Raw genomic sequence first — 57,671 nt, 5'->3', positions numbered from 1 at the left:
AAAATTGTATATGGCGACAAAGATTATGGTAGCATTGCTCCGGTAGCTTTGCCTGTACTTCCTGCGTGGAGCCCTGTGAAACATTTCGGCGGATATCAGAACCAATAAAAATAATCGGCTGCGGGAACTCTTTGCAAAACGAGACCCCATTAACGGAGTTAAAAGCAATGAAAAAATTAATGCAATTCATAACAAACACGCAACTATCCGATGGCATGTATCATTGGGTTTTGTTGTTTTTCAGAATATTGTTATCGGTAGAAATGATCTACGCACACGGTCTTAAAAAATTGGGTATAGGCGTAGCAGAAGCAGAACAAGTACCCAATCCTATGCATTTTCCGGAAACAATCAACAATGCCTTGGCAGTTTCTGCCAATATCTTTTTCCCCATATTGGTCATATTCGGACTTTTTACAAGACTATCGGTATTACCCATTCTTGCGGTAACACTTACGGGATATTTCGTGTTGCATTTTTATGATGAGCCGTTGGTAAAAGACACACCCTATATGTACAGTTTATCTTACTTGTTGCTGTTTTTTCTGGGGGCAGGAAAGTATTCAGTTGATTACTTGTTCTACAAAAGGGTAATGTAAACCTAAAATTTAACCGCAAATAACCGTAAAGATATTTTTAATGAATTAATAGCTTTTGGAGGTTCTTGTAGCAAAGCTTTCAAAAGCAAAATTCGCATCCTGATTGTGCATAATGTTCTTGTGATCAGAAAATTTAAGTATGAGGCATATTTTAGTATACTTTTTTTTATTGTCCGTACCGATGAATCTATTGGCGCAAACCTTCAAGTTGATGCGTTACGATGAAGACTATTCCGGATTAAAAGACAGCGCAAGAACTTTTTACAACAGGATAAAATACATTCCTCTGTCCCAAACCGGTAATGTTTACCTTTCCCTCGGAGGTGAAGTGCGGGAGGAATTGGATTATGCCGTCAATGAAGACTGGGGAGAAATGGGCCTTGGCAGAGATGTTTTTTTGCTTCAACGCTACCATGTCCACGCCGATTTGCATTTGGGCAATCGGGTTCGCTTTTTTGGCCAATTGCGTAGCGGTTTGGAGAATGGGCGTAAGAACGGCCCTCGTGGCATTGATGAAGATAAACTAAATATACAAAATCTTTTTGTTGATGTTCTAGCTTATAAAAAATCGGATAGAACCCTTACGTTACGTGTGGGACGGCAGGAGATCCGATACGGCAGCGGCCGCTTGGTTGATGTAAGGGATGGCCCCAACCTCCGCCTGTACTTTGATGGAGTCAAAGCTGCTTACGCATCGCCCAATCTAAACGTTGACGCATTTGTAATGGCAGACGCCATGGTAAATACCGGCCTTTTCGATAATACCTCCACCCGGAAAGCCAACCTGTGGGGGATCTACAGCAACTACATCGTTCCGAAAAGCGGCAATCTGGATTTGTATTACCTCGGCATCAATCGCGCTAATGCTAGGTTTGATGAAGGTGTTGCTAACGAATTGCGACATACTTTTGGTGCCCGGTTTTGGAGAACGGGCATTGGATTTGTTTACAATTTTGAAGCAGTTTATCAAATGGGAACGTTTGGTTTAGGCAATATCAGTGCTTTCGCGGTTTCTTCGGAAATCGGCTATATGCTTGCGAACATAAAAGGATCACCGACCGTAAAGCTAAGGAACGACTATATTTCCGGCGATAAAACTAGAGGTGACGGCAAACTTGGTACCTTAAATGCTTTGTATCCGAATGGCGGCTATTTCGGGATGAATCCCCAGGTAGGTCCGGCAAATTTAATGTCTATTCATCCTAACCTCACTTGGAATCCCGGTAAAAAGGTAACACTTACATCGGAGGTGGTGTTTAACTGGCGTCATTCCACGGAAGATGGTATTTATGGTCCAAGTGGTTCGTTAAGAATATCCTCGTTCGAGTCAAAAAAAAGATACATTGGCACAGCATACATTACTACCTTTTCATGGCATATTAATGATTTTTTGAATTATAATATTGGTGTGCAATATTTTAAAACAGGTGGTTTTATCAACGATGTAATCCCCCAGCACCAGGATGGTTTTTTTGTAGGTTCGGTAATAGGGTTAAAATTTTAAACCGTGTAACAATGAAAAATCAAACGTTCGGCAGGCGGTGGTATCAAGAACATTATTGCCACTTTCAATAATTAACAGCTATCCTATTTACAGCAAAATAAGATGACAAAAACGCATAATATCCATTGGGTTACATTTCTGCTGGCGTGGGTAGCGGGATATGCCGATACCGCCACCTTTGTTGCAGGCGACAGTATTTTTTCGGCGCATGTTACAGGTAACTTCATTGTATTTGCAGCACAGGCAGTAGCTGGCGCAAACCCGGCTGATTGGGTAAAGTTACTCACCTTTCCTGTTTTTATTTTAGCAGTAATGGCTGGCGGGCGCATTGCCAAGAAAACGGACACTAAATACCGCATTTTACTTATTGAAAGCCTCGTACTGCTTACATGCAGTGCACTGGCCTTTATGCTTCCACATTGGACGATAATCGAAGAAAAAGCCGGTATGTACATCATGGTAATGATATCTGTAGCTGCAATGGGATTGCAAAATGCTTTCGGAAAATTATTTGCCAAAGAAACGCACGGACCTACTACAATGATGACCGGCAATGTGACACAGGCCTCTCTTGACCTTGGAAAAGTTTTACTCGGCGGTGTAGAGAAGGAGGTTATTTCATGGATGAGCCTGCAAAAACAACTGATAACAATTGGTGGGTTTCTTGCAGGATGCCTGCTGGGTGCTTTGTTCGGTAAACTATTAGGTTTGGGCGCTGTAGGCGTGGCAGGTATTGCGCTGCTGCTTTGTTATTTTTTCCGAAGTCATTTAAATTGTGTGAAGCACAACGTCTTTATATGATTTAATAAAGTTCGTTGAGTTCATTGTTTCAATCCTTCTTTCTATTTTCTTCGTGTTTGACTTCATATTGATGAATTGGCTATTTGTTGAAAGTTGTTTTCCTATTCTATAGCTCTGATTAGGGCTGCATACATCGTCCCACCGAAGGATGAAGGTCGTTCGTTAATCTTTGTTATCGACTCATACCCATATTGGAGAAAAGGCGACTTAATTTGCTGAAGGTAATCGGATACGGAACCCAGGGATTCGAAACTCTGTTTTCGCCGCCGTGGCGTTGGGGCAAAATGTAATCTTGGAAAACCAGGAGTTTGAATTAAGAAATGTTACGGGATCAATTGTCCAGCTCAATGGAGAAGAAGTGCTGAAGATAGAACGGGATCTGGACGCGTTGCCTTTTAACGAAAACAACCTGGCCGCCACCGTGGACGAGCCTACCTATGCCAAGCTGAAAGGCATTAGCCTCGAAAACGGCTGTATTGAGGTAAAGGTCTTGAGTCGTTTGCTTGAGGCTGCTCCCAACCTTTCCCGTGGATTTATAGGCATTGCTTTCCGGATTGACGATCGTGATACCGAGTTTGAATCCATTTATCTCCGCCCGACCAACGGTAGGGCCGAAAACCAATTCCGCCGTAACCATAGTTTACAATACTTTTCCTATCCTGACTATAAATTCGACAGGCTAAGGAGGGAATCTCCTGAAACATATGAGACCTATGCCGATATAGGATTAGACGAATGGATTACCTTACGGTTTGAAATCAACGGCCCCAAAGTAAGGCTTTACATCAATGATCAAGAGCATCCCTCGTTCATTGTGGAGGAAATGAAAGGTGGAATTAGAAAAGGCTCAATCGCCTTATGGGTCGATATAGGCACGGAAGGATATTTCAAGGATTTGAAGGTCGTAGAAAAATAGCGATGAACTGAATCTGTCGAAGAATCCAATCTGAATGTGCTTATTAACTATGCTTTCATGATAGAGCTAAAAAAGATACGAATCGAGATTGATGACGGAAACGGGTTCTACGTAAATTCTAAATACCGAATGATTTGAGGTAATCCTTAATCTCGTCAACGCCGGAGATTTTAAACTGGATATCGGAATCCCTTACCGTGAATTCAAATTTCAAATGGGGATGTTGGGCCATCAATCGGTAATATTGGTAGGTAATACCGTAATTGGTATAAGTGGCAAACCAATAATTACCAGCAATTTTGCATTGGAAATAAATTAAGATAATTATAACCCTGAAATATTAGACTGCAATGTATTGATAGTATGATGAATATGAAGATTTTTATAATCCATATGTATATAACGCTTTTTGTATTTATGCTCTCAGTGTCTTGCACATCTGCACAGTAGGGGGAAGATATTCATTGCCGGCAATGATGACAGGACGTTCCGTGCGTTGGAAAAGTCAACAGGCAAGCTCGTTTGGGAAACAACTTTACTGGCAATGGCCAACGCAACAGCATGCACCTATATGGTGAATGGCAAACAGTATGTTGCGATATCCCTAGCCGGAACAAAGAAAAATCCGTCGGAATCTGTAACGGCTTTTTCCCTTTGAGATATAAATATTTTTGACAATTAAACAGATAATCAAAATGAAACACTTGAAAACAATTGCTCTTTTAGCACTAGTCGTTATGTTGGCAGCGTGTGAAAACAAGATGCAATCAACCAATACAGATACCCAGGAAACTGAAAATTTGATTTTTGCGAAAGGCGAAAAAATCAACAATGACAATTTCACCGGTACCGTCTGGTTAAACAATCTGGTAAATGCCGATAGCGTAAACCAGAGTGCCGTGGGAAGTGTAACCTTCGAGCCTGGGGCAAGAACAAAATGGCACGCTCATCCGGCAGGACAGATTATATTGGCGTTGGATGGCGTAGGGTATTATCAGGAAGAGAGAAAGGAAAAGGTTATCGTTAGAAAAGGTGAAGTGGTAAAATGCCCCATAGATGTTCCGCATTGGCACGGAGCAAGTGCCGATAGTGCCTTTGTACAGATAGCTATAACAGGAAGGGAAAAAGGAGAGACAGTCTGGTTGAATCCGGTCACTGATGAAGAATACCATAAATAGGCTGTAGTTCCGGACTGATAATCTGCTCCTTGTCGGGGATGGTGAATGAAAATGGAACAATTTCTTTGTTTTGCTAATTTTATTAGTATAGCTTTGTAGCACCTTCAATACGGATACCATCGACACCGACTCGGTAAAGGACCTGCTGGTGGGCATGGTGGTAAAGATAGCTTTTGAGCTCCGGGAGCAGCGCAAGCTGGCTTCCTGTATTACCGTGCAGATACGCTACGCCAATTTTGAGACGGTGAGCAGGCAGATGAAAATACCCTATACTTCTCTGGATGGACTGTTGATAACAAAGGCAAAGGAGCTTTTCGATAAACTGTACGACCGGCGCATGCTCATCCGGCTGGTGGGGGTGAAACTATCCGGTCTGGTGGGTGGATTCGAGCAGACGGATCTCTACGGCGTTTCGGCAAACACGCCGTGACGCTAGCGGCGGCAATGGAAATAGATCTTTGATGGGGGGAAGCCATGTTCATCAACTGCCATTCCGCTTAAAGTCTCCGCTACGGCACCCTGACGGTGGAACGCCTGGTCGAACACGCCAGATCTGCAGGGGTGGGGTGCATGGCCCTGACAGCTGAACGAATTCCTATCCACCCATAACATCGAAAAAAAGCGCTCGAAAGCTACCAGAGCCTGTTCCTGAAAACATACTATCCAAAAGAGTTTATGGTCGCCGTACTCAACAACTACGGTGGTTTTTATAACTGCAAAGTGTACGTGAATGAAGCAGGATGTGCCGGTGCAACCATCTATTGAAGTGATATCTATCTGGGCTTTGACTGTCTGCTGAATCTGAAGTAAAAGCTCGCCGGGTACATCCCTATGCCTATATGAAATTCCTGTTAACTTTTTATTACCATAGTTTGACCATCAAATATTTATGCCTGCTTTTTATTATCTTTGTTTGACCAATCAGTGTTTATGTCTGTAATTAAGGACTATACGGAGAACGAGTTGCTGCAATCCATGAAAGCAGAAAACGAGGAGGCATTTGTTTCTTTTTACCTCTCCTATGGTTCGCTGGTAAGCAATTACATTACAAAATATGTCAAATCTTCGGCGTTGGCAGAGGACCTCTGCCAGGAAATCTTCTTGAAGATATGGGAAACCCGCGCGCAGATGGTAGAAGTGCGTGCCCTGAGACCCTGGCTATTTACCCTTACCCGGAATCATACCTTTAATTTTCTGAAGCGGGCGGCCGTGGATCATACGGCTAAAGCGGAAATACTTCGCAATTACCAGCAGTCGCATCAGAACGTGGAAGATGCGCTGCTCACAAGAGACTATCAGGAATATATTGACAGCGTCCTATCCACCCTTCCGCTAAGAACGCGCGAGGTGTTCCGTATGTGCCGGGAACAGCAAAGAACCTATGATGAAGTGGCTGCCGAGCTAGGCATTTCCCGCAATGCCGTTAAAAAACATATGGTCCGATCGATGAAAGTACTGAAGGGATCGGTAGAAAAAGACCTAGGCATATCGCTCCCGGTATTGATGGCGTTGGTATTTTATTCCTGATGACAACGCCATCGGTTACTAATCGTTTAACAGCCTTAATTTTTTTTCCCAGAAGGGGTACCCTAACGGGCACCTGAGATTGTCATCCATATGAAGGCGCAGAAAATGGAAAAAGACAAAGAATTTCAGGAACGCTTAGTCCGGCGGTACATCAATAACCAGGCAACCGACGAAGAATTGGAAGCTTACTTCCACCTGCTTCAACAAGGAGCCTTGGACGATTACCTTGAAAAGTACATGAAGGAGGATGAAGATGCTTTTCTGGAACATCACCAGACCCACAGAAGCCCGATTAGGAGAATACGGATACAGGTTGCGGCGGCAGTGGCAGTGTTGATTTTTCTGAGCGTGGGCAGCTTATTGTTTTTATTGAATAAGCGACAGACAGAGGGGGTGGTGTTAGCAAATGATGTTGCTCCGGGAGGGAACAAGGCAACGCTCACGTTAGCGGATGGACGAATGATCTCTTTAATCGAAGCGGACAACGGACAGTTGGCAATCCAATCGGGCGCAGCGGTGATGAAAGCGGCCAATGGACAGTTGGTGTATGTTGCTGCGGAGAATGAGGTTGCCGGACCGACATCCTATAATACGATTGTGACCCCCCGCGGCGGACAGTATCAGATAGTACTGCCCGATGGATCTAAAGTCTGGCTAAATGCTGCCTCGTCACTTAAATATCCGGTCACTTTTGCGGGGCTGAATGAGCGAAGAGTGGAACTGACCGGCGAAGGATATTTTGAGGTGGAAAAGGATAAAAACAGACCGTTCTTAGTGGAATCTGCACAGCAGACGGTGGAGGTGCTGGGAACGCAGTTCAACGTGAATGTCTACCCCGACGAACCGGCCATTAAAACGACTTTGCTGGAAGGCAGAGTGCGGTTAGCGGCTAGGGGCGGTACTTCGGCGGTGACCCTTTCTCCCGGTGATCAAGCTATTCGAAAAGGAGCTGGTTTTCGGATAGTGGAAGTGGATCCCGAACAGGCGATTGCCTGGAAGAATGACAAGTTTGTGTTTGATCGGGAATCGCTGCAGAGCATCCTTCGAAAGGTGGGACGCTGGTACGATGTGGAGATTGAATTTCAGGATCTAGCAGCGAAGGGTATTCTATTCGGGGGGACGATGTCGCGGTTTGATCATATTTCCAAGGTACTCAATAAGCTCGAGGTGACAGGGAATGTGCAGTTTGAGATGGTGCAGGAAACAGACGCTGCTCCGCCGAAGGTGGTGGTGAAATTAAAGCGATAGGTGGATTGACTTAACTAACGGAATAATAATATATGAAAAGAAACGGAAGAGATCCCTAGCGAAAGGCCGGATATGATAAAAGGGATTCCGATTTGCGTCGAAATCCCTTTATCTGCCAGTGGCCCCGCTTGAGGCGGGATAAATTAAATGGATTAACCTGGTGGTGTACGATGTTGGAAGCAAGGAAACACCACCTGTCAAGCAGATATACAAATGTATAAAATTTATACAAGAAAAATTTTATTCCCTTTTGGGCGGCCGTGTATGATGGGTCCGTCCGTAAAAGCGCGTAGCTTATCAAGTACCCATCTTGTACTAAAACGAATGGTTATGCGGATGAAGTTTACAATTCTTTTATTGGCTATTTCATTGATCCATGTAAGCGCCGAGAGTTTAGGACAGCAAATAACCTATTCGGCAGAACAAGTGACCATGAAAACGATGTTCAAGGAAATTACCCAACAGACGGGCTACGATGTGGTGTATGCGCTGGATAACCTGGATGAGAAAGGGGTTATTTCGGTAACATTCAGGGACGCTCCCCTGGAAGAGGTCCTGGAGGTGTGTTTGAAGGGACTTCCGGTGACGTATGTGATAAAAGATAAGACGATTTTGATAAAAAAGTGGGAACAACCTGCTTATGATAGCAGCAAAGTGGGTGGGTTCGCTGAAATTGTTGATAAAAGGCAAAACAGGGAGATTTCGGGTACGGTAGTAGATCAAGACGGACAGGCATTAGCTGGGGTGAGTATTCAGCTGAAGGGAACGGCTATTCGGACCAGTACGGATCAAAATGGCTTTTACACATTACGCTTCCCCGAAGGGGACAGTGTAACCTTGATCTTTAGCTCTGTTGGTTTCGCCAGTCAGGAGATTATAGTCGACGAGCAAGAAAATCTGAATGTAGAGCTCGTGGAGACTGTCTCTAATTTGGATGAGGTGGTTGTGGTGGGATACGGGACACAAAAGCGGGGTGATATTACCGGATCTATCGCATCGCTTTCCGCGGACAGGTTGGAAGGGATTTCTAACGCTAGTTTGACCCAGGCTATCCAGGGTGGAATTCCCGGCGTGTCGGTGCAAACTACGACGGCCGGTGCTGCGCCTTCGGAATCGGTTATGATCAGGGGAAGGAACTCGATAAAAGCGAGTAACGATCCGTTGGTTGTAGTAGACGGCGTAGCAGGGAGTCTGGGCGATGTAAACCCGAATGACGTACTGTCTGTTGAGGTTTTAAAAGATGCGTCTGCCGCTGCAATATATGGGTCTAGGGGGAGTAACGGCGTTATTTTGGTGACCACAAAATCAGGAAATAGTGGAGAAACAAAATTGAATTACAACGGCTTTTACGGCATGCAGCGCTTTGCGAACTTACCGGAGATGATGACCGGAGAGGAGTTTTATCAGTTTAAACTGGAGCGGGAGCCGACTTCAATGACCCCTTCGGAGCAGGCGGTTTATGACTCGGGTATATTTGCAGATTGGTCAGACCTTGTCTTACGCAAGGGAATGAGTACCAATCACAATCTTTCTTTTTCGGGCGGATTTAAGGACACGAAATTTTATATATCCGGAGATTTGCTTGATATAAAAGGATTGGCCGTAAATGACAAATTCAAGAAAATTACCACTCGAATAAACGTAGACACCAAATTAAAAAATTGGTTGACCATCGGCACAAGAACCCAGCTTAGGTATAACGATGCTGGGGGCATTTCCCCAATATTGGACGGAAGCCAGGGTGCTTACACGTATAATCCGTTGACCACCCCACTCGATGAAAATGGGAACCAGAACATTAACCCATGGCCGGAGTACAATACGTATAGTAATCCATTGATGGGGCTTCTTGCAGATAATATCGACGAATCCTACCAAGTGGTATCCAACAATTACGGAATTGTCGATTTTCCATTTGCTAGAGGGTTGCAATATCGGATAAATACGGGTATCAGGTTTGGATTAGCCAACAACGCCACTTATTATGGGCGCGATACCCAAAGGGGCAGGTTAGTCGATGGAGATGCCTCCACAAGCAGGGGAATATCGAGGAATATTGTGATTGAAAATATTGTGAATTACAACAGGGACTTTGGTAAACACAGTGTTTTCCTAACCGGGCTTTACAGTTTTGAAAATGTTCGAAATAACACAAATAGCATAAGTGCACAAGGTTTTCCAAATGACTTTTTATCATGGTATGGCGCACAGCAAGCGTCGTTGATTGTCCCTAGCTATTCGAATAGTGAAACTGCTCTGATATCGACGATGGGTCGCGTAAATTATTCATACGATAGCCGGTATCTGTTGACCCTGACTGGACGTAGTGACAGTTATTCTGGTTTTGGGGTAAAAACCAAACGAGGCTTTTTCCCTTCAATGGCTCTTGCCTGGAATATTGCAAATGAAGATTTCTTTAAATGGAGCACTATTTTTAGCGAGTTGAAGTTAAGGGGCTCGATAGGGCTTAATGGAAACCAGGCGGTTTCAGCTTATGAAACCATATCCCGCTTAGCTTCTCAAGACGTGGTGGCCGGTTCAACTACTTTGCCGGGATATTCGCCTAGCAAACTGGGCACGGAAAACCTGGGATGGGAGTCATCCAGAACATTGAATATAGGGTTGGATTTTATCGCGTTAAATAACCGGATTAGCGGGGATATTAACGTTTACAAATCAAATACCTTTGACTTGCTCCTAGACAGGACCATTTCTCCCGTGAGCGCCTTTACGTCCATTACGCAAAACATAGGAGAAACCGAAAATAGGGGACTGGAAATTTCGTTAGTGTCCACCAATGTATCCACACCTAATTTTACATGGGTAACGAACGGGAATATTGCTTTTGTGAAAAATAAAATTGTTTCCCTATATGGATATATGGATGAAAACGGCAACGAAATAGACGATGTGGCAAATCGTTGGTTTATTGGACAACCCATACGCGTAAATTATGATTATAACTGGATTGGCGTTTGGCAACTGGATGAAGCGGCAGAGGCGGAAGCCCGTGGCACGCAACCGGGATTTATCAAGATCCAAGATGTTAGTGGACCGGATGGCCAACCCGACGGGATACTTTCTCCGGATTATGACCGTAGGATTATTGGCCAGCGAGACCCGAAATTTACCTGGGGGATGAATAATGTACTTTCATATAAAAATTTCAGGTTAAGTGTGTTTGTTTATGGCATGCACGGCATGACCATAGAAAATACCTTGCTGTCAGATGCTGTCGGTCGGACGATTCTTTCCAATACCACCAAAAAGAACTGGTGGACGCCGGACAACCCGACGAACAGTTGGTACATGAACCGTCTTGATGCTAATGTGCAAGAAGGATATACAGCACCCCCTTACGAAAAGGCTGGCTTTATCAGACTTAGGGATGTTTCACTTTCTTACGATTTTTCGAAAAATGTGATTCCTAATTTGGGCCTAGGTAAATTACGGGTTTACGTGTCCGGACGAAACCTGCATACGTTTACCAAGTTTGGCGGGTTGGACCCGGAGCTGACTAATCAGCTGGATGTTCCACTGCAAAAGGAATATACCATTGGAATGAACCTCGAATTTTAGATTTTTAAACGCGTTATGTTATGAAAAGGAAAGTACACATCATCGTTGTCTTTATCGCGATATTTCTTGTCGAATCCTGCTCCCACGATAAGTGGCTGGGAGAACATCCCCCTCATTTGATCACAACTGAAACACTCTACACCAGTTTAGATGGGTTTGAAGCAGGGCTCAATGGACTATATTCACTTGTGAGGGGCGAGCGGGAAGGAAGGGATGGTACCACCGAGAACCTGAGGGCTGATATAGCCATGCTTGGGACGGATAATATCGTTCCTAATCAAAGAGGAGGAATAGGCTTCATCGCTTTGACATGGGATACCCGAAATGTTTCCACCGACTCTAACCTCAGTAGCATTTTCTTGTGGTTGTATCAAATAATCAATGGGGCAAATACCATCATCAACCAAGCTGAAACCCGAACAGATGTTGATTGGAACGGAGCAGGAGGAACTGCAGAAGAAAACCAAACCAGGGTAATCGCCGAGGCAAAAGCATTACGGGCATGGGCGTACAGGCATCTCACGTTTTGCTGGGGCGATGTTCCGCTGAATCTGGAAGAATCATCAGGGTCGAATATAAAAACAGACTGGATGCGTGCATCTGTAGCACAAATCCGCAACCAAATGAAGGAGGACTGGCTCTATGCTGAACAATACCTTGACGTAGAACCGCCGGTACGGGGGAAAATCAGTAAAGGCGCCGTGCAGCATTATCTGTCTGAATTTTACCTGACCACCGGACAGCCGGACAGCGCTTTGATTTTGGCGGATCAGTGCATCAATACCCCTAATTATGAGCTGATAACGCAACGCTATGGGGTTAGGGCCAGTCAACCGGGGGTTGCTTTTATGGATATGTTTTACGGCGGCAACGCCAACCGGCAAGAAGGGAACACAGAAGCGTTGTGGGTATGGCAGTGGGAATACAATGTCATCGGCGGGGGCGGCGATGGTGGAAGCATTATGCGCAGGTATCACAATGCAACTAATCAACATGTGCAGATTATGGTCGACGGTGTCGTTCCGTTAAGACATACGGTCGAACGAGGAGGCATCGGAATCGGTCGGGAACAACCGACCAAATGGGCTATTGATTTATATGAGCCACAGGATGACCGTGGCTCCAATTATGCGATAAGGAAATACTACATCTTGCAAAATGCCGCTGGGAACGCACCAGCGCCAGCCGATAATTTGCCGCCCGGATACCAGTACGGAGACACGATCAAACTGAGCTGGGAAAACGATTTAACCGGCATAGGCAATAATTTCGTCAACGCTTATCCTTTTATCCGAAAATACGATACGTATACACCTAGTGTCAATGAATTAAGGGGTTCTTATGACGACCAGCCTTATCTTCGACTTGCTGAAACGTATCTGCTTAAGGCAGAGGCCCAATTAAAGCTGGGCAACACATCAGGTGCGGCCGAGACCATCAATACCATTCGGAGAAGGGCACACGCCAGCGAAATATCAGCTTCCGATGTAACAATCGATTTTATCTTGGATGAGCGCTCAAGAGAATTGATTGGGGAAGAACACCGACGTTATACGTTGCTTCGGGTCGGAAAATGGTTAGAACGTGTGAAAGCGTATAACTTTCGCGGTGGGCAAACGGCCGCAGCCCGTGATACGCTTTACCCGATCCCTCAGGTCGTTATTGATGCTAACCTGACTGAAAAAATGCCTCAAAATCCTGGGTTTAATTAACTATAAAAATGATGAAAAAGCAATCTTTTTTTATGTTGGCTACAATAGTAGCTTCTTGTTCGTTGTTTACTATGGCTTGCGACAAGCATTTGTTAACCGGCAATGATACATTAGCTTTAGAAAAGTTGTCAGGAAAGGCCCTTTTATCCCCAACTATTTCGGTGAATTGGGACAACTGGACAGACGGCGAGCACTATAACGTTGCCATGGCCAGAACGGATTTCGGCGATATCAATGGGTTTACCCAGGTTGAGCAGGCACGGACGCTGATTTCACTGAGCCGGTTGCGTGTAACGTTATTGAAAGACGAGTACGGGGCCAATGGCGGCGTGATTACGAACAGTAGGATCGATACGCTTGAAGCATATGAGCTGAATTACAAAATTAAATTCCACGCGGACTTCGATTTCGCAACAGCAGGTAGAATTGGATTTGGTCTTCAGATTGGTGACGGAGCCGATGGCGAAGGGGGTACGTTCCGTTTGGCGTGGGACACGGATGCTAACGGCGATTCGTATTTTAAACCCTATGCTTACTATGCGGATCAGCCTGGCACGGCAGGCGACGACTTTGGTGCGCGCTATCCGGCCTCGGGAGGCCTCACGGGAAGTGTGTGGTACAACGTGAAAATGGTGATCAAAGCGAATACGAAGATGGATCGGAACGGCAGGGCTGAGCTATACATCAATGATGTTGAGGTGTTGAACATACCCATACGATGGACGAAGGATCATACAAAGCGGAAGATCAGTCAACTCCTCTTTTCAAACTATCGGGCAGGTGCGGGCAGCGAGTCTACCCGGAATGCCAATGTATGGTTCGATGATTTTACGTTGACAGGCGCCACACCGACCTATGCGCCAGCGTGGTGCGATAGCGTGTATACGGTAACGCGGCATTATGATGAAATTTCAGAAACCTATTATCATTTGACGGAGATAAACCGTGAGGATAACAATGGGAATACCATTAGACTCATGAACGGCCATGCCGCCAAAGTGGAGGGCGAAACAGGTACTGAATTTGCAAGAAGAATGGATTGCTGCGTAGCATTTAATGCATCAATGGGAAAGAGTAATTTACCGCCGAACGTCAGGGAACCTGTTGGAATTCAGATTATTGATGGTAATATTGTTCAGGCGCTTACATCCAGAAGATATACATTGGGTATAAAGGATGAGAATGAACTGCTTGCTTACCTGCCCTGGGAAACAGCTGCGAATATGCTAACTGATGGCGCAAATGATGCCCTTACAGCGTTTATCCCGCTGATCGAAGACCATCAGCCGGTACCACAGGCTGTTCTCGATTCTGTTGGAAATTCTTCCGTAAAACACCCCCGGCAAGTTATCGCACAGTATGATAATGGTAATGTTTTGGTGTTAAGTTGCGGTGGAAGAGGGTACGACGGGGAAGGCATGACTGCCCAAGATCTGGTTAGGATTTTGTCTGCACTTGATGTTCGGTTTGCATTTAATCTGGATGGCGGTGGCAGTGTAACAACCATGGTTAATGGCGAACGGATTACACCGCTGATAGACGGTAACGGAACGCTCGAAAGGGCCCGCCCCAATTGGTTATACGTGAAATACGATCATGGCGATTAATTAACGGTGCACTACTCCACCGCGCGTTGCGGTGGAGTAGTTAAATGACTTAGCCGCTAACATTATGAAAAATAGAAAAAGAAAAGTACCCAATAACCGCTTGCGTAGGAGACTGGCCGGTGCACGATATGTGCTGTACGGTCTCGTTGCCATGTGGCTACAGGGATTTTACACAGGGGGATTTGCACAGGAAAAGAAGGGAGTAATGTACTATCCGGCCGAGGACCTTACGATCTTGGGAAAGGTGATGCCGACAACGGTTCCCTACCACCGCGTGGACACGGCTTTGTATACAGGTTTGCCGGACAATGTGACAAAGCGGTTGACGCAATCTGCAGGCCTGGCCATTTCATTCAAGACAACTAGTCAAGCTATTTATATCAAATGGCACACCACGGAAACGATGCCATCGGCAGTCATGACGGAGGTCGCTTATCGGGGGTTTGATCTGTATGTCAGGGAGCACGGCGCGTGGCAGTATGCCGGCGTAGCCAGGCCACGGACGAATAGCGCGCGTGCTGCCACAACGGTCAGCCAGGGCATGGATAGCACGGAAAAAGAGTTCCTATTATATCTGCCGCTTTACACCGAAACAACGCACATAAGTATTGGTATCGATGAGGGTGCGGCTATTTCCGCGGGCGGGCAACCGTTTGACCATCGGATTTTAGTGTATGGATCGAGTATCACGCAGGGTGCCGCTGCCAGTAGGCCGGGATTGGCCTATCCGGCTCGCTTATCAAGGAGTACAGGGCTGAATTTCCTCAATTTAGGGATGGGGGCTAGTGCCCAGATGGAAAAGGAAGTGGCGGATATGATTGCTGAAATCAGTGCGGACGCATTTGTGCTGGATTGCGTGCCCAACAGTTCGCCTACCCTGATACGGGAACGTACCGGCTATCTGGTCAAGGCCATTCGCGCGAGGCACCCGGATGCCCCGATCATTGTCATGCAGAGTGTGATACGGGAAAGCGGTTATGTTAACCGGGCTACGGGCGAAAAGGTAGCCCTTCAGAATCAGTATATAGAAGAGGAAGTGATGAAATTGCAAAAGAATGGCGTAAAAAACCTCCATCTTATTCCAGCAGTTGACTTTCTGGGCCACGATCATGAGGGTACGGTAGATGGTACACATCCAAATGACATGGGGTTTGACAGGATGATTCAGGTCATTACCCCCCGGATATTAGCGATCTTAAAACAGCACAAAATAATCAGCAACAAGGTATGATACAAAAAACGATTTTATGGCTGGTGATCGGTTTTTTAAGTTTTGATAACGCGTTTTCCCAGACCACACCAATCGAAAGACAGAAACAATATCTGGATGAGATCCTGAAGATCAATATCCAGCAACGGTTCCGGGAAAACTCAAGGCGTATCACTGTGCAGGACAGCACGTGGACGGATTGGCTCCATCGAACAGGCGAGTTGCCGCCGGATTTTTCCAGTATGCCATCGATCCCCATGCTGCCTGATCCACTGACCAACCTAAACGAAGGCAAGGTTCAGGCGATCAAGACTGCAAAAGAATGGAGCGAAAAGCGGGAGTGGATCAAGGAGCAATACCAATACTGGATATCGGGGCATGTACCCCCAACCCCCGGCAATATCAAAGCGGAAATTCTTTCGGACACCGTCGAACAGGGAACGCGTATACAGCTAATCAGATTGCGGTTCGGTCCACAACACCGCGCAACGATGACTTTGGAACTGATGATTCCCGAAGGGAGGTCCCCCCGCCCGGTTTTCATGACCCAATGGAACCATCGGGAATGGGCCCAGCTGGCGGTTAAGCGAGGCTATATAGGCTGCGTGTATGCAGGAGCTGACCTGAAGGATGATACGGACGCCTATATGTTTCTTTATCCCGACTATGATTTCAGCGGGTTGATGCGCAGGGCTTGGGGCGCATCTCGCGTGGTCGATTACCTGTTTACGCGGGATGAGGTGAATAAAGCGCAAATCGCTATCACCGGGCACTCCAGAAACGGCAAACAATCGTTATGGGCGGCTGCTTTCGATGAGCGGATAGCTGCGGTAGTATCGAGCAGTTCGAGTACAGGGGGAGATATGCCATGGCGGTATTGCGATCCGCAGTATGCGAGCGAAACGTTGGATTATGTGACCGCCTGGAATGGCCATTGGTTCCAGCCGAGGCTGAAGTTTTTTTCCGGCAGGGAAGATAAGCTGCCCGTGGATCAGCATTTACTGGCAGCACTGATTGCTCCCAGGGGGTTGTTATTTCACTATTCCATCGTGGAAGAAGGATTGAATTCATGGGCTATTGAACAAAATTACTATTCGGCAAAAAAAGTGTATGACTTCTTGGGTGTTCCTGAACACATCGGTGTCCATACCCGGATGGGAGGGCATCTACCCGTGCCCACACGGGACGTTGAGCAGACCATTGACTTCTTGGATGGTTATTTTAACCGGCTTCCGATAAAATGGGTGAACCACCTGTATTATACGTATGATTTTAGTGAATGGGAGCGAACACATGAGGAGGAACGCAAAGAGGCCGGCCATATTACGCCCGTGCAGTTAAACGACCGCTATGCTTCGGTAGTGGATTTTGACGACGACCGGAAAAAAATCATCTCCAATCTAAACTGGACGCTCGGCGAGGAACCACCGGGTGTCCGGGCGGTGAACGCTGGTAGTTGGCAACGGCCACAGCATGACTGGATTGAAGGCATCAATCCCCGCCCGACAATCAATGGAGCCCGGGAAGTTTATATCAGCCCCTATGCGGCCATCGGCGATGCCATATCAGGTGTTTTATATTGTCCGGTGGATGAATCAGGCGAGCTTCGGCTGAAGGCGAACGGTAAGCTTCCGGTTATCATCTATGCGCATCAATATGCCTATTCAACAGGCTTTTCAAAAGGTTACGATAAGGATGGCCGCAAAGGGACGACGGACTTGTTCAACGAACTGGTTGAAAAAGGGTTTGCGGTCCTGGCAATCGATATGTACGGCTTTGGGACCCGGATCGAAGAAGCGAAGCATTTCTATACCCGTTACGCGAAATGGTCGAAAATGGGAAAGATGGTACACGACCTGAGAAGCTGTATAGACGCCGTTGAAGATATCGATTATTTGGACACAGCGCATGTTTATTTACTGGGCAATGCAATCGGCGGAAGCGTTTCGCTGCTAACTGCGGCCGTGGATAACCGAGTCGCCGGGGTAGCGACAGTGGCCGCATTTTCGCCCCTGCGAACATCCAACAGCCAGTTTGAGACATTGAGAACCTACTCGCACTTACATGGATTCATGCCTCGGCTGGGGCTTTTCGCTGCAAATCCGGAAGCCACTCCGGTAGACTTCGGAGAGATCATTGCCGCCGCGGCTCCGACGCCAATGCTCATCATCGCTCCCCAGCTGGATAGCCATACGGACCTTCCGGCATTAAAAGAGATGTTGGTTCCGGTGCACAGCGTTTATAACCTGTTTGGCAGGAAAGACCAGCTAACCGTAAGTTATCCTACCGAAATCAACAGAATGACCCGGGAAATGTATGGAGAAGTAAGCGCTTTTTTTGTCAGCTTAGTGAAAAACAAATAATGAAGTCGCTCGGCGAAATAAATCGTGGATAGGCTACTGTCCCGTTTTTATGCTGAAGAAACACGGACTAATTTTGGTTTCAGATTGAGGTTTCAAAACGAAGCTATGGAAGATCTGAGGGTGGAAACCGAAAATCCTTGGTCAGAGTAGCCCTTTTCACGTTCTTCCTTGGCCTCTTTGCGTAGCTGGTCGATATACTCCTTGATAAATTTAAGGAAGTCCACTTCCCTGCCCAGATTCAGTGGGCAATCCTTTACGTCCTGCGCTGTGAACAGATTCAGCTACTGATGGCAACGCAGTATTCGTCCAGCGTCCTGTTCACCACGTTCTTTATGAAGGGGCTTTGATCTGGAAGTTTTTGTTGATTTGGTTTTGTCCGACGAAATGCCGAAGTGTTGATGTGCTTTTTCTCGCCTTTGTGGTCAATCCTGATTTTGACATTACATTTGCCATCCGACTTCATGTGATGCCAGAAAATTTTGCACTCTACGGTTGCCATCTTTCCAGTTTTTTTTAAAAAACTGTGACGTATTTGTATCTCTTTTGGCTCTAGCAACCTTTTTTGGTCAATTCGGCAGAGGGGCTGCGCAACTTAACGAAACGTCAGTAAGGTAACCGATAGGTGGAAGGGTTCAGATTATGCGTTTATGCATAGAAAAAAGCCCTTTTTTTAAAAAAAAGAGCTTTAGCAAACAGTGACCCCGGAGAGGCTCGAACTCTCGACCCGCTGACTAAGAGACTTTCGGCCTGTACCTTTTTACATGATGCAAATTCAGCGTTTACGCTTTACAGAAGCAATATATGAACATTTTTTGAAACCACAGAATTTTGTGCCGTTACGTATTTGTTACGGTTCTGAAAGCATTTTTTCATTTGTCTTGTGGAGCGACCTTGTACTAATGGGGAAATGGATCTTTGGAGATATAAAAAACATCCTGACAAAAAGCCAATCGGTCAAGCGATGGCGCAAGCTAAGAAAGTTGTTGGAAGCATTATCCGAAAATCATTTTGTAACCAACTCCTCCTCCACACAGAGAGAGGTCGTGACCCAAATTAGTCTGTCGAGTTTGAAGGAAATGGAGTATATTAGCTGAACGACTGTCAGTTTTTTAGTACCCATGACTGTCAGATCAAGTAGTGGCTATTATAATTTATTACAGTTATAATAATTTTTTAATCACAAATATTTACTCTTTATCACCGTCATTTTCTCTCGTATCATTTCGTTGATTGTATAGGAAATTCCACCCATACCAATTCCAGATGTATCTCTTCCTCCAAAAGGCATCCAATCTACTCTGAACGCCGTATGGTCGTTGACCATCACCGCAGTAGCATTTAGTTTTTTTACCGTATCCAAAGCGGCGTCTATGTTTTTTGTAAATACCGCAGCCTGAAAATGTACATCCAACGCATTGGCTCTCTTGATGGCTTCATTTCGATCCGAATAGGAATAAATACAAACCACAGGACCGAAAATTTCATTGATCGATACTTTAGATTTTTCAGAAGGATTGAGCAAAACAGTAGGTTGATAAAGGGTTTCTGAAATCCGTTTTCCTCCGGTAAGTAATTGAGCTCCTTCGGCAATCGCTTCATTTACCCATTCTGCTACACGGTCTACTTCTTTGGGTAAAATCAAAGGACCAACATCTGTCGCTGTATCCGCAGGGTCTCCAACGGTTAATTGATTAGTAGCTGTTACAAATTTTTCGATAAAATTTTCGATAATCCCTTCATGCACATAAACCCTTTGCACCGAAACACAAACCTGCCCGGCATGATAGAACCCGCCCTTTACCAAATCTGGAATCATTTCATCAAAATCAGCGTCTTGTTCTACAATTACAGGTGCTGCACCGCCGTGTTCCAAAGCGCTTCTTGTACCCGGCGACAGTTTGCTGTGCAAATACCAACCTACTTTAGCCGAGCCGATAAAGGAGAAAAAATGAATTCGTGAATCGGTAACCAATGCTTCGGCTAAATCTCTTTCACAAAGCACCACTTGTACCCAACCTTCGGGTGCGCCGGCTTCCTTAAAAATTTCTGCTAAGGCCATACCGGACATGGGGGTTGTCATGGCTGGTTTGAATATGACCGGACAACCGGCTGCAAATGCTGTTGCAACCTGATGCACCGCTAAGTTCAACGGATGATTAAAAGCACTGATGGCAGCTACAATACCAATCGGTTCTTTGGTGGTAAAAGCCAATCGGCTTTGAGCAGATTCCGTCAATGCCATTGGAATTTGCTCACCTCTGATTTGTGAAATATGCTCGGCTGCTAATTTCACACCTTTGATGGCTCTTAAAACTTCTGCTTTCGAATCTTTGTAAGGTTTTCCTCCTTCACTCAGTGCCAAATGCGTCAGTTCTTCTATGCTGTCATTCATGAGTGAAGCAGCTTTTTCCAATATCTCTATTCGTTTAAAAGCAGGAATCCAGAGCGATTGGTTTTCAAAAAGATTTTGAGCCGTTTGTATGGTCTTTTCAAGCTCGTTGTTGTCAATCAAATTCAACTCTTTGATGACGCTCAAGTCGTAAGGTGACTCTATTTTTACGGTGTTCTGCATAATACCTATTTTTATTTTTGTTGATAAAATTATAACGTCGAAATAGCTTTTCTGATAGGAGTTTCACCATCGTGCATCGTGATGACTTTTTTGAATGCAGCTGTATTTTCTAGTACTTCAACCAAGGTAGTCACTACATTTTCAAAGGCATTTCCACCCCGGGTTTTCTACGTTGACTGTTATCATTCCCGAACCCTTTTTTTCTTCCAGGGTGCCTGGCTGCAAAATCGTATAGTTTAAGGCTGTGCTAAGCAACCATTGGTCTGCATAGTGCTTGACTTTCCACTTGGCGAAAACATGAATGACACTACTATCTTTTATCATCATCTGACAGGTATTTTTTGAAGCATCGAGGTTTTGTGTCATCGCTTTCTTCGTCTGAGCCAAACTATCCATGGTAAATATTAGCAATACCATTATCGTAAATATAACCTTACTGTTTTTCATGCCACCTCATTTTTAATCGATGATTATCCCCCTATCCGACAAAGAGGATAAATGGGATAATTATCAGCCTATTCTTATTTGGATGTGTTTAAGATCGTGATCATTTTTTCAGCCACTCCTTTTGCCGAAGCAGGGTTTTGACCTGTTACCAAATTACCATCAGCGATGCTATGAGCAGACCAAGATTCAGCAGCATGGAATTTTGCGCCTTGTTCTGTCAAGGCAGTTTCAAGAAGAAAAGGCACATCTGCCAGAGCATAAGCTTTTTCTTCTTCATCTGTAAAGGAGGTAATATTTTTACCCTTTACTAAATAGGAATCATTGCTAAGTTTTACATTTAATAACGATACCGGACCGTGACACACGGCACCCACAACAGCATTTCTTTCAAACGTCTCTTTAATTACTTTTTTAAGAAGCGCATTTTCAGCCATATCAGCCATCGGTGCCAAACCGCCGGGCACAAAGATGGCGTCGTATTTACTGACATCAACATCCGATAGTTTTACGGCTTTCTGCATGACTTTCCATCCTTCTCCTGTTAAAAAAGAGAGGTTTTGTGGGTCATTTGCCAATTCTAGCGCATCTAAATATGGAGTATCACCTGTTAAACTGGCAAAATCAATTTGATAATTAGCCTTGTCAAATTCTGCATACGGATGAGCCACTTCTGGCAAAAAGATGCCCGTTCTACGATTGTTTGGACCAATTGCGTTGGCATTTGATACAATGATTAAAACTTTTTTGTCTGCTTTTGCTTCACTTTTAATGGTTTCTTTTTTTACGGTACTATTTTCTTTTTTGCCTTGTGCAAACGAAGAGAAAAAGGCAATTGCCAGTGTTGCGATAATGAACTTTTTCATGTTGATAAATTTTAAATTGTTAATGATATTATTATTTATAAGCATCAAAACTCCTGCGCAGTAGGGCGTAATACAATTTCATTGATATCTACATCGGCAGGTTGTTCAATGGCAAAGGCAATGGCTCTTGCTACAGAGGCGGCAGGAATAGCCAGTTCATAGAATTTATTGACACCTTTGGCACTGGTCTCGTGCTTTGTACCGAACTTCAGTTCCGAATCAATAGCCCCAGGTTCTATCGTAGTTGTTCGTATATTTCCTCCAACTTCATGTCGAAGACCATCGGTTATAGCACGAATCGCATATTTGGTTCCGCTATAAACAGTACCACCTGGACTGAAAACCTTGATGCCCGCAACAGAACCTAAATTGATGAAATGCCCAGACTCCTGTTTTTGAAAAATTGGTAAAGCCGCTGCTATTCCATACAAGACCCCTTTGATATTAATATCGATCATACTGTCCCATTCATCGATCCTAAGCTCAGACATTGGAGCAATAGGCATGATACCGGCATTATTAATCAAAACGTCAATTTTACCGTAAGTAGTTACAGAGATGTCAACCAAGTTCTGGACTTGTTCTTTATCGGTTACATCTGTAACTTGGTATATTGCAGTGCCTCCTTTTGAGGTAATCTCTGCTACAATTTGTTCCAATTTATCTGCTCGTCTTGCTCCAAGCACAACACGCGCTCCTTTTTCAGCAAGATATTTGGCTGTTTCCTCTCCCAGACCACTACTGGCTCCAGTAATGACGACAACTTTATTTTGAATATTATTTTCCATTTTAATTATTTTTAAAAGTCCAATAATGAACTAATTATTACTTCTCTGTTTTCCAATAACGGTACTATTTTTCCAACTACTACTTCTTGAAAATGAGCGGAATTTCTATGAAATTCCAATGCTTCCTGATTTTTATATTCTTCAAAAAGCATCAAGATATTTTCGTTATCATTGCCTTGATACACTTCATACTTCAGGTTGCCTTCTTCGGCAGAACTTTTTGCAACAGCTTCTTTCAAAAGTGATACTACGGTTTCTAAATTGCCTTGTTTTACCTGCCATTTGGCAAAGGTTATGATTGTTTTATTGTTCATGATTTTTAAATTTTAATTGAAACAATTCCTATTGATTGTTCGAGAGGAACTGTCTCTAATGTGTTATTTTTCAGCTAATAAAGCGACTACTTTTTCGCCTACACTTTTTGCCGAAGCGGGATTTTGTCCAGTCACTATTCGTCCGTCTTGAATGCTTTGATCCTGCCAAGGTTCTGCCTCATGAAATATAGCACCCTGTGCTACCAATGCTGTTTGCAAATCAAAAGGAACATCGGCTCTGGCATAATTGTCTTCCTCTTTTGTAGTAAAGGATTAAATGTTTTTGCCCTCAACAAGATAGGAGCCATCACTCAATTTGGCATTAAGGAATGCTACAGGGCCGTGACATACGGCACTGATTACGGCACCACGCTCGTAAGTCTCGACAATCACCTTTTTCAATAATTCGTTTTCGGGCATGTCTACCATAGGTGCTAATCCTCCCGGAACAAAAACAGCATCATACACACTGGTATCCACATCTTCCAACTTGGAAGCTTTTTGCATTAAATCCCAACCATCGCCCGTTAAAAATTTTAGGTTGTCAGCATCATCTGCTAAATTTAGCGCATCCAGATAAGGCGTATCACCTGTTAAGGAAGCGAAGTCGATGTGAAAACCAGCTTTATCAAACTCGGCATAAGGGTGGGCTACTTCAGGTAAAAAAACACCTGTTCTTCTGTTGTTCGGTCCAATGGCATTGGCATTGGAAGCGATAATCAAAACTTTTTTACTCATGATTTATAAATTTTAAATTGTTATACTCTTTATTGCTTTTGATATATCAAAGGTACGATGAGGCACTACCCTTTAGGAAGGAGGCAACGCACAAAAAAAGTGTGACTTCGGTCACACTTTTATTCAAGAAGCAATAGCTGAAATGGGATAAATCTGCTATTGATTGATTTACAGCTATCCGTTAGGATTTATAAAAAGCAGCTAAGCGCTCAGCCACATTTGTTCTGATGCTCATCCAAAACAAATTGTAATCCCAAACATGGAAGTTGTTAGCATTTTTCAGCCAATATTCATTGATGGAGAAAGACTCCCTCTTAAAAAAATCAACAAGACTATTACGTATTACCCTATGGTTGTCCGCGCTTCTTTCCCTGCCATCGTTTCTAAGCCTCTTAATATGGTTGTCGCAGAATTTCACAAAGTCGATATCTTCATCTTTGTCTCTCAGAAAATCTCTAAGGGATTCAGCCGTGAAATCAATGAGTCGATCATCTAACTCACTGATGACTTTGCGGTATTCCTTTAATTGACGATCCACTTTTTCAACAACAAAAGAATCCTTGATTTTGTAATCCTTGGTTAGTTGCTTTCTGACAACATAGTGATTGGTGTCAATAAACTTTCTCTCCCGTTTGTGATGGACACAGATTTTTACATTGTAGGTGCCATCGGCTTTTTTGTGGTGCTCATAAACTTTTGCGCTTACGGTTGCCATAATTTTTCAATTAGCACACAAAATTTCGTTACCTATTTGTTACGATTTTGCGTGAAGTTCAACAAAAAACTATGTAAATCACACCGATTCGGGGTATCCGATTCGGCAAGTGCAGAGGTTTCTAATCTGCGCTTAGAAACGCAAAAAAGCCGTTTTTCTATACGAAAAAACGACTTTTTAATGTGGTGACCCCGGAGAGGCTCGAACTCTCGACCCACTGATTAAGAGTCAGTTGCTCTACCAACTGAGCTACGAAGTCAATATTATTACTTGGTAGCCCAAAGTTAGGCTTTTTAATAAAAAAAAAGAATACATTGTTAAAAAACATAACTTTGGATTAAGGTGCTGTTTTTACTATCGAGGTCAGATTGAAATCAATACACGTTGTCAAATTTTTTCAACATATTATGCTTTATATCACCCAACTTATTTATATAAAAGAAGGTTTCGAGGAAACTTTTCATCAATTTGAAGAGATAGCCATACCTGCCATTTCAAAGTATAATGGACAGCTTTTGCTTCGTATGCGACCTAATGAAGCGTCTATTATAGATGCGCATATCGAAAAGCCGTATGAAATTCATATAGCAAGGTTTGAATCAGATAGTGATTTCGAAGATTTCATGCAAGATGAAGAAAGAAAGCGGTTTTTACATTTGAAAGAAAAATCAATAAGGTCTATTCTACTAATTAAGGGAAGAAATATATGAAAGGCAGATGAAACGATTTTGTCTGCTTATTAATAAGGTAAGATGCAGTTAAAAGATTTTTTTATAGCATGGATAATACATTTAAATAATTTAAATAAATCATGAAAGTTGTTGCAATTAATGGATATGGCGACCCGGATGTATTAATCACTCAAGAACGAGAGATACCTCTTATTTCAGACGATGAAGTACTCATTCAAGTGAAAGCTGCCGGAGTCAATAGACCCGACGTATTTCAACGAAAAGGAAACTATCCTGCTCCACAAGGGGTTTCTCAGGATATTCCTGGTCTGGAAATTTCAGGTTATATCAAAGCGGTAGGGAAGAGCGTAGAAAAGTGGCGTGTGGGCGACGAGGTATGCGCTTTATTGGCTGGGGGTGGTTATGCTGAATATGTTGCTGTCCACGGCGGACAGTGTCTACCAGTCCCGAAAGGCTTCAGCTTTGCTGAAGCCGCCGGACTACCAGAAACCATCTTTACCGTTTGGCACAATGTTTTTCAACGGGGTAAATTAATAGCTGGAGAAACCTTACTGGTTCACGGTGGTAGCAGCGGCATTGGCGTAACCGCAATTCAGTTAGCAAAAGCATTGGGAGCAAAAGTTCTGGCTACAGCTGGATCTAAGGAGAAGTGCCAGGTTTGCGTTGACCTCGGTGCTGACTTCTGTGTAAATTATAAGGAAAGTGACTTTGAAAAAGTATTTAAAGGTCAAGCTGTAGATGTCATATTAGACATGGTTGGAGGAACATATTTTGAGAAAAACATCAATATTCTAAGAGAGGAAGGACGATTAGTTTATATAAATGCAATGAAGGGTAATCTGGTGAACCTAAATATCATGAAAATGATGCAGAAAAGAATTACTATTACTGGGAGTACATTAAGAAGCAGGAGTAAAGTATTCAAAGCATCACTTGCTAATGAAATCCAACAGCACGTTTGGCCTATTTTAAATGAGGGAAGATTTTCTCCCGTGATATATAAAACTTATCCGCTAGATATGGCTTCAAGTGCACATGCTTTAATGGAAACAAATAAACATTTCGGTAAAATTATATTGATTGCATGATAAGACGTATCTATTCAATTTTTTTTTACTGTTTTTTAAGTAGTTATGTTTTTTTTCGGCATAAACTATTGTTTTAACTTGCATTGTATCGCACAGTATCCTATCTTTGCAGCTCTTTCGAAGAAAGAAAAAATGGTGTTAGAGACACTTGAAAGCTCGATTCCGTAGCTCAGCTGGTAGAGCAATACACTTTTAATGTATGGGTCCTGGGTTCGAATCCCAGCGGGATCACGTCTTGGGACAAGTCTAAAAATGATAGACTTGTCCCATTTTTTTTGCTCTGTAATTTGCTGTTATTCTGATAGATAAGAGTAACCGCAGAATTTAGCCGAGCGGTTCGATGTCGTGTACCGTCAAATTCCAAAAAATCGGGGAACATCGAACCAATTATTTCTCGTTTTTCCTCAATATCGCCGTTTTCGTAGCGTCTATCAATGTTTGCGACCTTTTTTAAGGCAGAAGCTACCAAGTCTTTTATCTCACTGCCTACCACCGCCAAATCATTTAATTGTCTCTCCAATTTCTCGATTTTGCCTTTGGTCAATTTCTTTACTTCTTGGAAATCATCGTCTGCCATTTCCCCATCGGCATTCTTTAAAAGTGCATTTTGATAGCGTTTGTTCAACGCATCAATCTCACTTATGATACTTGCCCGTTGGGTGTTTTGTATTTTGTTTTGGTTGTTGAAGTCTTTTATAAATGCTTCGATAAAAACGTCAACCATACCTGCCTTTGGTGACAGATAACGTAACTGTTTTAAAAAAGCCTCATTAACGGGTTCAGCTTTAAACCGTGTTCCGCAGGAGGAAGTACAATGATAATAGTTATAATATGCGTTCCGTCCTTTTGAAGCACTACCCGAAAGCCTCCTGTCGCAGTTAGGACACTTTAGGAAGCCCCTAAGAGGAAAATCCTCTGTTGCTACTATCTTGGGGTTAACAACCCTCTTCCTCCCATCCAGTATATCCTGTACATCTGCAAACAGCTTTTCGCTGATTAATGGCTCATGCAGTCCTTTGACAAAATGCCCCTTTTCCTCTTTGTAGGGAGGAATGAATATTTTGCCACAGTACAACGGGTTTCGGACAGCTACCCAAAAATTATTTTTGCTAAACCGCCCTTTGCTATCGGCTTTTTCCCGCACTTTCCTCCATATCTGTTCGGTATTGAAGTTATTGGATGCGATTTGCTCAAATGCCCATTTTAGTATGGGTGCTTCAAAGTCATGCGGAGCAATGTATTTCTTTTTGTCCTCTGTTATCTTGTTGACATATCCCAATGGAGCAGTACCCATATACCGCCCCTCTTTTTTTGCCCTGCGCATTCCGTGAAAAACATTTAATGCACGCCTGTCGTTCTCAACTTCCGGCGAAGCAAGATAGAACGCAAGCATGATTTTATTTTCGGGAATGGTAAGGTCTAAGGGCTGTTCTATCGCAACAGGCTCAACGCCATGTGTCCGTAACTGGTTAATCATTTGGTAGGCATCCCCTGCGTTTCTACTGAACCTATCCCATTTGGTAAATAATATTATCGACCCCGATTTGTTGTTCTTTGTTTTGCGTAGGTTGGTTAAATATTTCTGCCATTCTGGGCGTTTGAAAGATTTTGCCGAATGGTCTTCTATATACACATCTCTTACCGGAATACCTTTTATTTCACAATATCTTCTTAATCGGTCTTCTTGGTCACGTTGCGAATATCCCTTGTCCGCTTGCTCGTCTGTCGATACACGTATGTATAAATCTGCCTTTCTCATCACAACAGTTTTCCTTGTTCATTAGATTAAACTTTTCCTCTTAGATACTGGTTAACTGCAATGTGAGCTATCTTCTTGACAAACTCCAAGATGGCTTGCGCTTCCTCTAAATCGACCTCCGTTCCTTTCTTTTTCAAGATTTGTACAACTCTTTCGGGAGTTAAATCGTTCGCTTTTTCTTTCTCCATCTTCAACTCTATTTTGCTTGTTAACCGAGCGGAATAATCCGCATCACGAACAAACTTATAGATATGATGGAATGGCTCTTTGAATATGTCTTTGGGTTGAATTACTTGGCATAGTCTGCCTGTTTAGAACCATTTCGGCAATGCTATCCTCATTACTTCCACGTTTGGTTATGCCTAAAAAGCGAGTATGCCTATTGTTCACGTTTCATGGAGCAAAGGTAACCCGTGTTTCTGTCGCCCCAAGGTCAAGACACGTTTGGAAAAAAAATCTCCAGCCCGTTGGGTGTATTTTTTTCCCAAAACCTTGTGTCGCCCTAAACACTAACCTTGACTTGCTCCCGAAACGAAACATAGCATACTCCGGCTCTTTACACGAATAAAAAAAATGTCAGGCATGAGGAAAATAAGCATTGGAAATGGTATTGAAACAAAACAACAGCACCACCTCTCATTGCCGAATAAATCAAAAAAATTAATTCAAAACAGTAAAGAAATGACACATCAAACAAACACATCGGAAGCAAGGGTATATGTCGGCACATACGCAAAATATAATGACGGTTCAATCTTTGGGAAGTGGCTAACGCTATCCGATTATGCGGACAAGGAAGAATTTTACACCGCTTGCAGGGAGTTGCACGATGACGAGGAAGACCCCGAATTTATGTTTCAAGACTACGAAAACATCCCGAACGGCTTAATCGGCGAAAGTTGGATAAACGATAGCATAATTGAGGTTTTGGAGGCTTTGGAAGATATGGACGAAACCCGAAAAGAGGCATTTCTAATATGGTGCGACAATGGACACCGTAAGCTATCCGAGGGCGATATTGACGACCTAATAAGCGACTTTGACGATGACTATATAGGGGAATACAAGGACGAGGAAGATTTTGCCTATGAACAGGTAGAGCAAATGGACTTGCCCGAATTTGCAAAAACGTACTTCGATTATGAGGCTTATGCCCGTGACCTGTTTAGCGGTGACTATTGGAGCAATAGCGGTCACGTATTTTATAATTGCTAACCCACAGGCGACCGCCTGCAAAGGTGGTCGCCTATCAAAAATCAAAACCATGATAATAGAAACTTATAGAGCGACCCTAAAACATGATACGGGCATGATACGGGTAAAAGTAGTATCGCTAAGCGGTGAAAGGGGCGCAATACAACAGATAACCACCGCCGAGCATTGCCCCGAATGTGCCATTATAAAATTGAAGAAGATTGACACTAAAAAAGTATAAAGACATGAAAGCATTGAACGAAATGAACAACGTTGAAAGAGGGTATTTGCTTGCTAAGCTATTCCCCGAAAACCTTAAAGATTTGACCCTCTTTGTACAGCAGGAAACGGAACGTTTCAGAGCGCAGGAGGAATATATACGCAGTATTTGGGCTAAAAGAACATTTTTAACCGCTGATTATTGGTTTAGCTTGGTCAGTAATACCGAACAGGTTTTAAAGCGGTATAACGTCATGTTACACCGTAGCACACGGGTATTTTCTGACCAGTTATTTGACGGTCACAATGCCATATTTCTAATAAACTGCCTTGTTGAGTATGCAGACAGGGAAGAATGTAGCCCGAAGCTAAAAGAGGCTATACACTTGCTATTCGGGCATGATAAAATGATTGTAACGGACTTAAACCAATAGACAAATGTACATTTCAGATTTATACGGTCAGAGAAAAGAAGTAACCGACCTTGATAAAGCCATTGCACAGGCAGAAAATTTTAAGGATATGCACCATATCCCACCAGTGGAGAGCGATAAGGAAAGGCAAGCCTATTGGCGTGATATATACAAAAAATTGGTACAACTAAAATCAAAGGAAAATGAGCAATCTTGCGGATAAAACGGAATACAGGGCATTGAGCATTATTGCCCGAATGGTGAAGCAGTTTGAAAAACTGCATTATATGGGCATGACCAAAATTGACGATTGGGATGCCACACAGGCGAGGAATTTATTAGAGGGTGTCATCCAGTCCAACGGGTACAAAATCAACTATGACAGGGGCAGTAATAAGCCGATTTTAAAGTTGTAGCTATATACACGATTAGAATTTCGGGAGCGGTACGCCGTTCCCGTTTTTTTGCCTCAAAAATTGGATGGGCAAAAAGACAGATCCTCCCGATGGTCGGGACCGTCTTTTTTCGGAAAGCGGAACAACCCCTTTGTTAAATGCTTCCGCTTCCCCGTTCCTTACCCTGCATTTTCCAAATAGGTTGTATTCGGATTAGACTACTTTCTTTCATGAGTTGAGACGAAAAAGAAAGTAGCAAAGAAACCTAAGATTGTGATTGATTTTTAAAATATTTCGTTGCTATCCTACTAATCCCGACACTGAAATATTTTTTGTTTTCGCTCAATACCTTAACGGCTGTCAGCAATTCATCGGGGTCAGCATATTTCAGTATATAGCCCGAAACACCTGTTTTCAGCATATCCGTTACGCTTTCCTCATTATCGTTCGTACTGGAAAATAATACTTTCAAATCGGGATGCTTTTCAAGCAAAAGTTTAGCCGTGGCAAAGTCTTCCTCAATGAGACAGACATCCGGCAACTTGCCACCCTCTTTTATTTTTTGTAGAGCATCCTGCCCGTAACCCGATTGGAACAATACCGTATAACCCGAATTTTCAAGTTGTTTTACGGGCATCTCCCGAAGCTGTGCATGGCTATCTATGACCGCTACACAGACTTTGTTTTTGTTTTCTTTTCCAGCATCCATAATATCTGTTTTAAAAGTAGCGAAACCTGCAATAAAAAAAGCGCAGGCAACTACACTTACTCGATACTGGGGTACTGGTATACCTTATCTCCAAATAAGCGAGCGCCCACGCCTATGGCGTGAGCGTTCTTACTTATTGTCTCGGAGATATAAAAATTACCAGTTTTCAGTACCAAGACTTAAAGCAAAAACACTTTAAGCATTCAATATTTTCTATTAGCAAAGATAGCAATGTAGATTTTCTTACGCAATATTCCCTTATCACTTGATTTTGTATTTAACATGGCTAATATTCGGTACAAAAAAACGGTACAGACGACAAAGACCTGTACCGTTTCCTTTATAACTATATTGTTGCCTATCGTGGGTTTTGTATTTCAGTCGTTGGCGATGTCGTTTCTTTTTTCTCTCGTGAATAAACCCATAACGACAATACTCCAAAAATAATCAAAGCGTAGGCTATCCATTTGCCGACACGTTCCATAAACTTGATGGCAACCGACTTTTCATAACTTGAAAATCCCTCCGCTCCGGTCATGCTACGCCTGTAAAACTTCCTGCGGTTAATCCAGTAACGTAGACCCAAGCCCAAAACCAAAAATATTATACCTATTACCAATGATGAAGTCATAACGATAAGCTATTTGTTTCCACTGTTTGAATTTACGAAAAAACATGAAAATAAGAGACTTCAAAAATGAAAAAATCCTGTCCACATCGGACAGGATTTATAGTGTCAATCCCTACTGTTAAACTGAAAGCTAACCTGTTTTTCGTTCCCGAAGTTATCCGAAATCCAAATATCAAACGACTGTGATACGGTGGATTGCGAGGTGTAATACAGCCTAAATTGTGTCTGTGGCAATAGGTACACATCATTGGGCATATACGGCGGTTCGCTGTAATACCGCAATGTTCCCTGTCCGTCAAACTGGAAATAGCGGATAAAGTATTTCGCATCATTGAAATTGCCCGACCGTTGAACGGTAATCCGTATTTCAACGGTCTGCCCGTTCGCTACCTCTTTGGGTACAGGCATCACCTGTACCTCAAAAGGGTAATTCTGTTGTATATCGAGGTCGTCTTTTTCACACGAGGTCAGCACTACGGAGCAGACCAACATCGCCAAGAGCAGGAACATTGCCTGCAAATGTAGCCCGTACTTTCTGATTAATATTTTCATCGTAAATCAATTTTAAAAGTTAAACCTTAGTCCAATCCCTGCCGATGGACGGAACTGTTTCAAATCCGTACCCCATAATACTTTTGTCCGACCTTGCAGGAGCAGGACAAAGCGGTCGGACAGGTACGTTTCGAGCGTGAGCCGTCCGCCCGTACCATAGACAAAATTGTCTTTGTCGAGGATGGTCGAGCCATCCGGTAACATGGCTTCGCTCCGGTTGATGGTTTCGTAACCTGCCACGGCTGTAAGCCCTGCATTCAGCGTGACGGTCTTTCTCGCATCGCCCAATAGCTGAAGACTGTAACCCACCTCGCCCGTGTAGGTTTCGAGCGGTATCTGTACATCCCTGTAACCGGAAAACTGATGGGTGTACTCCGCACTGGAATTGCAACTTAAAATAGGAGACTTTTTTATGCTGCCATTTTCTCTTTTTCCAATAGCATCTCTTCGATCTGCTTAGGGGTTTTATATCCCAGGGCAGAATGTGTTCTTTTGGTATTATAAAAACCTTCAATATATCCAAAGATCTCCAATTTAGCCGATTGCTGATCGATGAATTTTCTATGGTAGATCATTTCAGCCTTTAGTGTCTTGAAAAAGCTCTCAGCTACTGCATTGTCCCAGCAATTGGCCTTCCTACTCATGCTTTGAAGTATCTTGTTTTTTACAATTACCCTCCTGAATTCATCGCAGGCATATTGGATCCCTCTATCCGAATGGAAGATAAGACCATCTTTGATACCTCGGTTTCTAATAGCCATTTTGATGGCTTGTACAGAAGTGTTTTTAGTCGTCATATCGGTGCTTAAAGACCATCCAATGACTTTTCTGTCCGCCAGATCGATAACCGTTGTTAGATAAAGCCACCCTTTGCCGGTATGGATGTAAGTAATGTCGCTAACCCATTTTTGCGATAGGGAATCCGCTGAAAAATCTCTTTGGAGGAGATTTTCAGCTATCCTATAACTATGGCTCGAATCTGTGGTCACCCTATATTTTTTCTTAACCTTACTTCGTATCCCATGTTTCTTCATCAATCTTGCTACGTAGCTTCTTGATACCATTTCACCTTTTTTGTGCAGCTCTGCGGTTATCCGTGGGCTGCCATAGATATACTTACTGTCACTGTGTACCTGCTGTATTTTATCCACAAGTGCTTTACTGCGTTGTTCCCTGGGGGATTCGGGCCAAACCAGCCAACGGTAAAAACAACTGCTGCTAACGTTCAATACTTCGCACATCTTCTCTACGGAATATACTTCTCGGTTCTCCTTTATGAACCGGTATATGGACCGTCTCCCCTGGAGAAGATGGCTATGGCCTTTTTTAAGATATCGCGTTCTAATTCTGTATCTCTTAATTTCTTGCGTAAAATCCTTAACTCCTGCTCCTCCGGACTGATCTTGGGATTGTCAGGTAAAACCTTATTCCCATTATAACGTGGATTTCTACGCCATTTACTCAGTAAACTGGGGTCTATGTCTAATTCCTTAGCTACATCGGCTACAGATCCCTTAACAACGCTCAAATCGACCGCCATTATCTTAAACGAATCATCAAATTTTCTATGCATTTCTACAAATTTAAAATTACTGTCTAAATCTGTCTCGCTTTAAAGGTAGCAACTCCACATCCCTGCACACTCTCCGGCAGTCTTGATACAATCCCGTCTGTCGGGCTTGCCGTCATTCGTTCAGTCAGCCGTGCCGTCATTCCGGCTCTCGCACGGGCAAGACCGATGGCTTGCCAGTCGTCCTGCCCGATGGAATGGCTACCGGATAGCTTTCATGCCGTCCGGCATTCCTGCCTGCCGAGCGGAACGCCGTCATGTGTTCCGGCATTCCTGCGCTCCGTCTTTCACAACTGCCATCGGGAGCGGATGCCTGCAAACAGGCTTGCGTGACTGATAGCGCAAAGAAGCAGGTTATTCCGTTCCATTGATTTAAAGCGGTAATCCACGGCATTTTTTGGCAATGTTTGGTCGTGGCGGATAGGGCAATGCTTTGAAAAAGCTACCCTTACTTTGTAAGGGCTTAAATGCAAAGGGTGAATGGAAAAATCATTGGAGAATGGATGTTATGGGCGGAACGGCGCAAAGCCGTTTTTTTCCGCTTTACCCAATCCGACCCGTAGGGCGGATTTTCTGTTCACCCGAACAGAGCAAGTTATGTTTTGAGATGCTCGAAATAAATTCCGCACCTCAAAACCACTTGCCCTTGCAGGGGGCTGAAAACCGCTCCGAAGTCGCAGTTTATAGTAATTATTAATGGATTTAGATATGGAAGACAACAGAAGAAATCGAACAAACAAAGTTGGTCGCAAGCCTAAGAAAGACCCTGCCATCCACCGTTATTCGATTAGTCTCAACGACATGGAAAACGCACAGTTCCTTACGTTGTTCGAGCAATCGGGAATGAAAGTAATGGCACATTTTATTACAGCCTGCATCTTTCAGAAGCCAGTCAAAACCGTAAAAATTGACATGGATGCAGTCGATTTTCATACGAGGTTGACCAATTTTTACAGCCAGTTCAGAGTGGTTGGCGTGAATTACAACCAAATCGTGAAGATACTTTACCGCAATTTCTCGGAGAAAAAGGCATCGGCTTATCTCTTTAAACTGGAAAAGCAGACAGCAGAAATGGCGGACTTATGCCGGAAAGTGATTGAGCTAACACAGGAATTTGAAAAAGAACACCTACAAAAGCACAAGTAATATGATAGCAAAGATTGGCAAGGGTGAGAATTTGTACGGTGCAATTTCCTATAACCAAAAGAAGATTGATAGTGAAAACGGGCAGGTTCTGTTATTGAACAGAATACCCGAAACGTTGGATAATACCTATTCGACAAGTTACCTGCACCAGTGTTTTGAGCCGTATCTATCCACAAATATCAAAACTGAAAAGCCAGTGCGCCACATATCGCTGAACCCTGATCCTGCGGATAGGGTCAGCGATGGGCAGTTCGTAAAAATGGCGCAGGAATATATGGAGCGCATGGGGTATGGCAAGCAACCTTATATCGTTTTTAAGCATACCGATATTGAACGCACCCATATCCACATCGTAACGGTCTGTGTGGGTTTGGACGGAAAGAAGCTACCGGACAGTTACGACCATCCACGTTCGATGGCAATCTGTCGGGATTTGGAACAAACGTACAATCTTATACCTGCCACGGAAAAACAGCGCACCGGAAACGAGCAGGTATTCCGTCCGGTGGATTACAGAGCCGGAGACGTTAAGAGCCAAATGGCATCGGTGGTGAGACACCTGCCGAAGTATTACGGGTACGCAAGCCTCGGAGCATACAACGCCTTGCTTTCGCTTTTCAACATCACGGCAGAGGAAGTCAAAGGGGAATTGCAAGGACAGCCCAAAAATGGGCTTATCTATTTTGCATTGAACGAACAGGGAGAAAAAGCGAGCAATCCTTTTAAAGCATCGCTTTTCGGTAAACAGGCAGGACTGGACGAACTGAAAAACCAATTCGCACAGGCTAAGGAGAAAATGAAAGCCGACCCTGTAAGAGCCGTACTCAAAAGCACCATTGAAGTGGCGATGCACACCGCCACTAATGAAGCCGATTTTAAAAAGCAACTGTTGGAGCAGGGCATCAATACCGTGGTACGGCGCAACGATGAGGGGCGTATCTACGGTATGACTTTTATTGACCATGAAAGCCGTACCGTTTGGAACGGTTCAGCTTTGGGCAAAAACCTATCGGCAAATGTCTTTAATGATTGGTGGAATGAGCAAGCGGTCGGGCAACGCCAAGAAACTGAAAAAGCAACCGCACAAAATACGCCATCGACCGCAGAGAAAGAAGAAGCGCATGCACTTTTTAACTTCCTTAATAAAGAACAGCCGACCGATGATTTGTTGATAGACGGATTGGGTGGGCTATTGCCGGAGGCACAGGGCGAAGACTACGAGGAACAGGCATTTGCCAACCGTATGAAGAAAAAGAAGAAACGCAAAGGTCGCCAGTTCAGAGCGAATTGACGGCCTCTAACTATTAAATGATTGGCGATGGATTTTTACTAAACTAATTTTTAATTCGTTAAATTCGTACCTATGAAAAAAAACTCAGTGCTGACAATAAAAATTGAGTTCATTTATTGAAAAGTTAGTTGATATCGATTGCAAAAAAATATGGCAGATTTAAAACTTCAAGAGAAAAATAAGATTGAAAAATTTCTCGATATGAGCTCAGGTTATGTTTCAAATTTTAGTGACAGAACGTTTAGAGAATTCATATCAGATGCTGTTGATTTAGATATTGATGATGAAAAGTATCACTACGCCTCCAACTCTAAAGCTAATCGACTAAGACAATTTATTAAAGTCGAAGAAGATTATACTGTAGGAAAACTGTTATCTGAACTTCTCACCCATCATTTAGAACATTTAAAAGATAGAAAAGCAGGCTCTTGGTTTAATATTGAGAATGATGAATTTGACCTGAAAGAAGAACTTCATAAGGAATGTCAAAAAATAGCAGAGCGATTAAAGGGTAATATTGTAAATGATATTAATGCTATCAAACCAAACGTTGAGGATTTAGATTTCAAAAAACTATCAGAGTCTATAAAAGATAGCATCGATAAAAATTTGCCAGAAATTGCACTTGACAGATTACATACTTTCGTAATGAAATATATTAGAGAACTATGTAAAAAACACAATATTACATATTTGCAAGATGAAGCATTACATAGCTTATTTGGTAAATATGTGAAATTTTTAATCGCAAATAATCATATTGAATCTGAAATGTCCAAAAGAATATTAAGAACGTCCATTAGTAATCTTGACTCATTCAACGATATTAGGAACAACAGAAGTTTTGCCCATGACAACCCCATATTGAACTACGAGGAGAGCGTATTGATATTCAATAACACTTCAAGTACAATTAAGTTTATTGAGGCTATTGAAAATCGGGTTGACAATAATAAAGAAGTTCATAATACTGATTGGAAGGACTTAGAATTTTAAAAAAAACGCTAAAAATCTCGAATCACCGTATTGTAACCTTTAAAGTATGTCAAACTAAGCCACCAAAAGCCATCCGCCCCCCCTTTGTATAAGTGCTTTTAAATAGCCTCTAAATTCCCTGCATCACTAAAATTTTTTGTTATGCAGGGAGAAGACGATTTGAGAGGATTAGCCAAAATCATGGCTTTTATGCGTGCCGTAAGTATTCTTTTGGTACTGATGCACTTTTATTGGTTCTGTTACGGGTTCTTTGCCGAACGTGGGTGGACACTGGAAATTATCGGCAAGATACTGACCAATTTCAACCGTACCGCAGGGCTGTTTGCCCACACACTTTACACCAAGATTTTTGCAATGCTTTTGTTGGCGTTAAGCTGTCTTGGTACTAAAGGCGTAAAGAATGAAAAGATAACATGGGCTAAGATTTACACCGCCTTAGTTATCGGCTTTGCGCTGTTCTTTCTGAACACGCCATTGTTAAAGCTGTCAGCAGGGGTTGCCACATCGCTTTACATCCTTACAACGAGTTTGGGATATATAGCCTTGCTCATGGCAGGGGTATGGATGAGCCGACTACTCCGCAACAACCTGATGGACGATGTTTTCAATAACGAAAACGAGAGCTTCCAACAGGAAACCCGTCTGATAGAAAATGAATACTCGGTCAATCTTCCGACAAAGTTTTTTTACAAGGGCAAGTGGAACAATGGATGGATTAATATCGTCAACCCTTTTCGAGCTTCGATTGTACTTGGTACTCCCGGCTCGGGAAAATCCTACGCCATCGTAAACAACTACATCAAGCAACATATCGAAAAGGGCTTTGCGATGTATATCTACGATTTTAAGTTTGACGACCTTTCCACGATTGCCTACAACCATTTGCTGAAACATTCCGATAAATATAAGGTGAAGCCGAAATTTTACGTTATCAATTTTGACGACCCACGCCGTAGCCACCGATGCAATCCGCTAAGCCCTGCCTTTATGACGAACATTTCCGATGCTTACGAAGCCTCTTACACCATCATGCTGAACCTCAACAGGTCGTGGATTTTGAAGCAAGGGGATTTTTTCGTGGAAAGCCCAATTATATTGCTTGCCTCAATCATTTGGTTTCTGAAAATCTATGAAGACGGAAAGTACTGCACGTTTCCCCATGCTATTGAATTGCTGAATAAAAAATATGCAGACGTTTTTACGATACTGACCTCATATCCCGAACTTGAAAACTATCTATCGGCTTTCATGGATGCGTGGCAGGGCGGAGCGCAAGACCAGTTGCAGGGGCAGATAGCATCGGCAAAAATCCCATTGTCACGGATGATTTCACCACAGCTTTATTGGGTCATGACGGGGGATGATTTTTCACTGGACATCAACAACCCCCAAGAGCCGAAAATCTTGTGCGTGGGCAATAATCCCGACCGTCAAAATATCTATTCGTCCGCTTTGGGATTATATAATTCGAGGATTGTAAAACTCATCAATAAGAAAGATAAGTTAAAGAGTTCCGTCATCATAGACGAGTTGCCTACGATATATTTCCGAGGACTGGATAATCTTATCGCAACGGCACGTAGCAATAAGGTGGCAGTATGCTTGGGTTTTCAAGACTATTCACAATTGATAAGGGATTATGGCGACAAGGAAAGCAAGGTCATCCAAAATACGGTGGGTAATATTTTCTCCGGTCAGGTAGTGGGCGAAACAGCCAAGAACCTAAGCGAGCGTTTCGGCAAGGTCTTGCAGAAAAGGCAGAGTATGACCATCAACCGTAATGACAAATCCACTTCTATATCCACCCAATTGGACAGCCTTATTCCGGCTTCCAAAATATCTACCTTGACACAGGGAATGTTTGTCGGAGCAGTATCGGACAACTTTGATGAGCGCATCGAACAGAAAATATTTCACGCTGAAATTGTGGTGGATAACGAAAAAGTTTCTGCCGAAACAAAAGCGTATAAGCAGATACCGCAAATATTATCCTTTAACGATGAACACGGCAACGATAATATGAAGCAGGTCATTGAAGCCAATTATAGGCAGGTCAAAGCGGACATTGTGCATATTGTGGAAAGCGAAATGGAGCGTATCAAGAACGACCCCGATTTACAGCATCTGATACAAGCTACATAAATCACGATATATTTTTCTCAGTTCATTCCAATATTAAAATAAGCGCATCCACTTTAGCTTTTTAATTTTAGATATATTTGTAATACGTCTAAAGAATACCCAAAGTCAAAATGGGTAGGAATGGGCAAATTGAGAACGATTTAATTCTAAGGAACATGGATATTGTGACGATAGAACCACATAACAACCTTAAAGAGATTGTAAAAAAGTTCTGGTGGGCTAACATCCAAAATGCTAACCACCAGAATAAAACGTACAAAATTTTGGCGGATGGAGCTTTGGGTATCATATTCCAACATTTTAACGGACAATCCTCTTTACTCAATGCTGATGGGCATCAACTTCCAATATCTTTTGTCTACGGTCAAAAAAACGATAGCCCGTGCATAAATTCCTTTCAAGGCAACCCGTTTATTTTTGGAGTAAATCTTCAACCAACAGCCTTTAAAAAGTTGTTTTCCATAGACACTTCCGAACTTACAAATACGCTTATAGACAGTGAATATCTTTTTTCAAAGCAATTCACCGATGAGTTGTTGCACACCTCTTCCCCCGAACAAATAATCCAGTTATTTAGCGGACAGCTTTATCGAAAATTATTGAAATCCAAGCAGGATAATATAATCGACCATAGTATAAAGTTGATGTTTGATGATGCTGACGGTATTAATTCCCATGACCTGTCATCCCGTTTCCATATTTCCCGAAGACAGTTTCAGCGTAAATTTAAAGAATACGTAGGTGTCTGCCCCGAAACTTATCTGCGAATTATAAAGTTTCAAAAATCTATTTATTTGCTAAGAACAAGGCAATATAAAAAGCTAAGTGACATCGGTTTTTCGCTTAACTACGCAGACCAGTCGCATTTTGGAAGAGAATTTAAGCTGTTTTCCGGTTGTACACCAAAAGAGTTCTTACATAAAAACAATTTGCAACAGTCTTTTTTAATTAACGAGACCCACCCGTTTGAAACTATGCGAATATTCAGCAATTAATTTAAAATTGTCGCTTCCGTTCTATTTTTTGACAACGCCCTTTCTTTATTTAGCGTATTGAAATCTAATAGTTGAAGCTATGACAAAAATACATCACCTTAATTGTGTCGAAATTCAGTCGCCGATAGGGAGCAGAGGGATAGGGCATTGTCTGTTATTGGAAGCTGAACAACGGCTTGTTCTTGTAGATACAGGAATTGGTCTTTTAGACACCCAACAGCCAGCAACAAGAATTGGGCAGGATTTAATCGATATGGTTGGCTTCCGTTTTAACGAAGAATGGACAGCAATAAGGCAAATTGAACAGCTTGGTCTAACCCCCAATTCCGTAACTGATTGCATCATTTCACATTTGGACAACGACCATATCGGCGGACTTTCAGATTTTCCCGATGCAGTCGTACACGTTGGAATGGAAGAATATGAAAACTTTAAATCAGATAACCCGAGATACCTAAAAGTACCGTTGTCGCACAATCCTAAAATCATAACTTATGGACAGTCAGAAAATGAATGGTATGGATTTGAAGCGAGGAAGATTGATATTGATATAGATGTAGACTTTTTTCTTATCCCCTTATTTGGTCATACTAACGGTCATTGTGGCGTAGCGATAAAAGTTAACAATAGATGGCTTTTTTATGTTGCTGATGCCTATTATTTGAGGGCTGAATTAAATGATAATAATCACCCTGTAAATGAATTGGTTAAAATAAGAGCGGATAATGATGAACTGCGGATAATCTCACTTAACAAAATCCGTGACCTTGTAAACAAACATCCGGAAATTACGGTATTTGGCTATCACGATGTTGAAGATTACAATCCTTAGCAAGCATAACACAAACTTTAAAAATATAAGATAAGGAGACAGCAAAAGCTGACGTAAAGAAACGTCAGCTTTTGCTACTAATAGAGGAGATATTTTATAGAGACAATCACCCTATTTCCAAACAAATGAACATAAATATTAAGATTTCAAAATAGCTGAATGGATAAATTTCACGATGAAACATTATATAAACTGGAAACAGCAATCAACGAGTTGGAGATTGAAGCCGATTGCTCCGTGCAACGGATAGAAGCCGTTATATACCATATTCTCGAATGCCTGTCCGAACTGAAAGCGTATGTGCTGAAAAGAGGGTTTAAGAACACGGATGAAGAAATCCGATTTTTCAAACATCAGAAACCTGCCATTGTAGCAAAACTCATTTACTACAACGCCATTTATAAAATCGAAACAAAGAAGCCGTATGGTGCAAAGCCCATTAGGAAATACCTCAACAAAGAACTGAAAAAATTAAAAAGGTTCTTTGACAACAACCTCGATTTTTACAAGTACTACCGGAGCAATAACTCGTTCCTTGACGAGAGTTTTTTTGTTCGTGGCAAGCATGATATAAAGCTATGGTTGGACACCTATTATTTTCAGTCCGACCAGTCCTTTTCCACTTCACATGATTACAAGGTCGCCAAGATAATAGCCAATGATTTGATACAGGTTTACATCGAAGACCAGTTGTATAACAAATTCCAAAAAGACAAATCGAAAACCCAAAAAAAGCTGAAATGGACAGGTAGCAAAGTGGCATTGATAGAACTGATTTATGCCCTGCACTATCAAAATGTATTTGACAACGGGAACAATGACATAAGGGAAGTAGCCCAATACTTTGAAAGCACATTTGATATTGATTTGGGCAATTTTTATCAGACCTATTTGGAGTTGAGAAACCGGAAGATGAACCGTACAAAATTCCTTGATGCGCTTCGGGAAGAACTTATACGGAGAATGGACGAACAGGACGAGAAATGACCTCGATTTACAGCATTTGATACAGCAGGGGTAATATTTTTATAAATTTCTTGTGTGATTAAAAAATACATCGTAATATTGCGATATTAATAAAACGTTATGGGGCTTACTAAAACAGAAATATTTACGGACGAACAGAACAAATTGGCTTCTTTGTTTAAAGTTTTAGGGCATCCTGCAAGGGTTGCCATTCTCCAATATATCATCAATCAGAAAACCTGTATCTGTAACGATTTGGTCGATGAATTGGGATTGGCACAGGCAACCATTTCACAGCACTTAAAAGAGCTAAAAAGCATCGGTATCATACAGGGAACTATTGAGGGGAAATCCGTTTGTTATTGTATTGATGAAAATATATGGAAAGAAATTCAAGCCGAATTGAATACGTTTTTTAATCAAGAAGTACAAGTAATGAAGTGCTGTACGTAGTGTTTTTTTAGCACATATAATCGTTATATTGCAATATATAGTTTGTTTTTTCATTTTTTAAGTTCAGTTATTATGAAACTATCAAAAATCAAAGAAATCCTGCCAACATTGGACAATGTTGAATTTCAATTAGAGAACGGAACTTTTGTTCCCGAACATTTCCACGTGACGGAAGTAGGACAGATTACCAAACATTTTATTGACTGTGGTGGTGTAGTCCGCACGGAGAAAGCAGTAAACTTCCAACTGTGGGATGCCAACGACTATGAACACAGGATAAAACCTACCAAACTATTGAACATCATCAAGCTGTCAGAAGAAAAATTGGGAATGGAAGAGGCCGAAATCGAAGTAGAATACCAAACCGAAACGATTGGCAAGTTTGACTTGGACTTTGACGGTCAGCGTTTCATCCTAAAGAACAAACAGACGGCTTGTTTGGCAAATGATGCCTGCGGTATTCCTGCGGAAAAACAAAAAGTAAAATTATCGGAGCTGAACAGCACGTGCTGTACACCTAATTCGGGATGTTGCTAAACACTAAAGACAAATCATAATGTACAAGAATTTAGCCGAAACCATAAGGGGAGTTATTGACAACCAAAACGTAAGCGAGGAACGCAAAGCGATACTGCAACCGCTGATAGATTATGTACGGCAGAAAGCAAACAGCGGAGCGGACATAAACCTCAATTTCATCTGCACCCATAATTCACGCAGAAGCCACTTCGCACAGATATGGGCGCAGGTCGCAGGTGCGTATTTCAATATCCCGAATGTACATTCTTATTCGGGCGGTACGGAAGAAACGGCACTATTCCCGAAAGTGGCGGAAACATTGACCAATCAAGGTTTTACTATTTTCAAGATTGCGGAAACCGATAATCCTGTATATGCCATAAAATATGGGGATAATGATTTGCCAATCATTGGATTTTCCAAGCAATACGACAGCTCTTTCAACCCTGCATCGGCATTTGTCGCCATTATGACCTGTTCGCAGGCAGACGGCGGATGTCCGTTTATTGCCGGAGCGGAAAAGAGAATACCTATCACATTTGAAGACCCCAAGATTTCAGACGGGACACCGGAGCAATCAAAGGTATATGCAGAAAGAAGTTTACAGATAGCAACAGAAATGTGCTATGTTTTTTCAATGATTAAGAGTTAGCCGATGCAACCCAAACTAAAATTTCTTGACCGCTATCTTACCTTATGGATATTCCTTGCGATGGCGACAGGCGTAGGCTTGGGATATTTCTTTCCGAACATTTCCAATGCTACCGATGCCCTATCCGTAGGCACGACCAATATCCCTTTGGCGATAGGGCTTATATTGATGATGTACCCCCCGTTGGCTAAGGTGGATTATTCATTGTTGCCCAAAGCCCTTAAAGACACCAAAGTAATCGGCATATCTTTATTGCTGAATTGGCTTATCGGCACACTATTGATGTTCGGTTTAGCCGTTCTGTTCTTACGGAACGAACCGGATTATATGACAGGTCTGATACTGATTGGCTTGGCAAGGTGTATCGCAATGGTCATCGTATGGAGTGACTTGGCAAAGGGCAATAGGGAATATACGGCATTATTGGTAGCATTGAACAGTATCTTTCAGATATTGACGTACAGCTTCTTTGTTTGGCTGTTCATCAATGTTCTGCCCAACAAATTAGGCTTAGCCGATTTCAACGTAACCGTATCCATGAAAGATGTAACCGAAAGCGTGCTGATATATTTGGGTATTCCATTTTTCGCAGGTTTTATAAGCCGTTATGCACTTGTAAAATCAAAAGGTATAGACTGGTATAACCGCAAATTCGTTCCCAAAATATCACCCGTTACATTATATGCTTTATTGTTTACCATAGTATTGATGTTCAGTCTGAAAGGTGATAAAATATTGGAGTTGCCAATGGATGTAGTAAAAGTAGCTATACCGCTTATCATCTATTTTGTACTGATGTTTTTCGTGAGCTTCTTTATCAGCAAATTCTTAAATGTTCCTTACGACAAAAACGCATCCATCGCATTTACAGCCACAGGAAATAATTTTGAATTGGCAATAGCCGTAGCAATAGCTGTCTTTGGCATTCATTCACCACAGGCATTTGTGGGCGTTATCGGCCCACTTGTGGAAGTTCCGGTATTGATATTATTGGTAAGAGCAAGTTTGTGGTTAAAGGGAAAGTATTACACATAGAAAAGGTTTTTTTTAAGGGATGAAATAAGAGTAGAGATTTGAAAACTAATTTTTTTTACCTTTGCATAATGAAATATTTATCATTCATATTAGCTTTAATGGTGTTGGTGTTATCAACAGCACCTTGCTTTGTGGAAGATAAATGCCTTGACCTCGCACAACAAATAACAGACAGTCAAGAACAAGACAATGATGATTGCGGTATGGATTGTTGCTCCCCTTTTTCTAAATGTAATACTTGTACGGGGTTTGTAATAACCTCATTTTATTTTTCAACAGCAAACTCTGTACAACTACCTGAAAAGAAATTAGGAGCAATAACTACGTCACCTGTTTCAGACTTTCCCTATTCTATTTGGCATCCCCCACAAATCGCTTAATGTGTAGTGCTTTCAGCACAAATTAATTAGTAACGATGCTCTGCATCGTCATCGTTTATTTATTCACATTAAGTATCATTTTACAATGAAAAAAATACTCATTGTGTCATTTTTCATGGCACTAAACCTTTGTGTACATGCACAAAACACGTTAAACGCTGTTGTAAAAAGCAGTGGAACAAAAGAACCTTTAATTGGCGTAACGGCATCTATAAAAGGTACTTCAATTGGAGCAACATCTAACGAGAACGGACAAATTACGTTAATCAATATTCCTAATGGATTACAGGAAATACATTTTAGTTATATAGGCTTCAATGAACGTATTGATACATTAGAATTTCCGTTAAAGGACACCAGTGTTATTGAAATCCTACTCAAAGAAAGTTCAGAGGAATTAGACGAAATTGTTATATCCTCTACCAGAAGTACGAGAAGCATACAAAATATTCCCACCCGTATTGAATTTATCGGAGGTGAAGAATTGGACGAAAAAGGAAATATGAAAGCAGGGGATATTCGTATGCTTTTGAGTGAGAGTACAGGTATTCATGTACAAACTACATCACCCACAAGTGCCAATGCAAGTATTCGTATTCAAGGACTTGACGGGCGATATACGCAAATTTTAAAAGACGGTTTCCCGATTTATTCCGGTGCTTCAAGCGGATTGGGCTTGTTGCAAATTCCACCGCTTGACTTAAAGCAGGTTGAAGTTATTAAGGGTTCAACCTCTACGCTGTATGGTGGTGGAGCAATAGCAGGTTTGGTAAATCTAATTTCCAAGACACCAACGGAAGAAAGGGATTTACGTTTTCATTTAAACGGCACATCGGGCAGAGGGTTGGACATCAACGGTTTTTACGGACAGAAGTTTAAGAAAATCGGAACAACAATATTCGCTTCACACAACCGCAACGGAGCTTACGACCCTGCACAAATCGGACTTTCTGCCATTCCCCAATTTGAACGGTATGTGCTGAACCCAAGGTTATTTGTTTACTTCAATGATAAAACTAAAATGAACTTTGGCATCAACACCACCATTGAAAACCGTTTGGGTGGCGACATGCTTTATATAAAAGGAAAAGCGGACAACACGCACCAATTTTTTGAGGAAAACAAAACACAGCGTTATTCCACCCAATTTGTTTTTGACCATACAGTAAATGAAAACAGTTTTGTTCAAGTCAAAAACAGCGTAAGTTATTTTAACCGCAATACAGCTATTCCTAATTACGAGTTTGAGGGAACGCAAACAGCCACTTTTACGGAAGCAAGCTATACCCACAGCAAAGAAAAATCGGAATGGATAACAGGTGTTAATATTTGGACGGACAATTTCAAAGAAAAACAGATTACCGCATTTCCGTTAAGGGATTACAACCAAACCACATTAGGGGCTTTTGTTCAAAATTCTTTTAAGGCTACGGAATGGTTTCAATTGGAAACAGGTTTGAGAACGGATTACGTGGTGGATTACGGGGCTGTTTTTCTGCCAAGAGTATCGGCATTATTTCATATTGCAAACGGATTGACTTCACGCATCGGGGGTGGATTTGGGTATAAAACACCCACCATTTTTACTGAAGAAAGCGAACGCATACAATATCAAAACGTTATGCCCATTGATGATAATACCAATAAATTGGAAAAGAGCTACGGAGCAAACGCAGACATAAATTACCGTACTAATATGGGTGATGATTGGACGTTCAGCATCAACCATTTATTCTTTTACACCTATTTGGACAATCCATTGTTGCTTCAAAATATGGCAACAAATACTTATCAGTTCATTAATTCATCGGGTTACATCCATACCAAAGGCACAGAAACCAATGTGAAAATCGGCTATGATGATTTGAAACTGTTTTTGGGCTACACCTTTACCGATACCCGATTGCTTGAAAACGGAACAAATACCGAAAATCCATTGACCCCAAAACACCGTATTAATTCCGTACTGATGTACGAAATAGAGGATAAATGGAAGATTGGTTTGGAAGCCTATTATTTCAGCCCCCAAAAGCTGAATGACGGTACAACTGGAAAGGACTATTGGATGTGTGGCTTTATGGCTGAAAAGATTTGGGAACGTTTCTCTTTGTATATCAACTTTGAAAACTTCCTTGATACAAGGCAGACACGCTTTGACAACATCTATACAGGCACGATAACCAACCCTGTCTTTAGAGACATCTATGCACCATTGGACGGATTTGTAATTAATGGTGGAATAAAATTTAGGTTATAAAGTAATGAAAACATTAACCCTCAAATAGATTAATAATGAAACATAAACATATTTATGACGCACAAGGCAAACAGCTTTGTTGCACACAAGAAGAGAAAATATATACCCAAGCAGGTGCAGGGCAAATTGTAGATGATACTTGTTGCTCAACGGATGGAGAAGCCAATCAAAAGGGCAACACACAAAGGGAGGAAGTTGGTAGAAGCAGTATTATTAAAATGTTCTTGCCGAGCATTATTTCATTGGTATTATTACTTGTCGCCATTTACTTTGATAATGTGCTAAAACCCGAATGGTTTACAGATTGGGTAAGGATTATTTGGTATGTGGTTGCTTATGCCCCTGTTGGCTTTCCCGTACTAAAAGAAGCAGTTGAAAGTATCCGTAAAGGCGAGATTTTTTCGGAGTTTTTTTTAATGGGTATTGCCACCATTGGAGCATTTACCATCGGCGAATATCCCGAGGGTGTTGCCGTAATGCTATTCTATTCTGTTGGCGAAGTGTTTCAGACATTAGCGGTAAAAAGAGCCAAAACAAACATTAAATCTTTGCTTGACCAACGACCTGATGAAGTTACAATTTTACAAGATAATCAGCCAAAAGTTGTAAAAGCGGAAACGGTTGCTATTGGTGAGATTATACAATTAAAGTCGGGCGAAAAATTAGGATTGGACGGAGAATTGTTATCTGAAAAAGCATCGTTCAACACATCTGCACTCACAGGAGAGAGTAAACCAGACACCAAATCAAAAGGAGAAACCGTATTGGCAGGAATGATAAACCTAAACACCGTTTCACAGGTAAAAGTGACCACAGCATATACAGATAGCAAGTTAAGCAAGATTTTGGAATTGGTACAAAATGCTACTTCTCAAAAAGCACCGACAGAGTTATTCATCAGAAAGTTTGCAAAAATATATACGCCTGTTGTTGTGGTGTTAGCAGTAGCCATTTGCTTACTGCCTTATTTTTTCGTAACAGATTATCAGTTTTCAGATTGGCTGTACAGGGCATTGGTATTCTTAGTTATATCGTGTCCTTGTGCATTAGTGATAAGTATTCCTTTGGGTTACTTTGGCGGAATTGGCGGAGCAAGCAAAAACGGAATACTGTTTAAGGGAAGTAATTTTTTAGATGCACTTGCCAATATCCAAAATGTGGTGATGGATAAGACAGGCACAATGACAGAGGGTGTTTTTAATGTGCAGGAAGTTGTTTTTGATAAAGAATTTAATCAAGCGGAAATCCTCCAAATGGTAAATGCTTTGGAAAGCCACAGCACACACCCCGTAGCAACTGCCATTCAGCAATATGTTGGTGCTGTAAATAACAATATCCCATTACAAAATGTAGAAGAAATAGCAGGACACGGATTAAAAGCCAATGTAAACGGGAAAGAATTATTGGTAGGAAATTTTAAGTTGATGGATAAGTTTTCTATCACTTATGACATTGACCCGAATAGCATTGTTTACACCGTAATTACCGTGGCTTACGATAACAAATTTGTAGGCTATATCACTATTGCAGACACTATAAAGGAGGATGCACAAACTACGATTGACAAACTAAAATCTCTCCATGTAAAAACTACCATGTTAAGTGGCGACAAATCAACCGTAGTAAAATTTGTTGCAGAAAAATTGGGCATCAATTATGCGTTTGGCGATTTACTGCCCGAAGACAAAGTAAATAAAGTCAAAGAGATAAAAGCTAAAAACGAAAACGTTGCATTTGTAGGAGACGGTGTGAATGATGCACCTGTTGTGGCATTAAGTGATGTAGGTATAGCAATGGGCGGTTTAGGAAGCGATGCTACTATTGAAACTGCCGATGTGGTAATACAGGATGATAAGCCGAGTAAAATACCAATGGCAATCAATATCGGTAAACAGACAAAGAAAATAGTTTGGCAAAACATAGCTTTAGCATTTGGAGTGAAAGCCGTTGTATTGATACTTGGTGCAGGTGGATTAGCCACAATGTGGGAAGCCGTATTTGCCGATGTAGGTGTGGCATTATTGGCTATACTGAATGCAGTAAGAATACAACGTATGAAATTTAACTAACAAAAATAAATCACGATATGGTAGATTTTTTGAGAATAGTATTGCCGACATACTTTATCATATACTTCGGAGTTGCTTTTGTTTTGAAATCGGTTATAGTTGCAAAACGAATAGGGCGAAATCCGCTTGTATTGCCCAATGACGACAGTGCCTACGGACTGATTGGGTTTTACTTCAAGCTGACGTTGATGGCAATGTTTCTTTATGTTGTCATTTATGCTTTATTTCCGAATTGGTACGAGTATTATTTACCAATTACGCAACTTGACATCCCTACAATAAAGTATGTTGGGCTTACCCTTTTATTAATTTCATTGGTTTGGGCTGTTATCGCACAAGGGAATATGAAAAATTCGTGGCGTATTGGTATTGACACGAATACAAAAACAGAATTGGTAACAAACGGGCTTTTTTCAATCTCACGAAATCCAATATTCTTCGGAATGATTTTAAGTTTAGTCGGGCTGTTTTTGACAACTCCAAACGCATTGACAGTCGTGTTTTTGATTTTAGGGTACGTTCTTATTCAAATCCAAATCCGACTTGAAGAAGAATTTTTAACCAAAGAACACGGACAAAAGTATATTGATTACAAACAGAAAGTAAGACGATTGATATGAGCAAAAACACCCGTACTCGCAAGCGTGTGTGTCTTTGCTTGCTATTATAAACTAACGATTGTCCTTTAATAATTTCAAAATTCAATGTTTGATATTTTATTACGGATAGTGTGTCTTCGAGAGCGGAGATAAAATAGACTTACTGTATGGATAAATTTTATAAGAAAACGCTGTATGAACTCGAAACAGCAATCAACGAATTGGAGATTGGAGCCGATTGCTCCATACAACGGATAGAAGCTGTTATACACCTTATTCTCGAATGCCTGTCCGATGTAAAAGAGTATGTTCTGAAACGAGGGTTTAAGAATGCTGATGAAGAAATCCGCTTTTTCAAATATCAGAAACCCACCATTGTTGCCAAACTCATTTACTACAATACCATATACAAAATCGAGACAAAGAAACCCTATGGAGCAAAGCCTATAAGGAAATACCTCAACAAAGAACTGAAAAAACTAAAAAGGTTCTTTGACAACAACCTCGATTTTTATAAGTATTACCGTAGCAATAATTCTTTTCTTGACGAAAGTTTTTTTGTTCGGGGCAAGCATGATATAAAGCTGTGGTTGGACACTTATTATTTTCAGTCCGACCATACTTTTTCTACCTCGCATGATTACAAGGTCGCCAAGATAATAGCCAACGATTTGATACAGGTCTACATCGAAGACCTGTTGTATAACAAATTCCAAAAAGACAAATCGAAAACCCAAAAGAAGCTGAAATGGACAGGTAGTAAAGTAGCCTTGATAGAATTGATTTATTCCCTACACTATCAAGGTGTGTTTGACAACGGGAACAACGACATAAGAGAAGTCGCCCAATATTTTGAAAGTGCCTTTGACATTGATTTAGGCAATTTTTATCAAACCTATTTGGAGTTGAGAAACCGGAAGATGAACCGTACAAAATTCCTTGATGCGCTTCGGGAAGAACTTCTACGGAGAATGGACGAGCAGGACGAAAAGTAGGATTTGGGCGTGCCACCGTCTGCATTTTATCCCCATGCCCAGGCTATCGAAAAATGCAGACGGGTCGGGCTATCCGCTATATCTTTTGCGGATCTGCGAGGACCGCAAAAGGATGTCGCTTCTATCCCTCACGCTGTATGCCGTCCAAAAAACAAAACATTTATTTCCTTTTTGGTTTCCTGTTGTCAAACTCAAAGGAGGTTTCGGCTTTATCGTTCATGACGATATAGGCATTGAATTTATTGCCCGAATTGCTTTTCATGCCTTTGATAAGGTTGGTCTTTCCTTTGGTCACGAGGTTTTCTATATCGGCAACGCTCAACGGCACTCCGCACACGGTACGGAATTGAAGCCAGTTGCAAGCCTCATCGGGGCATTTTACAACCTTGTTCCAAACCAATAGCTGACGGCTCTTGCATTTGGGGCAGGTCAGTTCGGGTTGGAGTTGCTACCTTTAAAGCGAGACAGATTTAGACAGTAATTTTAAATTTGTAGAAATGCATAGAAAATTTGATGATTCGTTTAAGATAATGGCGGTCGATTTGAGCGTTGTTAAGGGATCTGTAGCCGATGTAGCTAAGGAATTAGACATAGACCCCAGTTTACTGAGTAAATGGCGTAGAAATCCACGTTATAATGGGAATAAGGTTTTACCTGACAATCCCAAGATCAGTCCGGAGGAGCAGGAGTTAAGGATTTTACGCAAGAAATTAAGAGATACAGAATTAGAACGCGATATCTTAAAAAAGGCCATAGCCATCTTCTCCAGGGGAGACGGTCCATATACCGGTTCATAAAGGAGAACCGAGAAGTATATTCCGTAGAGAAGATGTGCGAAGTATTGAACGTTAGCAGCAGTTGTTTTTACCGTTGGCTGGTTTGGCCCGAATCCCCCAGGGAACAACGCAGTAAAGCACTTGTGGATAAAATACAGCAGGTACACAGTGACAGTAAGTATATCTATGGCAGCCCACGGATAACCGCAGAGCTGCACAAAAAAGGTGAAATGGTATCAAGAAGCTACGTAGCAAGATTGATGAAGAAACATGGGATACGAAGTAAGGTTAAGAAAAAATATAGGGTGACCACAGATTCGAGCCATAGTTATAGGATAGCTGAAAATCTCCTCCAAAGAGATTTTTCAGCGGATTCCCTATCGCAAAAATGGGTTAGCGACATTACTTACATCCATACCGGCAAAGGGTGGCTTTATCTAACAACGGTTATCGATCTGGCGGACAGAAAAGTCATTGGATGGTCTTTAAGCACCGATATGACGACTAAAAACACTTCTGTACAAGCCATCAAAATGGCTATTAGAAACCGAGGTATCAAAGATGGTCTTATCTTCCATTCGGATAGAGGGATCCAATATGCCTGCGATGAATTCAGGAGGGTAATTGTAAAAAACAAGATACTTCAAAGCATGAGTAGGAAGGCCAATTGCTGGGACAATGCAGTAGCTGAGAGCTTTTTCAAGACACTAAAGGCTGAAATGATCTACCATAGAAAATTCATCGATCAGCAATCGGCTAAATTGGAGATCTTTGGATATATTGAAGGTTTTTATAATACCAAAAGAACACATTCTGCCCTGGGATATAAAACCCCTAAGCAGATCGAAGAGATGCTATTGGAAAAAGAGAAAATGGCAGCATAAAAAAGTCTCCTATTTTAAGTTGCAATTCCAGGTTGCTTTTCATGGGCAATGCCCGTGTCCAAAAGTTCCCGTGTAATTGAAGTGGCATAGGTTTCCATTTCACGCTGAAAAGCACCTGCATCCGCCTCGTTGTTTTCGATTTTCTGCAATGCCATTTCCCATTCGGCGGTCATGGCTAAATCGGCAATCTTTTTGTCCTTTACTGCCCCGTAAACCTGCAATCCCTTATGGGTAGGGATTAGGGATTTCTTTTCACGCCGAATGTAATCCCTCTTAAAAAGCGTTTCTATAATAGAGGCTCTTGTGGCAGGTGTGCCGATGCCGATGTCTTTTAGGGCTTTCCGTTCGTCCTCGTTGTCAATCTCTTTTCCGGCATTTTCCATTGCGGACAACAGACCTGCCTCGGTGTAAAGCACAGGCGGTTTGGTTTTCTTTTCCAGTACGGATGCCTCTTTGATTTTCAGCTCATCACCGACCTTTAATTCCGGCAGTTCCTGCACAGGCTCGCTGTCCTCATCTGTAAATTTTTCTTTGATGCCACGCCAACCGGCTTCGAGGATTTTACACCCTTTCAATGTGAAGTCATAGTGCAGAGCCTGCAATCCGATGTCGGTTATTTCTTTGGTACAGGCAGGCGAAAGGGCTTCCAGTAGGCGGTGCGCAATCATATCATAAATAACATTTTCGTGTGCCGTTAATTCGGACGGGATTTTTTCGGTAATCAGCAGACCGTGGTGGTCTGTGACCTTTACGTCATTCACGATGCGTTTGTTGAAACGCCCCCATTTCACTTTTCCGACCGCTTTTTTGCAGGAAGCCCGTGCTTCCAAATTTCTTACCAGTGCAGGGATTTCCGACCACATATCTTCGGGGATGTACTTGCTTCCTGTACGGGGGTAGGTGATAAACTTCTTTTCATACAGGCTTTGGGCAATGTTCAATGTTTCCTCGGCAGTATAGGATGCTCTTTTATTGGCTTCTTTCTGCAATCCCGTTAGGTCGAACAGCAATGGCGGTTGCTCCGTAGCTGTTTTGGTTTCCACTGCCGTAACGGTCGCTGTTCCGTTACGCTGAATGGATTTCAGCGTATCGTCAGCAAGTTTCCTGTCATCCCATTTGGTCTTTGACAGGCTCTTAAAGTCTGTAAATTCCTTGCGGTGTTCCAACTGGATTTGGAAGTATTTTTTGACGGCAAAATCCTTGTTTTCCAAATACCGCTTGCAGATGAGGGCAAGCGTTGGCGTTTGTACTCTACCAAGCGAGTAAACGCCACGTCCTGCCGAAATGCTCAACGCCTGCGAGGCATTGATACCCACAAGCCAATCGGCTTTGCTCCGTCCTTGTCCGGCTCTGTATAGCCCGTCAAAATCGCTTCCGGCTTTTAGGTTGTCAAAACCCTGTTTAATCGCCTTTTCCGTGAGCGAGCTTATCCATAGACGTTCAAAGGGTTTCCGGCATTTTAGGTATTCATAGATATACCTAAAGATGAGTTCACCCTCACGTCCGGCATCGGTGGCCACGATAATACTATCGCATCTACCGATGACCTGTTCGATAATCTTCAACTGTTTTAATGCCCCGTTATCGGGAACATAACTTTTGTCCTTTTTTATCTTGCGTACCGTCAATAAAAAAGGGTCGGGCAATATGGGCAAGGCTTCCCTTTGGAAGCCCGATACCCCGTAATCTTCGGGCATCGCCAGTCCGACCAAATGCCCCAATGCCCACGTAACTTCGTAGCCGTTTCCTGTGAGGTAGCCATCCCGTTTTTCGGTCGCTCCCAACAGGGTAGCTATTTCTCTCGCCACACTTGGCTTTTCTGCAATGATTGCTTTCATAATGCTGTCTCTTTTAATGGATTAAATGGTGAACATTTCTCTTTGAGAACCCCCTTCGTATTCTGTGAAAGGGGATTTCCAAAGAAAAATGTTTTTTGATGGTATTATCTTCTTACCCCTCTGGATTTAGCCGGACGGTTGGGGTCATTCTGCCGTTGCTGTTGAGTTTTGTTTTTCGGCGTTTGTTGCTCCGGTTTCAGAGGCTCGTTGATGTGCTTGGTTGCTTCGTTGGTTTTCCCGTTGGAGTTTACGTCAACCTGTGTTTTGTGCGCTTCGGCAGGTTGTGCCTTATTTTTCAGCGCATTGGGGTTTTTAAAGCTGAAATCATAATTTCCCGTTTCTTTGTTCAGCATGACATATCCTTTATACGGGTTTCCTTTTCCGTCCTTGAAATCCGAAACGTAAATCGTCTTGCCCTCGGTGAGTTGCTTGTACTGTTCATCCGAAAACACTTTGTTGCGGAACATTTTCGGGTCGTTTTCCTGTACCTGTTTGGGTGCTTTATCGCCAAAAAGAAACTCCGTATATTTTTTGTCGGCGTTGAACTGTACATGGGCATTTTTGTTTGCGCTGTTTTTAAAGTCCAATCCCTCTAAATAAATGGCTTTACCATCTTTCAAATCCCGTTTTTGGTCTTCGGTCAACTTTACGCCCTTAATCTCATCGGGTATTTTTATTCTTTCATGCCTAAATGCAATGACCTCGTTCGTGAGATGGTCGATACTGATAATAGACGGTATCTTTTCGCCTGTTTTGCGGTTGGTCAATTCCACCACACGCCCCATGTTTCCGGTTTTGAGCAGGTTTTCCCTGTCTTCTTTGGTAAACTCGTGACCAAAGAAAGGGGCTTTGAGGTTGGGTTCGTGGCGTACACCATACATCATAAGTACAGGTTTTCCGTCTTCACCGTCTTGGAAACCGAGCCTTGCTTCCGAGCGCATGATGACCGCACCGAAATTGACACTTGTGGGATATACCTTATTGGTCTTATAGCCTTTTAACAATACATCCAATTGCCCGTCTTTTTCAAGCCTCTCTTTGTTTATCCCAAATTGCGCTAAATAATTCCAGTCCACATCTTCCGCCTTATAGCGGTATTCGTTTTTCTCCTGTGCTTGCTGTGTTTCCGGTGTCGCCTGTGGTGCTTCCACATCCTTTTTGGTTTCCTGTTGTTGCTCCTTTGGCTCTTTGACCTCATGCTTTGCCATGACAGCCTCGCCCTCTTTGGTGGGGGCATTGACCTGTTTCTGCATTTCTTTGGCGGTTTCGACCGCTTCCTTTGCAGGCACTTTGAAGAATGAGAAATGGGTCGGGTCTTTAAGCTGTCGCCAAAAGTTGGAGAAGAAATTTGTAAACAAATCTCCGGCTCTGTCCACTCGCATAAATTGGCTTTGGTTTTTCTTGGTGGCATCAACGGTTTTCAGATTGCCGTTTTCGTCAACACCCGTAACGGCTTGGATTTTCTTTTTTTCCTTGTCCATCACCAACAGCACATCCGAAAGCTGTTCGGGATATTGCTGTGGATTTTCATTTGTCTGTTCGCTCATGATATTGATTTTTTAATGTTTACATTGTCCGAAAGTAAGTGAAGCAGGTACGGCATAGCCGTACCCGTCTTTTCGTGGTAGGGTTTGTCATCTGTTTTCTTTTGTACGCCGTAGGGGCGCTTTGAAACTTTCCCTAATGAACTGGTGTACATCCGATAGTTTGTAGTACAGCTTTCCGCTGATGGTGTAATACGGTAGCTTGCCCGTGGAGCGGTATCGTTGCAAAGAGCGGTGGCTGATTTTCAGCATTAGGAGCAGGTCTTGGTTGTCCAGTAATTCCTCGCCGTCTATGCTGTGCCGTTCTTTCTTGATGTTTAGCACGTACTCTTTCAAAATATCGAAACGCTCCATGATACGTTCCATCCATGCGATAAATTCCATTCTGTCGATGTTCATAATAATTTCTTTTTAATGATTTCTAACACCACAAAATTGGAGCGATTGGCGCAGGCTGTCTTCCGATACGTGTCTATCAAAAAGGCACTTTTTTCATTTTTTTACAATTCGTGTAAAGTGCTGTTTTTAGGGGCTTTTCGCACTTTTGGTCAATCGGTCGGCATCCAAATCAATGGGTTTGCCGATAGACACATATAGGCAAACGGGCAAAAAAAAGACAGCACCGATTGATGCTGTCCTTTTTGATGGAAAGAGAAGACAAAATTATTGGTTGTCTTCCCTGTCCATATATTCCTCTAAACTGTATTTGAGTTGGTCTAAAAACAATGTCCGTGAGCCTGCACGGGTTTTCATTCGATGGAAGCTGTTATGGATGTCGTTCAGCGACACACGGAACAGGATTTGGAATACCATGCTGATTTTGCGGATGCCGATTTTCCCATGTGAAATGGCATCACAGGCATAGAGTGCATAAATCAATTCGATAAGGGCATTTTTTGTCTGTGTCCAAAAGAAGTCTTTTGTTTCCTCCTGTTGTAGTAATACATCGGGATTTTGTTCGGGGCTTAGTTTTGTCGTCAGATAATTATAGATTAATTCGTTGGCTATGATTTTCGCTACTTTGTAATCAAAGTAGGTCGAAAATTTGGGGTCGATTTCAAATACATAACTGTTCAGCCCATCATAATAATTAATGTTTCCCAACGTGAAATATTCCTCGTCTTTATCGTTTCTGCCGGAACGGTAGTATCTGTAAAAAGCCGAATTGCATATATGCTCTCTGTATTCCTGTTTCAAACCCTGTAATTTGATAGCAAAATAACTTTGGTACAAATTGCCGTTATCTACGGGGCAGGCTGTCTCAATCCGGTACACCTTATTGTAATAGATAAGTTTTCCGAGGATGTTTGGCTTTACCTGTTTGAAAAAATGTATTTCCTCGTCCTTACTGGAAAAGCCCTCTTTTATTACGTCATCCTTTAAGGTATGCAACAACTCT

The 57,671-nt window shown here is 42.3% G+C and carries 59 protein-coding genes, 2 tRNA genes and 3 pseudogenes (2 of these 64 running past the window's edge); 42 read left to right on the top strand and 22 right to left on the bottom strand.

The window, feature by feature from the left end:
* The 16 genes and pseudogenes from H8S90_RS18910 to H8S90_RS18835 all read left to right on the top strand — a co-directional run.
* Window positions 1-108, top strand: partial view of an amidohydrolase gene (locus H8S90_RS18910; protein WP_187339381.1) — the 3' end only. 1,668 nt of this gene lie to the left of the window's left edge; only the last 108 of its 1,776 coding nucleotides appear in the window; the start codon falls outside the window, past its left edge; the stop codon is at window positions 106-108.
* A 59-nt stretch (window positions 109-167) separates the two neighbouring features.
* Entirely contained in the window at window positions 168-599 is a 432-nt protein-coding gene (locus H8S90_RS18905; RefSeq protein ID WP_187339380.1) for a DoxX family protein, read from the top strand.
* 139 nt (window positions 600-738) lie between these two features.
* Window positions 739-2,103 carry an alginate export family protein gene (locus H8S90_RS18900; RefSeq protein WP_187339379.1) on the top strand — a complete coding sequence of 455 codons (1,365 nt, stop codon included), beginning with the start codon at window positions 739-741 and terminating at the stop codon, window positions 2,101-2,103.
* A gap of 102 nt (window positions 2,104-2,205) precedes the next feature.
* Entirely contained in the window at window positions 2,206-2,904 is a 699-nt protein-coding gene (locus H8S90_RS18895; protein ID WP_187339378.1) for a YoaK family protein, read from the top strand.
* Between the two features lie 292 nt (window positions 2,905-3,196).
* Complete coding sequence (locus tag H8S90_RS18890; RefSeq protein WP_222852138.1) at window positions 3,197-3,820, top strand: hypothetical protein; 624 nt, start codon at window positions 3,197-3,199, stop codon at window positions 3,818-3,820.
* Window positions 3,821-4,229: 409 nt separating this feature from the next.
* A complete protein-coding gene (locus H8S90_RS18885; protein ID WP_187339377.1) occupies window positions 4,230-4,478 on the top strand; it encodes a hypothetical protein in 249 nt (82 codons plus the stop codon).
* 37 nt (window positions 4,479-4,515) lie between these two features.
* Window positions 4,516-4,998, top strand: a complete 483-nt coding sequence (locus tag H8S90_RS18880; protein ID WP_187339376.1) for a cupin domain-containing protein — start codon at window positions 4,516-4,518, stop codon at window positions 4,996-4,998.
* Between the two features lie 112 nt (window positions 4,999-5,110).
* Window positions 5,111-5,428, top strand: a pseudogene (locus H8S90_RS18875) (DNA polymerase IV); the annotation flags it as partial.
* 500 nt (window positions 5,429-5,928) lie between these two features.
* The gene (locus H8S90_RS18870; RefSeq protein ID WP_187339375.1) at window positions 5,929-6,525 is read left to right on the top strand and encodes an RNA polymerase sigma factor; all 597 of its coding nucleotides are present in this window, start codon (window positions 5,929-5,931) and stop codon (window positions 6,523-6,525) included.
* A 105-nt stretch (window positions 6,526-6,630) separates the two neighbouring features.
* Window positions 6,631-7,773 (top strand): FecR family protein, encoded by a 1,143-nt coding sequence (locus tag H8S90_RS18865; protein ID WP_187339374.1) that lies wholly within the window; start codon window positions 6,631-6,633, stop codon window positions 7,771-7,773.
* 336 nt (window positions 7,774-8,109) lie between these two features.
* Entirely contained in the window at window positions 8,110-11,352 is a 3,243-nt protein-coding gene (locus H8S90_RS18860) for a TonB-dependent receptor (protein ID WP_222852137.1), read from the top strand.
* Window positions 11,353-11,372: 20 nt separating this feature from the next.
* Window positions 11,373-13,064 carry a RagB/SusD family nutrient uptake outer membrane protein gene (locus tag H8S90_RS18855; RefSeq protein WP_187339373.1) on the top strand — a complete coding sequence of 564 codons (1,692 nt, stop codon included), beginning with the start codon at window positions 11,373-11,375 and terminating at the stop codon, window positions 13,062-13,064.
* Between the two features lie 8 nt (window positions 13,065-13,072).
* Window positions 13,073-14,671, top strand: coding sequence for a phosphodiester glycosidase family protein (locus H8S90_RS18850; protein ID WP_187339372.1), 1,599 nt, complete (start codon window positions 13,073-13,075; stop codon window positions 14,669-14,671).
* 64 nt (window positions 14,672-14,735) lie between these two features.
* On the top strand, window positions 14,736-15,902 hold the full coding sequence (locus tag H8S90_RS18845; RefSeq protein WP_222852136.1) for an SGNH/GDSL hydrolase family protein: 1,167 nt from the start codon (window positions 14,736-14,738) through the stop codon (window positions 15,900-15,902).
* Window positions 15,903-16,123: 221 nt separating this feature from the next.
* Window positions 16,124-18,244, top strand: coding sequence for an alpha/beta fold hydrolase (locus H8S90_RS18840; protein ID WP_255501657.1), 2,121 nt, complete (start codon window positions 16,124-16,126; stop codon window positions 18,242-18,244).
* A 761-nt stretch (window positions 18,245-19,005) separates the two neighbouring features.
* Entirely contained in the window at window positions 19,006-19,338 is a 333-nt protein-coding gene (locus H8S90_RS18835) for a hypothetical protein (RefSeq protein ID WP_187339370.1), read from the top strand.
* Between the two features lie 83 nt (window positions 19,339-19,421).
* Here the strand turns inward: H8S90_RS18835 and H8S90_RS18830 are convergent, their stop codons facing one another.
* The 9 genes from H8S90_RS18830 to H8S90_RS18795 form a co-directional block, all read right to left on the bottom strand.
* Complete coding sequence (locus tag H8S90_RS18830; RefSeq protein ID WP_187339369.1) at window positions 19,422-20,816, bottom strand: aldehyde dehydrogenase family protein; 1,395 nt, start codon at window positions 20,814-20,816, stop codon at window positions 19,422-19,424.
* A 141-nt stretch (window positions 20,817-20,957) separates the two neighbouring features.
* Window positions 20,958-21,263, bottom strand: coding sequence for a hypothetical protein (locus H8S90_RS18825; RefSeq protein ID WP_187339368.1), 306 nt, complete (start codon window positions 21,261-21,263; stop codon window positions 20,958-20,960).
* A 74-nt stretch (window positions 21,264-21,337) separates the two neighbouring features.
* Window positions 21,338-22,126 (bottom strand): type 1 glutamine amidotransferase domain-containing protein, encoded by a 789-nt coding sequence (locus H8S90_RS18820; RefSeq protein ID WP_187339367.1) that lies wholly within the window; start codon window positions 22,124-22,126, stop codon window positions 21,338-21,340.
* A gap of 44 nt (window positions 22,127-22,170) precedes the next feature.
* Window positions 22,171-22,914: an SDR family oxidoreductase gene (locus tag H8S90_RS18815; protein ID WP_187339366.1), complete on the bottom strand. Its 744-nt coding sequence runs from the start codon at window positions 22,912-22,914 to the stop codon at window positions 22,171-22,173.
* Between the two features lie 11 nt (window positions 22,915-22,925).
* Window positions 22,926-23,228 carry a putative quinol monooxygenase gene (locus tag H8S90_RS18810; RefSeq protein ID WP_187339365.1) on the bottom strand — a complete coding sequence of 101 codons (303 nt, stop codon included), beginning with the start codon at window positions 23,226-23,228 and terminating at the stop codon, window positions 22,926-22,928.
* 63 nt (window positions 23,229-23,291) lie between these two features.
* Window positions 23,292-23,447, bottom strand: coding sequence for a hypothetical protein (locus tag H8S90_RS25975; protein WP_222852135.1), 156 nt, complete (start codon window positions 23,445-23,447; stop codon window positions 23,292-23,294).
* A 54-nt stretch (window positions 23,448-23,501) separates the two neighbouring features.
* Complete coding sequence (locus tag H8S90_RS18805) at window positions 23,502-23,966, bottom strand: type 1 glutamine amidotransferase domain-containing protein (protein ID WP_222852134.1); 465 nt, start codon at window positions 23,964-23,966, stop codon at window positions 23,502-23,504.
* A gap of 181 nt (window positions 23,967-24,147) precedes the next feature.
* The gene (locus H8S90_RS18800; RefSeq protein WP_187339364.1) at window positions 24,148-24,681 is read right to left on the bottom strand and encodes a hypothetical protein; all 534 of its coding nucleotides are present in this window, start codon (window positions 24,679-24,681) and stop codon (window positions 24,148-24,150) included.
* A gap of 183 nt (window positions 24,682-24,864) precedes the next feature.
* Window positions 24,865-24,940, bottom strand: a tRNA-Lys gene (locus tag H8S90_RS18795).
* A 148-nt stretch (window positions 24,941-25,088) separates the two neighbouring features.
* Between H8S90_RS18795 and H8S90_RS18790 the strand changes: the two genes are divergently transcribed.
* From H8S90_RS18790 to H8S90_RS18780, 3 genes are all read left to right on the top strand, one after another.
* Window positions 25,089-25,391: a DUF1330 domain-containing protein gene (locus H8S90_RS18790; RefSeq protein ID WP_187339363.1), complete on the top strand. Its 303-nt coding sequence runs from the start codon at window positions 25,089-25,091 to the stop codon at window positions 25,389-25,391.
* 101 nt (window positions 25,392-25,492) lie between these two features.
* Window positions 25,493-26,461 carry an NAD(P)H-quinone oxidoreductase gene (locus tag H8S90_RS18785; protein ID WP_187339362.1) on the top strand — a complete coding sequence of 323 codons (969 nt, stop codon included), beginning with the start codon at window positions 25,493-25,495 and terminating at the stop codon, window positions 26,459-26,461.
* Between the two features lie 158 nt (window positions 26,462-26,619).
* Window positions 26,620-26,692, top strand: a tRNA-Lys gene (locus H8S90_RS18780).
* Between the two features lie 526 nt (window positions 26,693-27,218).
* On the opposite strand, the pseudogene H8S90_RS26265 reads toward H8S90_RS18780, so the two are convergent.
* Together H8S90_RS26265 and H8S90_RS18770 are read right to left on the bottom strand one after the other, a co-directional pair.
* A pseudogene (locus H8S90_RS26265) lies at window positions 27,219-28,220 on the bottom strand (recombinase family protein); the annotation flags it as partial.
* Window positions 28,221-28,246: 26 nt separating this feature from the next.
* Window positions 28,247-28,408 (bottom strand): hypothetical protein, encoded by a 162-nt coding sequence (locus H8S90_RS18770; protein ID WP_187339361.1) that lies wholly within the window; start codon window positions 28,406-28,408, stop codon window positions 28,247-28,249.
* Window positions 28,409-28,802: 394 nt separating this feature from the next.
* On the opposite strand from H8S90_RS18770, the gene H8S90_RS18765 reads away from it, so the two are divergent.
* Genes H8S90_RS18765 through H8S90_RS18745 form a run of 5 tightly spaced genes read left to right on the top strand, consistent with a single transcriptional unit; the run spans window position 28,803 to window position 30,462 of the window.
* A complete protein-coding gene (locus H8S90_RS18765; protein WP_255501656.1) occupies window positions 28,803-29,435 on the top strand; it encodes an antirestriction protein ArdA in 633 nt (210 codons plus the stop codon).
* Between the two features lie 49 nt (window positions 29,436-29,484).
* Entirely contained in the window at window positions 29,485-29,655 is a 171-nt protein-coding gene (locus H8S90_RS18760; RefSeq protein WP_187339360.1) for a hypothetical protein, read from the top strand.
* A 4-nt stretch (window positions 29,656-29,659) separates the two neighbouring features.
* Window positions 29,660-30,067, top strand: coding sequence for a hypothetical protein (locus tag H8S90_RS18755; RefSeq protein ID WP_187339359.1), 408 nt, complete (start codon window positions 29,660-29,662; stop codon window positions 30,065-30,067).
* Window positions 30,068-30,071: 4 nt separating this feature from the next.
* Complete coding sequence (locus tag H8S90_RS18750) at window positions 30,072-30,269, top strand: 3-isopropylmalate dehydratase (RefSeq protein WP_187339358.1); 198 nt, start codon at window positions 30,072-30,074, stop codon at window positions 30,267-30,269.
* Window positions 30,250-30,462: a hypothetical protein gene (locus tag H8S90_RS18745; protein ID WP_187339357.1), complete on the top strand. Its 213-nt coding sequence runs from the start codon at window positions 30,250-30,252 to the stop codon at window positions 30,460-30,462. The genes H8S90_RS18750 and H8S90_RS18745 overlap by 20 nt, the downstream gene beginning before the upstream one ends.
* Window positions 30,463-30,706: 244 nt before the next feature.
* Here H8S90_RS18745 and H8S90_RS18740 read toward each other — a convergent pair whose 3' ends face one another.
* The 6 genes from H8S90_RS18740 to H8S90_RS18715 all read right to left on the bottom strand — a co-directional run bounded on the left by H8S90_RS18740 (window position 30,707) and on the right by H8S90_RS18715 (window position 33,906).
* Window positions 30,707-31,150: a response regulator transcription factor gene (locus tag H8S90_RS18740; RefSeq protein WP_187339356.1), complete on the bottom strand. Its 444-nt coding sequence runs from the start codon at window positions 31,148-31,150 to the stop codon at window positions 30,707-30,709.
* Window positions 31,151-31,508: 358 nt separating this feature from the next.
* Entirely contained in the window at window positions 31,509-31,781 is a 273-nt protein-coding gene (locus H8S90_RS18735) for a molybdenum ABC transporter permease (protein ID WP_187339355.1), read from the bottom strand.
* A gap of 105 nt (window positions 31,782-31,886) precedes the next feature.
* Complete coding sequence (locus tag H8S90_RS18730; protein WP_370525704.1) at window positions 31,887-32,291, bottom strand: DUF3872 domain-containing protein; 405 nt, start codon at window positions 32,289-32,291, stop codon at window positions 31,887-31,889.
* Between the two features lie 54 nt (window positions 32,292-32,345).
* Window positions 32,346-32,732, bottom strand: a complete 387-nt coding sequence (locus H8S90_RS18725; protein WP_255501961.1) for a conjugal transfer protein TraO — start codon at window positions 32,730-32,732, stop codon at window positions 32,346-32,348.
* Window positions 32,733-32,743: 11 nt separating this feature from the next.
* Complete coding sequence (locus H8S90_RS18720) at window positions 32,744-33,679, bottom strand: IS3 family transposase (protein ID WP_255501942.1); 936 nt, start codon at window positions 33,677-33,679, stop codon at window positions 32,744-32,746.
* Entirely contained in the window at window positions 33,607-33,906 is a 300-nt protein-coding gene (locus H8S90_RS18715; protein WP_187339052.1) for a transposase, read from the bottom strand. Before H8S90_RS18715 ends, H8S90_RS18720 begins: the two co-directional genes overlap by 73 nt.
* A 705-nt stretch (window positions 33,907-34,611) precedes the next feature.
* Between H8S90_RS18715 and mobA the strand changes: the two genes are divergently transcribed.
* The 16 genes from mobA to H8S90_RS18635 all read left to right on the top strand — a co-directional run bounded on the left by mobA (window position 34,612) and on the right by H8S90_RS18635 (window position 51,230).
* Complete coding sequence (gene mobA / locus H8S90_RS18710) at window positions 34,612-35,049, top strand: conjugal transfer protein MobA (protein WP_187339353.1); 438 nt, start codon at window positions 34,612-34,614, stop codon at window positions 35,047-35,049.
* A 1-nt stretch (window position 35,050) separates the two neighbouring features.
* A complete protein-coding gene (mobB, locus tag H8S90_RS18705; protein WP_187339352.1) occupies window positions 35,051-36,340 on the top strand; it encodes a conjugal transfer protein MobB in 1,290 nt (429 codons plus the stop codon).
* Window positions 36,341-36,490: 150 nt separating this feature from the next.
* Complete coding sequence (locus H8S90_RS18700; RefSeq protein WP_187339351.1) at window positions 36,491-37,336, top strand: abortive infection family protein; 846 nt, start codon at window positions 36,491-36,493, stop codon at window positions 37,334-37,336.
* Window positions 37,337-37,477: 141 nt separating this feature from the next.
* Window positions 37,478-39,478: a conjugal transfer protein MobC gene (gene mobC / locus H8S90_RS18695; protein WP_187339350.1), complete on the top strand. Its 2,001-nt coding sequence runs from the start codon at window positions 37,478-37,480 to the stop codon at window positions 39,476-39,478.
* Window positions 39,479-39,588: 110 nt separating this feature from the next.
* On the top strand, window positions 39,589-40,473 hold the full coding sequence (locus H8S90_RS18690; RefSeq protein WP_187339349.1) for an AraC family transcriptional regulator: 885 nt from the start codon (window positions 39,589-39,591) through the stop codon (window positions 40,471-40,473).
* A 79-nt stretch (window positions 40,474-40,552) separates the two neighbouring features.
* A complete protein-coding gene (locus tag H8S90_RS18685) occupies window positions 40,553-41,305 on the top strand; it encodes an MBL fold metallo-hydrolase (protein WP_187339348.1) in 753 nt (250 codons plus the stop codon).
* A 159-nt stretch (window positions 41,306-41,464) separates the two neighbouring features.
* Window positions 41,465-42,292 (top strand): RteC domain-containing protein, encoded by an 828-nt coding sequence (locus H8S90_RS18680; RefSeq protein WP_187339347.1) that lies wholly within the window; start codon window positions 41,465-41,467, stop codon window positions 42,290-42,292.
* A 99-nt stretch (window positions 42,293-42,391) separates the two neighbouring features.
* Window positions 42,392-42,724: a helix-turn-helix transcriptional regulator gene (locus H8S90_RS18675; protein WP_187339346.1), complete on the top strand. Its 333-nt coding sequence runs from the start codon at window positions 42,392-42,394 to the stop codon at window positions 42,722-42,724.
* Window positions 42,725-42,796: 72 nt separating this feature from the next.
* Window positions 42,797-43,261 (top strand): DUF6428 family protein, encoded by a 465-nt coding sequence (locus H8S90_RS18670; protein ID WP_187339345.1) that lies wholly within the window; start codon window positions 42,797-42,799, stop codon window positions 43,259-43,261.
* A 19-nt stretch (window positions 43,262-43,280) separates the two neighbouring features.
* Window positions 43,281-43,895, top strand: coding sequence for a low molecular weight phosphatase family protein (locus H8S90_RS18665; RefSeq protein ID WP_187339344.1), 615 nt, complete (start codon window positions 43,281-43,283; stop codon window positions 43,893-43,895).
* Between the two features lie 3 nt (window positions 43,896-43,898).
* Window positions 43,899-44,930: an ACR3 family arsenite efflux transporter gene (arsB, locus tag H8S90_RS18660; RefSeq protein WP_187339343.1), complete on the top strand. Its 1,032-nt coding sequence runs from the start codon at window positions 43,899-43,901 to the stop codon at window positions 44,928-44,930.
* Between the two features lie 68 nt (window positions 44,931-44,998).
* A complete protein-coding gene (locus tag H8S90_RS18655; protein WP_187339342.1) occupies window positions 44,999-45,310 on the top strand; it encodes a hypothetical protein in 312 nt (103 codons plus the stop codon).
* 85 nt (window positions 45,311-45,395) lie between these two features.
* Entirely contained in the window at window positions 45,396-47,567 is a 2,172-nt protein-coding gene (locus H8S90_RS18650) for a TonB-dependent receptor (RefSeq protein WP_187339341.1), read from the top strand.
* Window positions 47,568-47,602: 35 nt separating this feature from the next.
* On the top strand, window positions 47,603-49,636 hold the full coding sequence (locus H8S90_RS18645; RefSeq protein ID WP_187339340.1) for a heavy metal translocating P-type ATPase: 2,034 nt from the start codon (window positions 47,603-47,605) through the stop codon (window positions 49,634-49,636).
* A gap of 17 nt (window positions 49,637-49,653) precedes the next feature.
* Window positions 49,654-50,256, top strand: a complete 603-nt coding sequence (locus H8S90_RS18640; RefSeq protein ID WP_187339339.1) for an isoprenylcysteine carboxylmethyltransferase family protein — start codon at window positions 49,654-49,656, stop codon at window positions 50,254-50,256.
* A gap of 146 nt (window positions 50,257-50,402) precedes the next feature.
* Window positions 50,403-51,230, top strand: coding sequence for an RteC domain-containing protein (locus H8S90_RS18635; RefSeq protein ID WP_187339338.1), 828 nt, complete (start codon window positions 50,403-50,405; stop codon window positions 51,228-51,230).
* A gap of 160 nt (window positions 51,231-51,390) precedes the next feature.
* On the opposite strand, the pseudogene H8S90_RS26490 reads toward H8S90_RS18635, so the two are convergent.
* Window positions 51,391-51,672 (bottom strand): annotated as a pseudogene (locus H8S90_RS26490) (topoisomerase C-terminal repeat-containing protein); the annotation flags it as partial.
* A 55-nt stretch (window positions 51,673-51,727) separates the two neighbouring features.
* Here H8S90_RS26490 and H8S90_RS18625 point away from each other — a divergent pair.
* The gene (locus H8S90_RS18625; RefSeq protein WP_187339052.1) at window positions 51,728-52,027 is read left to right on the top strand and encodes a transposase; all 300 of its coding nucleotides are present in this window, start codon (window positions 51,728-51,730) and stop codon (window positions 52,025-52,027) included.
* Window positions 51,940-52,890: an IS3 family transposase gene (locus H8S90_RS18620; RefSeq protein ID WP_187342851.1), complete on the top strand. Its 951-nt coding sequence runs from the start codon at window positions 51,940-51,942 to the stop codon at window positions 52,888-52,890. Before H8S90_RS18625 ends, H8S90_RS18620 begins: the two co-directional genes overlap by 88 nt.
* A gap of 14 nt (window positions 52,891-52,904) precedes the next feature.
* Here H8S90_RS18620 and H8S90_RS18615 read toward each other — a convergent pair whose 3' ends face one another.
* The 4 genes from H8S90_RS18615 to H8S90_RS18600 all read right to left on the bottom strand — a co-directional run.
* Window positions 52,905-54,728 (bottom strand): DNA topoisomerase, encoded by a 1,824-nt coding sequence (locus H8S90_RS18615; RefSeq protein WP_222852133.1) that lies wholly within the window; start codon window positions 54,726-54,728, stop codon window positions 52,905-52,907.
* A 104-nt stretch (window positions 54,729-54,832) separates the two neighbouring features.
* A complete protein-coding gene (locus tag H8S90_RS18610; protein ID WP_187339337.1) occupies window positions 54,833-56,275 on the bottom strand; it encodes a DUF3945 domain-containing protein in 1,443 nt (480 codons plus the stop codon).
* Window positions 56,276-56,362: 87 nt separating this feature from the next.
* Window positions 56,363-56,671, bottom strand: a complete 309-nt coding sequence (locus tag H8S90_RS18605; protein ID WP_090603262.1) for a helix-turn-helix domain-containing protein — start codon at window positions 56,669-56,671, stop codon at window positions 56,363-56,365.
* A 264-nt stretch (window positions 56,672-56,935) separates the two neighbouring features.
* A protein-coding gene (locus tag H8S90_RS18600) for an RteC domain-containing protein (protein ID WP_187339336.1) crosses the window boundary here: on the bottom strand, window positions 56,936-57,671 show its 3' portion. It continues 113 nt past the right edge of the window; only the last 736 of its 849 coding nucleotides appear in the window; its start codon lies off the right edge, out of view; it ends in the stop codon at window positions 56,936-56,938.

This window comes from Olivibacter sp. SDN3 (genome assembly GCF_014334135.1).
Classification (GTDB): domain Bacteria; phylum Bacteroidota; class Bacteroidia; order Sphingobacteriales; family Sphingobacteriaceae; genus Olivibacter.
Note: the sequence above shows the minus strand (reverse complement) of the source record. Positions and strands in the feature narration are given on the sequence as shown.

Bases quoted from the DNA above. Each gene is read 5' to 3' on its own strand.
- H8S90_RS18905 (WP_187339380.1), top strand. From the start codon at position 168: ATGAAAAAATTAATGCAATTCATAACAAACACGCAACTATCCGATGGC.
- H8S90_RS18900 (WP_187339379.1), top strand. From the start codon at position 739: ATGAGGCATATTTTAGTATACTTTTTTTTATTGTCCGTACCGATGAAT.
- H8S90_RS18895 (WP_187339378.1), top strand. From the start codon at position 2,206: ATGACAAAAACGCATAATATCCATTGGGTTACATTTCTGCTGGCGTGG.
- H8S90_RS18880 (WP_187339376.1), top strand. From the start codon at position 4,516: ATGAAACACTTGAAAACAATTGCTCTTTTAGCACTAGTCGTTATGTTG.
- H8S90_RS18870 (WP_187339375.1), top strand. From the start codon at position 5,929: ATGTCTGTAATTAAGGACTATACGGAGAACGAGTTGCTGCAATCCATG.
- H8S90_RS18865 (WP_187339374.1), top strand. From the start codon at position 6,631: ATGGAAAAAGACAAAGAATTTCAGGAACGCTTAGTCCGGCGGTACATC.
- H8S90_RS18860 (WP_222852137.1), top strand. From the start codon at position 8,110: ATGAAGTTTACAATTCTTTTATTGGCTATTTCATTGATCCATGTAAGC.
- H8S90_RS18855 (WP_187339373.1), top strand. From the start codon at position 11,373: ATGAAAAGGAAAGTACACATCATCGTTGTCTTTATCGCGATATTTCTT.
- H8S90_RS18850 (WP_187339372.1), top strand. From the start codon at position 13,073: ATGATGAAAAAGCAATCTTTTTTTATGTTGGCTACAATAGTAGCTTCT.
- H8S90_RS18845 (WP_222852136.1), top strand. From the start codon at position 14,736: ATGAAAAATAGAAAAAGAAAAGTACCCAATAACCGCTTGCGTAGGAGA.
- H8S90_RS18840 (WP_255501657.1), top strand. From the start codon at position 16,124: ATGCCATCGATCCCCATGCTGCCTGATCCACTGACCAACCTAAACGAA.
- H8S90_RS18835 (WP_187339370.1), top strand. From the start codon at position 19,006: ATGATGCAAATTCAGCGTTTACGCTTTACAGAAGCAATATATGAACAT.
- H8S90_RS18830 (WP_187339369.1), bottom strand. From the start codon at position 20,816: ATGCAGAACACCGTAAAAATAGAGTCACCTTACGACTTGAGCGTCATC.
- H8S90_RS18825 (WP_187339368.1), bottom strand. From the start codon at position 21,263: ATGAAAAACAGTAAGGTTATATTTACGATAATGGTATTGCTAATATTT.
- H8S90_RS18820 (WP_187339367.1), bottom strand. From the start codon at position 22,126: ATGAAAAAGTTCATTATCGCAACACTGGCAATTGCCTTTTTCTCTTCG.
- H8S90_RS18815 (WP_187339366.1), bottom strand. From the start codon at position 22,914: ATGGAAAATAATATTCAAAATAAAGTTGTCGTCATTACTGGAGCCAGT.
- H8S90_RS18810 (WP_187339365.1), bottom strand. From the start codon at position 23,228: ATGAACAATAAAACAATCATAACCTTTGCCAAATGGCAGGTAAAACAA.
- H8S90_RS18805 (WP_222852134.1), bottom strand. From the start codon at position 23,966: ATGAGTAAAAAAGTTTTGATTATCGCTTCCAATGCCAATGCCATTGGA.
- H8S90_RS18800 (WP_187339364.1), bottom strand. From the start codon at position 24,681: ATGGCAACCGTAAGCGCAAAAGTTTATGAGCACCACAAAAAAGCCGAT.
- H8S90_RS18790 (WP_187339363.1), top strand. From the start codon at position 25,089: ATGCTTTATATCACCCAACTTATTTATATAAAAGAAGGTTTCGAGGAA.
- H8S90_RS18785 (WP_187339362.1), top strand. From the start codon at position 25,493: ATGAAAGTTGTTGCAATTAATGGATATGGCGACCCGGATGTATTAATC.
- H8S90_RS18770 (WP_187339361.1), bottom strand. From the start codon at position 28,408: ATGGAGAAAGAAAAAGCGAACGATTTAACTCCCGAAAGAGTTGTACAA.
- H8S90_RS18765 (WP_255501656.1), top strand. From the start codon at position 28,803: ATGAGGAAAATAAGCATTGGAAATGGTATTGAAACAAAACAACAGCAC.
- H8S90_RS18760 (WP_187339360.1), top strand. From the start codon at position 29,485: ATGATAATAGAAACTTATAGAGCGACCCTAAAACATGATACGGGCATG.
- H8S90_RS18755 (WP_187339359.1), top strand. From the start codon at position 29,660: ATGAAAGCATTGAACGAAATGAACAACGTTGAAAGAGGGTATTTGCTT.
- H8S90_RS18750 (WP_187339358.1), top strand. From the start codon at position 30,072: ATGTACATTTCAGATTTATACGGTCAGAGAAAAGAAGTAACCGACCTT.
- H8S90_RS18745 (WP_187339357.1), top strand. From the start codon at position 30,250: ATGAGCAATCTTGCGGATAAAACGGAATACAGGGCATTGAGCATTATT.
- H8S90_RS18740 (WP_187339356.1), bottom strand. From the start codon at position 31,150: ATGGATGCTGGAAAAGAAAACAAAAACAAAGTCTGTGTAGCGGTCATA.
- H8S90_RS18735 (WP_187339355.1), bottom strand. From the start codon at position 31,781: ATGACTTCATCATTGGTAATAGGTATAATATTTTTGGTTTTGGGCTTG.
- H8S90_RS18730 (WP_370525704.1), bottom strand. From the start codon at position 32,291: ATGTTCCTGCTCTTGGCGATGTTGGTCTGCTCCGTAGTGCTGACCTCG.
- H8S90_RS18715 (WP_187339052.1), bottom strand. From the start codon at position 33,906: ATGCATAGAAAATTTGATGATTCGTTTAAGATAATGGCGGTCGATTTG.
- mobA (WP_187339353.1), top strand. From the start codon at position 34,612: ATGGAAGACAACAGAAGAAATCGAACAAACAAAGTTGGTCGCAAGCCT.
- mobB (WP_187339352.1), top strand. From the start codon at position 35,051: ATGATAGCAAAGATTGGCAAGGGTGAGAATTTGTACGGTGCAATTTCC.
- H8S90_RS18700 (WP_187339351.1), top strand. From the start codon at position 36,491: ATGGCAGATTTAAAACTTCAAGAGAAAAATAAGATTGAAAAATTTCTC.
- mobC (WP_187339350.1), top strand. From the start codon at position 37,478: ATGCAGGGAGAAGACGATTTGAGAGGATTAGCCAAAATCATGGCTTTT.
- H8S90_RS18690 (WP_187339349.1), top strand. From the start codon at position 39,589: ATGGGTAGGAATGGGCAAATTGAGAACGATTTAATTCTAAGGAACATG.
- H8S90_RS18685 (WP_187339348.1), top strand. From the start codon at position 40,553: ATGACAAAAATACATCACCTTAATTGTGTCGAAATTCAGTCGCCGATA.
- H8S90_RS18680 (WP_187339347.1), top strand. From the start codon at position 41,465: ATGGATAAATTTCACGATGAAACATTATATAAACTGGAAACAGCAATC.
- H8S90_RS18675 (WP_187339346.1), top strand. From the start codon at position 42,392: ATGGGGCTTACTAAAACAGAAATATTTACGGACGAACAGAACAAATTG.
- H8S90_RS18670 (WP_187339345.1), top strand. From the start codon at position 42,797: ATGAAACTATCAAAAATCAAAGAAATCCTGCCAACATTGGACAATGTT.
- H8S90_RS18665 (WP_187339344.1), top strand. From the start codon at position 43,281: ATGTACAAGAATTTAGCCGAAACCATAAGGGGAGTTATTGACAACCAA.
- arsB (WP_187339343.1), top strand. From the start codon at position 43,899: ATGCAACCCAAACTAAAATTTCTTGACCGCTATCTTACCTTATGGATA.
- H8S90_RS18655 (WP_187339342.1), top strand. From the start codon at position 44,999: ATGAAATATTTATCATTCATATTAGCTTTAATGGTGTTGGTGTTATCA.
- H8S90_RS18650 (WP_187339341.1), top strand. From the start codon at position 45,396: ATGAAAAAAATACTCATTGTGTCATTTTTCATGGCACTAAACCTTTGT.
- H8S90_RS18645 (WP_187339340.1), top strand. From the start codon at position 47,603: ATGAAACATAAACATATTTATGACGCACAAGGCAAACAGCTTTGTTGC.
- H8S90_RS18640 (WP_187339339.1), top strand. From the start codon at position 49,654: ATGGTAGATTTTTTGAGAATAGTATTGCCGACATACTTTATCATATAC.
- H8S90_RS18635 (WP_187339338.1), top strand. From the start codon at position 50,403: ATGGATAAATTTTATAAGAAAACGCTGTATGAACTCGAAACAGCAATC.
- H8S90_RS18625 (WP_187339052.1), top strand. From the start codon at position 51,728: ATGCATAGAAAATTTGATGATTCGTTTAAGATAATGGCGGTCGATTTG.
- H8S90_RS18615 (WP_222852133.1), bottom strand. From the start codon at position 54,728: ATGAAAGCAATCATTGCAGAAAAGCCAAGTGTGGCGAGAGAAATAGCT.
- H8S90_RS18610 (WP_187339337.1), bottom strand. From the start codon at position 56,275: ATGAGCGAACAGACAAATGAAAATCCACAGCAATATCCCGAACAGCTT.
- H8S90_RS18605 (WP_090603262.1), bottom strand. From the start codon at position 56,671: ATGAACATCGACAGAATGGAATTTATCGCATGGATGGAACGTATCATG.